62 protein-coding genes (2 of these 62 only partly in view) are annotated in these 54,385 nt (G+C 68.1%); 30 read left to right on the top strand and 32 right to left on the bottom strand.

Annotated features, from left to right (window positions below; translation table 11 throughout):
* On the top strand, positions 1–665 hold the 3' portion of the coding sequence (locus tag KF910_RS06790) for an ArdC family protein (RefSeq protein ID WP_292259845.1). It extends 217 nt beyond the left edge of the window; 665 of the gene's 882 nt are visible here — the last part of the coding sequence; its start codon lies off the left edge, out of view; its stop codon occupies positions 663–665.
* A gap of 55 nt (positions 666–720) precedes the next feature.
* Here the strand turns inward: KF910_RS06790 and KF910_RS06785 are convergent, their stop codons facing one another.
* A complete protein-coding gene (locus tag KF910_RS06785) occupies positions 721–1,404 on the bottom strand; it encodes a hypothetical protein (RefSeq protein WP_292259843.1) in 684 nt (227 codons plus the stop codon).
* Between the two features lie 83 nt (positions 1,405–1,487).
* A complete protein-coding gene (locus KF910_RS06780; protein WP_292259842.1) occupies positions 1,488–1,976 on the bottom strand; it encodes a helix-turn-helix domain-containing protein in 489 nt (162 codons plus the stop codon).
* Positions 1,977–2,380: 404 nt separating this feature from the next.
* Here KF910_RS06780 and KF910_RS06775 point away from each other — a divergent pair, with 404 nt between their 5' ends.
* The 6 genes from KF910_RS06775 (at position 2,381) to arsH (ending at position 6,680) form a co-directional block, all read left to right on the top strand.
* Positions 2,381–2,902 (top strand): MobC family plasmid mobilization relaxosome protein, encoded by a 522-nt coding sequence (locus KF910_RS06775; protein WP_292259840.1) that lies wholly within the window; start codon positions 2,381–2,383, stop codon positions 2,900–2,902.
* Positions 2,899–3,909, top strand: coding sequence for a relaxase/mobilization nuclease domain-containing protein (locus tag KF910_RS06770; protein WP_292259838.1), 1,011 nt, complete (start codon positions 2,899–2,901; stop codon positions 3,907–3,909). The genes KF910_RS06775 and KF910_RS06770 overlap by 4 nt, the downstream gene beginning before the upstream one ends.
* Before the next feature lie 107 nt (positions 3,910–4,016).
* A complete protein-coding gene (locus tag KF910_RS06765; protein ID WP_292259836.1) occupies positions 4,017–4,352 on the top strand; it encodes an ArsR/SmtB family transcription factor in 336 nt (111 codons plus the stop codon).
* Positions 4,353–4,360: 8 nt separating this feature from the next.
* Positions 4,361–4,783 (top strand): arsenate reductase (glutaredoxin), encoded by a 423-nt coding sequence (gene arsC, locus KF910_RS06760; RefSeq protein WP_292259835.1) that lies wholly within the window; start codon positions 4,361–4,363, stop codon positions 4,781–4,783.
* Complete coding sequence (arsB, locus tag KF910_RS06755; RefSeq protein ID WP_292259833.1) at positions 4,783–5,871, top strand: ACR3 family arsenite efflux transporter; 1,089 nt, start codon at positions 4,783–4,785, stop codon at positions 5,869–5,871. The genes arsC and arsB overlap by 1 nt, the downstream gene beginning before the upstream one ends.
* Entirely contained in the window at positions 5,871–6,680 is an 810-nt protein-coding gene (gene arsH / locus KF910_RS06750) for an arsenical resistance protein ArsH (RefSeq protein WP_292259832.1), read from the top strand. Before arsB ends, arsH begins: the two co-directional genes overlap by 1 nt.
* Before the next feature lie 59 nt (positions 6,681–6,739).
* Here arsH and KF910_RS06745 read toward each other — a convergent pair whose 3' ends face one another.
* From KF910_RS06745 to KF910_RS06665, 17 genes are all read right to left on the bottom strand, one after another.
* Positions 6,740–7,381 (bottom strand): LPD7 domain-containing protein, encoded by a 642-nt coding sequence (locus KF910_RS06745; RefSeq protein ID WP_292259830.1) that lies wholly within the window; start codon positions 7,379–7,381, stop codon positions 6,740–6,742.
* Positions 7,378–9,237, bottom strand: coding sequence for a type IV secretory system conjugative DNA transfer family protein (locus tag KF910_RS06740; RefSeq protein WP_292259829.1), 1,860 nt, complete (start codon positions 9,235–9,237; stop codon positions 7,378–7,380). Before KF910_RS06740 ends, KF910_RS06745 begins: the two co-directional genes overlap by 4 nt.
* Positions 9,203–10,210, bottom strand: a complete 1,008-nt coding sequence (gene virB11 / locus KF910_RS06735) for a P-type DNA transfer ATPase VirB11 (protein ID WP_292259827.1) — start codon at positions 10,208–10,210, stop codon at positions 9,203–9,205. Before virB11 ends, KF910_RS06740 begins: the two co-directional genes overlap by 35 nt.
* A complete protein-coding gene (gene virB10, locus KF910_RS06730) occupies positions 10,210–11,343 on the bottom strand; it encodes a type IV secretion system protein VirB10 (protein WP_292259825.1) in 1,134 nt (377 codons plus the stop codon). Before virB10 ends, virB11 begins: the two co-directional genes overlap by 1 nt.
* Complete coding sequence (locus KF910_RS06725; RefSeq protein ID WP_292259824.1) at positions 11,340–12,125, bottom strand: TrbG/VirB9 family P-type conjugative transfer protein; 786 nt, start codon at positions 12,123–12,125, stop codon at positions 11,340–11,342. Before KF910_RS06725 ends, virB10 begins: the two co-directional genes overlap by 4 nt.
* 32 nt (positions 12,126–12,157) lie before the next feature.
* On the bottom strand, positions 12,158–12,841 hold the full coding sequence (locus tag KF910_RS06720) for a virB8 family protein (protein ID WP_292259822.1): 684 nt from the start codon (positions 12,839–12,841) through the stop codon (positions 12,158–12,160).
* Complete coding sequence (locus KF910_RS06715; protein WP_292259820.1) at positions 12,838–13,044, bottom strand: hypothetical protein; 207 nt, start codon at positions 13,042–13,044, stop codon at positions 12,838–12,840. Before KF910_RS06715 ends, KF910_RS06720 begins: the two co-directional genes overlap by 4 nt.
* 1 nt (position 13,045) lies before the next feature.
* Entirely contained in the window at positions 13,046–13,966 is a 921-nt protein-coding gene (locus KF910_RS06710) for a type IV secretion system protein (RefSeq protein ID WP_292259819.1), read from the bottom strand.
* A gap of 2 nt (positions 13,967–13,968) precedes the next feature.
* Positions 13,969–14,175: a hypothetical protein gene (locus KF910_RS06705; RefSeq protein WP_292259817.1), complete on the bottom strand. Its 207-nt coding sequence runs from the start codon at positions 14,173–14,175 to the stop codon at positions 13,969–13,971.
* Positions 14,176–14,189: 14 nt separating this feature from the next.
* Positions 14,190–14,918, bottom strand: coding sequence for a type IV secretion system protein (locus tag KF910_RS06700; protein ID WP_292259815.1), 729 nt, complete (start codon positions 14,916–14,918; stop codon positions 14,190–14,192).
* Positions 14,915–17,290: a VirB4 family type IV secretion/conjugal transfer ATPase gene (locus KF910_RS06695; RefSeq protein ID WP_292259814.1), complete on the bottom strand. Its 2,376-nt coding sequence runs from the start codon at positions 17,288–17,290 to the stop codon at positions 14,915–14,917. Before KF910_RS06695 ends, KF910_RS06700 begins: the two co-directional genes overlap by 4 nt.
* Positions 17,283–17,618: a type IV secretion system protein VirB3 gene (locus KF910_RS06690; protein ID WP_292259812.1), complete on the bottom strand. Its 336-nt coding sequence runs from the start codon at positions 17,616–17,618 to the stop codon at positions 17,283–17,285. Before KF910_RS06690 ends, KF910_RS06695 begins: the two co-directional genes overlap by 8 nt.
* The gene (locus KF910_RS06685; protein WP_292259811.1) at positions 17,611–17,793 is read right to left on the bottom strand and encodes a hypothetical protein; all 183 of its coding nucleotides are present in this window, start codon (positions 17,791–17,793) and stop codon (positions 17,611–17,613) included. Before KF910_RS06685 ends, KF910_RS06690 begins: the two co-directional genes overlap by 8 nt.
* Positions 17,793–18,104 carry a TrbC/VirB2 family protein gene (locus KF910_RS06680; protein WP_292259809.1) on the bottom strand — a complete coding sequence of 104 codons (312 nt, stop codon included), beginning with the start codon at positions 18,102–18,104 and terminating at the stop codon, positions 17,793–17,795. The genes KF910_RS06685 and KF910_RS06680 overlap by 1 nt, the downstream gene beginning before the upstream one ends.
* Positions 18,105–18,109: 5 nt before the next feature.
* Positions 18,110–18,727 carry a lytic transglycosylase domain-containing protein gene (locus KF910_RS06675; protein ID WP_292259807.1) on the bottom strand — a complete coding sequence of 206 codons (618 nt, stop codon included), beginning with the start codon at positions 18,725–18,727 and terminating at the stop codon, positions 18,110–18,112.
* A 77-nt stretch (positions 18,728–18,804) separates the two neighbouring features.
* Positions 18,805–19,083, bottom strand: coding sequence for a helix-turn-helix domain-containing protein (locus KF910_RS06670; protein ID WP_292259805.1), 279 nt, complete (start codon positions 19,081–19,083; stop codon positions 18,805–18,807).
* Positions 19,084–19,131: 48 nt separating this feature from the next.
* Positions 19,132–19,521, bottom strand: coding sequence for an XRE family transcriptional regulator (locus tag KF910_RS06665; protein ID WP_292259803.1), 390 nt, complete (start codon positions 19,519–19,521; stop codon positions 19,132–19,134).
* A 339-nt stretch (positions 19,522–19,860) separates the two neighbouring features.
* Between KF910_RS06665 and KF910_RS06660 the strand changes: the two genes are divergently transcribed.
* The 4 genes from KF910_RS06660 to KF910_RS06645 all read left to right on the top strand — a co-directional run bounded on the left by KF910_RS06660 (position 19,861) and on the right by KF910_RS06645 (position 23,309).
* Positions 19,861–20,427, top strand: coding sequence for a GntR family transcriptional regulator (locus KF910_RS06660; RefSeq protein WP_292259802.1), 567 nt, complete (start codon positions 19,861–19,863; stop codon positions 20,425–20,427).
* A gap of 70 nt (positions 20,428–20,497) precedes the next feature.
* The gene (locus KF910_RS06655; RefSeq protein ID WP_292259800.1) at positions 20,498–20,626 is read left to right on the top strand and encodes a hypothetical protein; all 129 of its coding nucleotides are present in this window, start codon (positions 20,498–20,500) and stop codon (positions 20,624–20,626) included.
* 299 nt (positions 20,627–20,925) lie between these two features.
* Positions 20,926–21,591: a lasso peptide biosynthesis B2 protein gene (locus KF910_RS06650; protein WP_292259799.1), complete on the top strand. Its 666-nt coding sequence runs from the start codon at positions 20,926–20,928 to the stop codon at positions 21,589–21,591.
* A gap of 2 nt (positions 21,592–21,593) precedes the next feature.
* Positions 21,594–23,309: an asparagine synthase-related protein gene (locus KF910_RS06645; protein ID WP_292259797.1), complete on the top strand. Its 1,716-nt coding sequence runs from the start codon at positions 21,594–21,596 to the stop codon at positions 23,307–23,309.
* Here KF910_RS06645 and KF910_RS06640 read toward each other — a convergent pair.
* From KF910_RS06640 to KF910_RS06625, 4 genes are all read right to left on the bottom strand, one after another.
* Complete coding sequence (locus tag KF910_RS06640; RefSeq protein WP_292259795.1) at positions 23,242–25,632, bottom strand: prolyl oligopeptidase family serine peptidase; 2,391 nt, start codon at positions 25,630–25,632, stop codon at positions 23,242–23,244. The two genes, KF910_RS06645 and KF910_RS06640, sit on opposite strands and share 68 nt — an antisense overlap.
* A gap of 6 nt (positions 25,633–25,638) precedes the next feature.
* Positions 25,639–28,593 carry a TonB-dependent receptor gene (locus KF910_RS06635; protein WP_292259793.1) on the bottom strand — a complete coding sequence of 985 codons (2,955 nt, stop codon included), beginning with the start codon at positions 28,591–28,593 and terminating at the stop codon, positions 25,639–25,641.
* A gap of 90 nt (positions 28,594–28,683) precedes the next feature.
* Positions 28,684–29,658: a FecR family protein gene (locus tag KF910_RS06630; protein ID WP_175359357.1), complete on the bottom strand. Its 975-nt coding sequence runs from the start codon at positions 29,656–29,658 to the stop codon at positions 28,684–28,686.
* A 9-nt stretch (positions 29,659–29,667) separates the two neighbouring features.
* Positions 29,668–30,261 carry an RNA polymerase sigma factor gene (locus tag KF910_RS06625; RefSeq protein ID WP_175359356.1) on the bottom strand — a complete coding sequence of 198 codons (594 nt, stop codon included), beginning with the start codon at positions 30,259–30,261 and terminating at the stop codon, positions 29,668–29,670.
* A gap of 239 nt (positions 30,262–30,500) precedes the next feature.
* Here KF910_RS06625 and KF910_RS06620 point away from each other — a divergent pair, with 239 nt between their 5' ends.
* Positions 30,501–30,743 (top strand): response regulator transcription factor, encoded by a 243-nt coding sequence (locus KF910_RS06620; RefSeq protein WP_225886082.1) that lies wholly within the window; start codon positions 30,501–30,503, stop codon positions 30,741–30,743.
* A 332-nt stretch (positions 30,744–31,075) separates the two neighbouring features.
* Here the strand turns inward: KF910_RS06620 and cueR are convergent, their stop codons facing one another.
* Together cueR and KF910_RS06610 are read right to left on the bottom strand one after the other, a co-directional pair.
* On the bottom strand, positions 31,076–31,534 hold the full coding sequence (gene cueR, locus KF910_RS06615) for a Cu(I)-responsive transcriptional regulator (protein WP_292259787.1): 459 nt from the start codon (positions 31,532–31,534) through the stop codon (positions 31,076–31,078).
* Positions 31,531–34,014: a heavy metal translocating P-type ATPase gene (locus KF910_RS06610; protein WP_292259786.1), complete on the bottom strand. Its 2,484-nt coding sequence runs from the start codon at positions 34,012–34,014 to the stop codon at positions 31,531–31,533. The genes cueR and KF910_RS06610 overlap by 4 nt, the downstream gene beginning before the upstream one ends.
* A 125-nt stretch (positions 34,015–34,139) precedes the next feature.
* Between KF910_RS06610 and KF910_RS06605 the strand changes: the two genes are divergently transcribed.
* A complete protein-coding gene (locus KF910_RS06605; protein WP_292259784.1) occupies positions 34,140–34,589 on the top strand; it encodes a DUF305 domain-containing protein in 450 nt (149 codons plus the stop codon).
* Positions 34,590–34,691: 102 nt separating this feature from the next.
* Here KF910_RS06605 and KF910_RS06600 read toward each other — a convergent pair whose 3' ends face one another.
* Positions 34,692–35,228 (bottom strand): DUF305 domain-containing protein, encoded by a 537-nt coding sequence (locus KF910_RS06600; RefSeq protein WP_292259782.1) that lies wholly within the window; start codon positions 35,226–35,228, stop codon positions 34,692–34,694.
* A 117-nt stretch (positions 35,229–35,345) separates the two neighbouring features.
* Positions 35,346–35,849, bottom strand: a complete 504-nt coding sequence (locus KF910_RS06595) for a DUF4396 domain-containing protein (RefSeq protein ID WP_292259781.1) — start codon at positions 35,847–35,849, stop codon at positions 35,346–35,348.
* 118 nt (positions 35,850–35,967) lie between these two features.
* Between KF910_RS06595 and KF910_RS06590 the strand changes: the two genes are divergently transcribed.
* The 4 genes from KF910_RS06590 to KF910_RS06575 all read left to right on the top strand — a co-directional run bounded on the left by KF910_RS06590 (position 35,968) and on the right by KF910_RS06575 (position 38,075).
* Positions 35,968–36,165 carry a heavy-metal-associated domain-containing protein gene (locus tag KF910_RS06590; protein ID WP_175359350.1) on the top strand — a complete coding sequence of 66 codons (198 nt, stop codon included), beginning with the start codon at positions 35,968–35,970 and terminating at the stop codon, positions 36,163–36,165.
* A gap of 113 nt (positions 36,166–36,278) precedes the next feature.
* Positions 36,279–36,641, top strand: a complete 363-nt coding sequence (copC, locus tag KF910_RS06585) for a copper homeostasis periplasmic binding protein CopC (RefSeq protein WP_175359349.1) — start codon at positions 36,279–36,281, stop codon at positions 36,639–36,641.
* 4 nt (positions 36,642–36,645) lie between these two features.
* Positions 36,646–37,560 carry a copper homeostasis membrane protein CopD gene (copD, locus tag KF910_RS06580; RefSeq protein WP_292259778.1) on the top strand — a complete coding sequence of 305 codons (915 nt, stop codon included), beginning with the start codon at positions 36,646–36,648 and terminating at the stop codon, positions 37,558–37,560.
* Positions 37,561–37,673: 113 nt separating this feature from the next.
* Positions 37,674–38,075, top strand: coding sequence for a four-helix bundle copper-binding protein (locus KF910_RS06575; RefSeq protein WP_175359347.1), 402 nt, complete (start codon positions 37,674–37,676; stop codon positions 38,073–38,075).
* 64 nt (positions 38,076–38,139) lie between these two features.
* Here KF910_RS06575 and KF910_RS06570 read toward each other — a convergent pair whose 3' ends face one another.
* Genes KF910_RS06570 through KF910_RS06560 form a run of 3 tightly spaced genes read right to left on the bottom strand, consistent with a single transcriptional unit; the run spans position 38,140 to position 40,296 of the window.
* Positions 38,140–38,652 (bottom strand): YybH family protein, encoded by a 513-nt coding sequence (locus KF910_RS06570; RefSeq protein WP_292259776.1) that lies wholly within the window; start codon positions 38,650–38,652, stop codon positions 38,140–38,142.
* A 16-nt stretch (positions 38,653–38,668) separates the two neighbouring features.
* Positions 38,669–39,145: a DUF411 domain-containing protein gene (locus tag KF910_RS06565; protein WP_292259774.1), complete on the bottom strand. Its 477-nt coding sequence runs from the start codon at positions 39,143–39,145 to the stop codon at positions 38,669–38,671.
* Entirely contained in the window at positions 39,142–40,296 is a 1,155-nt protein-coding gene (locus KF910_RS06560; protein WP_292259773.1) for an acyltransferase family protein, read from the bottom strand. Before KF910_RS06560 ends, KF910_RS06565 begins: the two co-directional genes overlap by 4 nt.
* A 129-nt stretch (positions 40,297–40,425) precedes the next feature.
* Between KF910_RS06560 and KF910_RS06555 the strand changes: the two genes are divergently transcribed.
* The 7 genes from KF910_RS06555 to KF910_RS06525 all read left to right on the top strand — a co-directional run bounded on the left by KF910_RS06555 (position 40,426) and on the right by KF910_RS06525 (position 45,484).
* Positions 40,426–40,704 (top strand): hypothetical protein, encoded by a 279-nt coding sequence (locus KF910_RS06555; RefSeq protein ID WP_175359343.1) that lies wholly within the window; start codon positions 40,426–40,428, stop codon positions 40,702–40,704.
* Positions 40,701–41,141 (top strand): Spy/CpxP family protein refolding chaperone, encoded by a 441-nt coding sequence (locus KF910_RS06550; protein ID WP_175359342.1) that lies wholly within the window; start codon positions 40,701–40,703, stop codon positions 41,139–41,141. The genes KF910_RS06555 and KF910_RS06550 overlap by 4 nt, the downstream gene beginning before the upstream one ends.
* Before the next feature lie 9 nt (positions 41,142–41,150).
* Positions 41,151–41,720, top strand: a complete 570-nt coding sequence (locus KF910_RS06545; RefSeq protein WP_175359341.1) for an RNA polymerase sigma factor — start codon at positions 41,151–41,153, stop codon at positions 41,718–41,720.
* Between the two features lie 128 nt (positions 41,721–41,848).
* Positions 41,849–43,660 (top strand): copper resistance system multicopper oxidase, encoded by a 1,812-nt coding sequence (locus KF910_RS06540; protein ID WP_292259768.1) that lies wholly within the window; start codon positions 41,849–41,851, stop codon positions 43,658–43,660.
* Positions 43,657–44,847, top strand: a complete 1,191-nt coding sequence (locus tag KF910_RS06535) for a copper resistance protein B (protein ID WP_292259767.1) — start codon at positions 43,657–43,659, stop codon at positions 44,845–44,847. Before KF910_RS06540 ends, KF910_RS06535 begins: the two co-directional genes overlap by 4 nt.
* A gap of 18 nt (positions 44,848–44,865) precedes the next feature.
* Complete coding sequence (locus KF910_RS06530; protein ID WP_175359338.1) at positions 44,866–45,249, top strand: copper resistance CopC family protein; 384 nt, start codon at positions 44,866–44,868, stop codon at positions 45,247–45,249.
* A 10-nt stretch (positions 45,250–45,259) separates the two neighbouring features.
* Entirely contained in the window at positions 45,260–45,484 is a 225-nt protein-coding gene (locus KF910_RS06525; RefSeq protein ID WP_175359337.1) for an ammonium transporter family protein, read from the top strand.
* Between the two features lie 179 nt (positions 45,485–45,663).
* Here the strand turns inward: KF910_RS06525 and KF910_RS06520 are convergent, their stop codons facing one another.
* A complete protein-coding gene (locus KF910_RS06520) occupies positions 45,664–46,086 on the bottom strand; it encodes a MerR family transcriptional regulator (RefSeq protein ID WP_175359336.1) in 423 nt (140 codons plus the stop codon).
* A 54-nt stretch (positions 46,087–46,140) separates the two neighbouring features.
* Between KF910_RS06520 and KF910_RS06515 the strand changes: the two genes are divergently transcribed.
* The 6 genes from KF910_RS06515 (at position 46,141) to KF910_RS06490 (ending at position 53,701) form a co-directional block, all read left to right on the top strand.
* Complete coding sequence (locus tag KF910_RS06515) at positions 46,141–46,812, top strand: cation transporter (RefSeq protein ID WP_175359335.1); 672 nt, start codon at positions 46,141–46,143, stop codon at positions 46,810–46,812.
* A gap of 211 nt (positions 46,813–47,023) precedes the next feature.
* Positions 47,024–47,368 (top strand): hypothetical protein, encoded by a 345-nt coding sequence (locus tag KF910_RS06510; protein ID WP_292259763.1) that lies wholly within the window; start codon positions 47,024–47,026, stop codon positions 47,366–47,368.
* Positions 47,369–47,425: 57 nt separating this feature from the next.
* On the top strand, positions 47,426–48,679 hold the full coding sequence (locus KF910_RS06505) for a TolC family protein (RefSeq protein ID WP_292259761.1): 1,254 nt from the start codon (positions 47,426–47,428) through the stop codon (positions 48,677–48,679).
* The gene (locus KF910_RS06500) at positions 48,679–49,863 is read left to right on the top strand and encodes an efflux RND transporter periplasmic adaptor subunit (protein WP_292259760.1); all 1,185 of its coding nucleotides are present in this window, start codon (positions 48,679–48,681) and stop codon (positions 49,861–49,863) included. The genes KF910_RS06505 and KF910_RS06500 overlap by 1 nt, the downstream gene beginning before the upstream one ends.
* An 11-nt stretch (positions 49,864–49,874) precedes the next feature.
* Positions 49,875–53,096: an efflux RND transporter permease subunit gene (locus tag KF910_RS06495; protein ID WP_292259759.1), complete on the top strand. Its 3,222-nt coding sequence runs from the start codon at positions 49,875–49,877 to the stop codon at positions 53,094–53,096.
* Positions 53,093–53,701 carry a cation transporter gene (locus KF910_RS06490; protein WP_292259758.1) on the top strand — a complete coding sequence of 203 codons (609 nt, stop codon included), beginning with the start codon at positions 53,093–53,095 and terminating at the stop codon, positions 53,699–53,701. Before KF910_RS06495 ends, KF910_RS06490 begins: the two co-directional genes overlap by 4 nt.
* 462 nt (positions 53,702–54,163) lie before the next feature.
* Here the strand turns inward: KF910_RS06490 and cysS are convergent, their stop codons facing one another.
* Positions 54,164–54,385: the 3' end of a cysteine--tRNA ligase gene (gene cysS / locus KF910_RS06485; protein ID WP_292259757.1), read on the bottom strand. The gene runs 1,188 nt beyond the window's last position; 222 of the gene's 1,410 nt are visible here — the last part of the coding sequence; its start codon lies off the right edge, out of view — the gene reads right to left on this strand; it ends in the stop codon at positions 54,164–54,166.

Here is a 54,385-nt window from a genome sequence, read left to right as displayed (position 1 = left end):
CCTGGATGACCTTTCGCCAGGCGCTGACGCTCGGCGCCCACGTCCGCAAGGGCGAGCGCGGCGCCACCGTGGTCTACGCCAACCAGGTCGTCCGCGAAGAGACCGACGACACGGGGGCGAGCGTGGAGCAGCGCATCCCGTTCCTGAAGGCCTACACCGTCTTCAACGTCGACCAGATCGATGGCCTGCCCGAACGCTACGGCGAGCCGGAGACGATCGAGATCAATCCGGACGAGCGGATCGCCCGCATCGACGCCTTCTTCAGCAACTGCGGGGCGGAGATCCGCCACGGCGGCGGCTGCGCCTATTACGCGCCGGGGCCGGACCATGTGCAGATGCCGCCGTTCGAATGCTTCGAGAACGCCGACGCCTATTACAGCACCCTCGGCCACGAGATGACGCACTGGACGCGCCATCCCACCCGCCTCGACCGGGACTTCGGTCGCCAGCGCTTCGGCGATCCCGGCTATGCCCGCGAAGAGCTGGTCGCCGAGATCGGCGCCGCCTTCCTCTGTGCGGATCTTGGTCTGGCGCTCGAACCCCGCGAGGACCACGCGGCCTATATCGCCAGCTGGCTGCAGGTGCTGAAGAACGACACCCGCTTCATCGTCTCGGCGGCCGCGCACGCGCAGAAGGCCGTCGACTATCTGCGGTCCTTGCAGTGAAGCGAGCCTCGGGCCGGCGGCGACGCCGGCCCGGGGATGGCGAAGAGCGGTCCGCTCAGGCCTCGTCGTCCCGGAGGCGCGCCAGGCGCATTCGCTCCGGCGGATGAACCTGATCGAACCGGTCGAGCGTCGCGCGCCAGTCATCCATCGCCGGGGACAGCCAACGCGTCATGTCCGCGATCGCCCGATGATGCTTGGGAAGATCCCAGTAGAGAATGGGCTCGTGGTGGGCGATGCGGTTCCGCAGGAGACGCACCTGGGTCAACGGGGTGGCGAACGCCTTGCGCGACAGGAATTTGCCATCGCGGGTCGCGATCCGGTGCAGGGTGCGCTTCCACAGATCGTCCTGCTCGCGCCCGAACATCGAGGTCCAGAAGCTGAAGGTCAGGGCGGCGACGACGCGGCCATCCTCGATCGGCTTGCCCGCTTCCGTCAGTTCGGCGATCGCCGCACGCACCTGTTCAGCTTGACGGTCGGTGACGTGACCGGCCTCGGGCTGGAACCAGCCCGGGCCGGAGGCTTCGGTCATCACCGCGTGAATGCGGTTTCTCAGCGCCACCTCCAGAGCCTGGAGCGGCACATAGAGGGCCTCGGACACCCGGGTGTTTAGCGTATAGAGTTCGACGGCGCGGTGGCGATCGCCCCCGGCCCAGGCCACATAGCGCGCGAACCGTTCGAGGGAGAGCGCCGCCTCCACCCCGTCGGCGTCGGCGACCGCCCTTGCATCAGGGTGGGTCATGGATTATCTCTACCAGCGTACACCCCGGGATCGCCTCTGCTGCAAAGCATGCCCCCGGGGTAAATCAATTTTAGCCCCAGCGATTACGACCGTCGGCGACCCACCGGGGTGGACACGCGCGCACGCGCGGCCTCCCGTTCCTTGCGCGCTTCGGTGAACTCCGGCTCGAGTTTCTTCACCCGTTCGACCAGGCCGTCGAGGTGATAGATGTTGGACGCCCAATCCCCCGCCGCGGTCTTGCGCATTTCCCGGCGCACCAGACCGGCCTGTTCGAGCTGGCGCATGTTGGTCTGGATCGTCTTGGGCTTCACGCCGATCCGACGGCCGAGCTCCGCGCGGGACGGGAAGGGCGCGCGATGGGGGTCGCGGTAGTAGTCGAGCAGCTGAACGAGGATGTTGAACTGCATGGCGGTCAGCCCCAGCCGGGACTGGGCTTGGATCAGGATCGACGGAATGCCGGCGTAGCCGTTGGCGACCACCGCCTTGCCCCAGATTTTCTCCTGGGACGAGGCGGTTTTCGTGCCGGCCTTGGGCGGAAAGGCGAGCACCGTGGATGAGGTAGGTGCGGTCATTGCGTGAACTCCTTCGCAGCGAACCTATGGGTCTCGCCGTCCCCGAACAAGGATCCCGCTGCGGCAGGGTATGGTCTCTTCAGGACCTACCCGACTAGACCTGATTACGCTCGTTCCCGTGATGCGCTGATTCCCGTTGCGCTGATTCAGCGGCAGTCTGGCGCCCGAGGTGGGGCGGGAACGCGCCACACCGGTGGGTCGTCCGCATGGCGTACCTCTGCGGAAGTTTGGGCGAGGATTCCCGAGCCCCGCCCTGGATGGGGCGCCCTCAGGGCGGCGGGCGAGCGGCCGGAACCGGCCGCCGAGGGGAGGGCGGGCAGACCCGTAGGCCTACGGGGCGAAGGGGGTGACGGTCTAGGGCAGGATAGGCTTTGCGCCGGCAATGTCTGACAGACCGACACCCCATGGACCGCCTTACCCTTCGCGTCCCGTCCCATCTCATCCGCCGGTTCGACGCCGCCGCGGCGTCTCGGGGCGGGCGGTCGCGGCTGCTGCGACGTCTGATGGAGGAGGCCGCACAGGCGGCCTTGCCCGAGGCCGTGGAGACATCGTCGGCGCGGCTGAGCGGCAAGCTCGGACTTCGCCTGACGCCCGCCGACCTGACTGTCCTGGAGGCGGAGGCGGCGCGCGCGGGCATGACGCGGACCCAGTGGACGGTCGCCCTGATCCGGGCGCGGCTGCATCATCGGCCGCAGCTGAGCCGTCGTGACGCCGTGGCGCTGATCGAGGTGCAGCGCGAGCTCCGGCGTATCGGGGTCAACGTCAACCAGATCGCCCGAGCCCTGAACACGGCGGTGATGGAGGGCGCGGTGCTGGACCTGGAGGTGGCCCAGCTGGCCGCCTTTTCCGAGGAGATCCGCGCGCATCTGGTCGGGGTGCGCGACGCCTTCCAGGGCAATCTCGCCTATTGGTCGGTCGACGCGTGAACGACTTCCGCATCCCATCCGGTTTCGAGGAGGCCCTGCGTCCGCCCGTCCGCACGAGACGGGCGCGGCTCACCCAGGCGGTTCTTGGCGCCGGCGCGGCCGGAGAGGCCCGCGCGGCCAGAGCCCGGCTCCAGCGTATGGTGCGGCGAGCGCCCGAGGTGATGGTCAAGATCACCGGCAGGACCCGGGACGGAGGCCACCTGCAGCGCCATCTGGACTACATCACGCGCAACGGGAAACTGTTCCTTGAGGGGCCCGACGGCGAGAGTCTGAGCGGTCGCGCGGAGGTCCGGACGTTGGCCGAAGACTGGCGTGACGAGCTCTTGGTGGCGCCGCAGCGACGGGACGCGCCAGTGTCCCTGTCGATCGTTCTGAGCATGCCGGCGGGCACTGATGAAGGACGGGTCCATGATGCGGCTCGCGCCTTCGCCGCCAATTTGTTCGCAGACCGGCACCCCTATGTGTTCGCCCTGCATACCGATGACCGGCACCCGCATGTTCACCTCACCGTTCGCGCCCTCGGGCGAGACGGCGAGCGGCTCAATCCCCGCAAGGCCGACCTGCAGCTCTGGCGGGAGACCTTCGCCGCCGCCCTTCGGGATCGCGGCGTCGAGGCCGAGGCGACGCCGCGTCGTGCGCGGGGCGTGGTGCGCAAGGCCGAACGCACGCCGGTGCGCAAGCTGCGCGAACGGTTCGAACGCGGTGACGGCCCACTGCCGAAGACATTGGCTGGGGCGCTGGAGTCGGCGGCCCGGCCACCGTCCTCCGAACCGGTCTGGGAGGCGCGCCTGCGTCAACGGCAGTCGGCCATACGGCGCAGGCTGGTGGTCGAGGCTTTGCGGCTTCAGGCGTCGAAGGCGGATGGCGACCGTCGGCTTGGGCAGGATCTGGAGCGGTTCATCCGCACCCTGCCGCCCATCCTGACGCAACGCGAGATCCTCGCCCGGGCGCTAGCGGGGGTCCGGGGGGGAGCAGACCGTCGCCGCGACCAAATACGCGAGCGCTAGCTGTGAATCGGTCCTTCGCCTGCGCTTCGCCGAAGCGGGGACTGACGTCAGCGTCCGACAGGCCTCCGCGCCCTTTTAAAGTTCGATAAAACGCGTATTATCGAAATATGGATGCAAAGCTCGCCACCGATTGCTTCTCCGCGCTCGGCCATCCGCGCCGCCTCGAGGTTCTCCGGCTGCTGATCAGGCACGCCCCGGAGGGGCTGAAGGCGGGAGACATCTCGCTGGAGTTCGGACAACCCCCCAGCACCATGTCGTCTCACCTCAGAATTCTGACGGACGCGGGCCTTGTCTCGTCCGAACGCAAGGGTCGCGAAATCTACTTCGCACCCAACATCGAGCGCTTGCGGGGGCTTGTCCTCTATCTTGTCGCCGACTGCTGCGGCGGCCAGGCCGAACAGTGCGAGCCGCTCCTGGCCGAACTCCTTCCCTGTTGCCCCTGAAGCTCGCCATGGACGTCGTCATCTATCACAACCCCGCTTGCGGGACCTCGCGCAACACGCTCGCGCTGATCCGTCACGTCGGCGTCGAGCCGCACGTCATCGAGTATCTGAAGACGCCGCCGTCGCGGGCCATGGTGGCCGGGCTGGCGGCGCGCACCGGCCAACCGTTGCGGGCCTTGTTGCGGGAGAAGGGGACGCCCTACGCTGAACTCGGCCTGGACCACCCCGACCTGACTGATGACCAGCTTCTGGACGCCGTCGAGGCGCATCCGATCCTGTTGAACCGGCCCCTCGTGGTGTCGCCGCGCGGGGTTCGGCTGTGCCGTCCGTCGGAGGCGGTGCTGGACCTGCTGCCGGACGAAGGTCTGAAGCCCTTCGTCAAGGAGGACGGCGAGGTCGTCATTGATGAGGCCGGGCGGAGGGTCCGCTGATGGTCGATACGCCCGTCCGCTACGACGCCGCGCCCCGCCGGTTGTCATTCCTGGACCGGTGGCTGACGCTGTGGATTTTCGCGGCGATGGCGCTGGGCGTTTTGATGGCCACGGTCGTTCCGGGCTTGCCGGCTTGGCTCGACAGTCTGTCGATGGGGACGACCAACATCCCTATCGCCATCGGGTTGGTCCTGATGATGTATCCGCCGCTGGCGAAGGTGAAGTACGAAGAATTGCCTCGGGTCTTCGCCGACAAACAGGTGCTGGCTTTGTCGCTGTTCCAGAACTGGGTTCTGGGGCCGGTGCTGATGTTCGCCCTGGCGGTGATCTTCCTACGCGATCAGCCGGAATACATGACCGGGGTGATCCTGATCGGCCTGGCGCGCTGTATCGCCATGGTGCTGGTCTGGAACCAGCTGGCGCGCGGCGACAGCCAGTATGTCGCCGGGCTCGTGGCCTTCAACTCGGTCTTCCAGATCGTCTTCTTCAGCGCCTATGCGTGGTTCTTCCTGTCGTTCCTGCCGCCGCTGCTGGGATTGGAGGGCAGCGTCGTCGATGTCAGCTTCTGGACCATCGCCGGCGCCGTCCTGATCTACCTCGGCCTGCCGTTTGTCGGCGGCTTTCTGACCCGCCGGACGCTGATCGCCCGCAAGGGCGCGGACTGGTATGAACGCCGCTTCCTACCCCGCGTGGGGCCGATCACCCTGATCGCCCTGCTGTTCACCATCGTCGCCATGTTCAGCCTGAAAGGCGGGGATGTCATCGCCCTGCCGTTTGATGCCCTCCGCATCGCTGTTCCGCTGACGATCTACTTCCTCGTGATGTTCGTGGTCAGCTTCGTCATGGGCAGGCTCATCGAAGCCGACTATCCGCGAACCACGGCGCTAGCCTTCACCGCCGCTTCCAACAACTTTGAACTGGCGATCGCCGTGGCCATCGCAGCCTTCGGCCTCGCCTCTCCGGTCGCCTTCGCGGCGGTGATCGGCCCGCTGGTCGAGGTGCCGGTGCTGATCCTGCTGGTGTCGGTCGCGCTGTGGATGGGGCGGCGCTGGTTTTCGGCCACAGCGCCGAAGAAGGACGCCTGCTGATGACGCGCCTTCGCGAACTGCCGGATGCCGACCACCTGCCGGCGCTGGATCGCGCATACCTGTCGTCCAGTCCGGCGCGAGGGCTGGGTCCGAACGACCAGCCGCCCCGCATCCTGCTGCTCTACGGTTCCCTGCGTCAGCGGTCCTACTCCCGACACTGCGTGGAGGAGGCGGCGCGGTTGCTGCGCTTCATGGGCTGCGAGACCCGCATCTTCGACCCCTCCGACCTGCCGCTACCGGGTTCACCGGGGGACGATGATCACCCGGCGGTCAAGGAGCTGCGTCAGCACGCCTTCTGGTCCGAAGGGATGGTGTGGTGCAGCCCCGAACGCCACGGGCAGGTATCGGGCTTAATGAAACTGCAGATCGACCACCTGCCGCTGAGCGTCGGTGGCGTTCGCCCGACCCAAGGCCGCACTCTGGCGGTGATGCAGGTGTCGGGCGGCTCGCAGAGCTTCAACGCGGTGAACACTCTACGCCTGCTGGGTCGCTGGATGCGGATGATCACCATCCCCAACCAGTCCAGTGTCGCCAAGGCCTTCCAGGAGTTCGACGAGGCGGGTCGGATGAAGCCGTCCAGCTATTACGACCGGATCGTGGACGTGATGGAGGAGCTGGTTCGGTTCACCATCCTGACGCGTCCGCACGCCGCCGCTCTGGTGGACCGCTACTCCGAACGTAAGACCGCGGGCGTGACCGTCGATCCCGACACCGATCTCTCCAGCATCGCCCTTCGCCTTGGCGGGAGGCCCCTAGTCGAGGGAGGGACGCCAGCACCGACCGCTCCGCGTCCGGCGGCAGACCTTTGAGGCGCCCCCGGTCTGATCCGAAACCTTTGCCGGCAGCGCCTGAAGTGAAATGACCTGTCCTAACGCTCCCGACGCCGCTCTGCTCGCCGGTTTGCATCGGCGTCGGGGGCGCGAGGCTTCTCCCTCTCCGGCCGTACCCGAGCCCAGGCCCGTTCCATCAGGCGTGCTTGGGCGGCCGGGTCGGCGATGAGGGTGCGGACCACCACGGCTGCCATTTCGAGGCGGCGCTTGACGGCTTCGTCGGAGGGCTCCTTCCCGGGCTCTGTCGCGGTGCGCCGGCCGGCGGCGCGAGCGGGGCCCTCGTTCGCCGCCTGACGGTCCCGTTCGCTGGGCTTGTAGCCGGCGACCTCCAGACCGAGGCTCCGGCCCTGGACCCAGACCTCGCGGCGGAAGGCCTCGTCCCCCGACACCTTGATCTGCGACCAGTTCCGGTGCTGCGCGACCCGAAGCATGGAAGCGACCGTGTCCGGATAGGCGTGGAGCGACGAGAGGGCGCGCCCATGGTCCCGGAACGCGGGATCTGCGGTCTTGTGGTCGCGATAGTAGCGCTCGGGGCGACCCTGCCGGTCGCGCTCGATCAGATAGCGGTCCAGCAGCTGGGTGGGCACGTCGCCCTTGTCGAGCGAACGCCGCTCCGCAGAGGCGCCGGGCTGCGGCGCCAGCCGGTTGACCGGGGCTGTTCCGGAAGGCGGGCGGGTCATGGTTGACGCTCAAGAGTTGGCGGCGTCGCGGCTGGCGCGGCGACGACCCGGTCGAGCCAGGCCTGCACCTCGGCTTCACCGGCGCCGGGCGGCGGCGGCCTGAGACCCTCGGCGGCGAAGCGGCGCACGATGCTGTCGAAGTTCATGTCGGTGTCATCGATCGACGGGGACCGGGTAGGCGGCGCGGCGAATGACGGCTGGATCGCCGTCGGGAGGCGGGCGGTTTCCGGCGGCGGACGGAGCCTGCCAGTGAAGCGCTTGTCCCGGTAGTAGACGAGCTTGCGTCCCCGGGTGGGCGACAATCCGGCCTTGAGGACGATCAGCGCCTTGGCCGAGAGCTGCATCAGCTCCTGGGGAAGCATCAGGGCGCGCTTCTGGTCGGAGTCGGTCAGGCTGCGCCGGCCCTGGCCGAGGCCGGTCGGGCGGCTGCGGCTGCGCGCCCGATAGGTGTAGTAGCCGAGCCGCTCGCTGAGCTCCTGGGCCACCTTCAGCTCCTTGGGGGCGAAGACGATCTCCAGGCCGCAGTTGGTGAGAATGTCTTCGGTCAGGTCCGGGCCATACAGGGCGCGCAGCTGGGAGGGGCTCTGAATCACGGGCAGCAGCCGCAGGCCGTAACCGGCCACCCAGGCGAAGGCGTGCGCCAGCACCGGGGCCCGGCCGAGCCGGGCGAACTCGTCCAGCAGCACGAGGGTCGGACGACCGCCCGGGGCGGGCAGGGCGCGGCTGTTCAGGTCCACCAGCTGCTGGAAGAGCAAGGCATAAAGCGGGGCGACCCGATCCATGTTCTCGGGCGAGGCGGCCAGGTACAGCGACAAACGACCGTTCCGGATCGTTCGCAGGTCGAAGTCGCTGCCGCTGGTGGCGGCGTCCACAAGGGGGTTGAGCCACAAACCCATCCGGGTGGTGATCGACTGACGGATCGAGGCGAAGGTGTTCTCGCCGGAACTGCAGAAGTCGGTCAGCGCCGTCTCCACCCCCCTGGGCAGGGGATCGCCGTTCTTGCGGCGCTGCTCGAGCAGCTTGGGAAAACGGTCCCGCGGATCGCCCTCGGTCAGCTGGCGGTAGATCTCGCCCAGGGTGAACGGCGCCTCCGGCGTGGCGGCGACGTAGGCGCCGACGCCGATGAAGCCGGTGCGGGCCGCCTCCGACCAGAACGGGTCCGCATGGCTATGGGCGGGGAACAGCATGCCCGCGATGCGCTGCAGCTCGTCCAGCACTGCGACCGGGGATGACCGGTCGATGTGGTCGAGCGGATTGAAGCGCGCCGTGCGCCCGTCGGTCGCAAGCGGGTCGAACAGATGGACGGTCTGGCCGGCCTCGGCGCGGAAGCCGGCGGTGGCCATGAAGTTCTCCCGCTTGATGTCCAAAACCACGACCGAGTCCGGCCAGGCCAGCAGATTGGGAATCACCACCCCGACGCCCTTGCCGGTCCGGGTCGGGGCGTAGAGCATCACATGCTCCGGTCCGTCGCTGATCAGGAGTTCGCCCGCCGCCTCGCCCAGCAGCAGCCCGCTCTTCGCCCGCAGGCCGTGCCTGCGCTGTTCGCCCGCCGTCGACCAACGGGCCGCGCCGTGCAGCGGGCGGCGCACGCCCAGGGCCGCGGCCGTCGCAAGGATCAACAGTATGAGGCCCGTCATGCCGGCGCCGATCGCCAGCCAGCGCCGGACGTCGGGATCATGACGGTAGTAGAGGAACCAGCCCGGCACGCGGGCGGGCTCGATGTCTGCGGAGAAGCGCCCAAGGCCGATCAGGGCGATGGTCAGGGCTCCGACCGCGAACAGGGCGGAGGCGGCGAGGACGGCGACCGCGGCCAGACCGGCCCTAGTCGCCGGCGCGGCGCTTGCGAAGCGGGTCATGCCAGACCTCCGTCATGAGGAACCGGCCGTCCGTCTTCTTCATCTGCACCACCACATCGACCATCAGGTGCAGCAGGGTGCGGATGTCGTCGCGCGGCAGATCGCGACCGCCCTCGGACTCGCGGACCAGCAGGGTCAGCTGCTCGAAGGCCAAAGTGGCGGAATCGGCGTGGACGGTGGTGATCGATCCGGGATGGCCGGAGTTGACGGTGCGCAGGAAGAAGAAGGCCGTTCCGTCGCGCAGCTCCTGCAGCAGGATCCGATCCGGCCGCATACGGAGCGCGCTTTCCAGCAGCGCCTTGGGGCCGACCCTGGCCAGACCCTGGCCGTCCTTGGAGTAGAGCAGGTGGACGACGTTGCGCTGGGGCAGGATCAGTTCGCGCGTGTCCTCGATGGTCAGCAGCCGCTCGTGATCGGGGATGAGCTCGACCAACCCTTTGGCGAAGGTCGTCTTGCCGGACCCGGTCGCGCCCGAGATCAGGATGTTGCGACGGCTTTCGACCGCCAGCCGGAAGAAGCCGACCCAATCTCCCGCTTCCCGCAACTGGATCAGCGCGGCGTCGGTCTCGTCGATCGCCCCGCCGCGCACGGTCTCGGCCGCGTTGAACAGACCGGCGACGCGGAAGTCCTCGAGACTCATGCGCGTCGCGGACGGCTTCCGGATCGTCAGGGAGACGGCGCCGGCGGGGACGACCGGCGGCAGCACGATCTGGCAGCGCGCGTCGCCGGGGAGAACGGTCGAACAGATGGGCCGCTCGGCGTCGACATCCTGTCCCGTGCAGGCGGCGGCCGCCACCGCCAGGGTGCGCAGCCAGCTTTCCGTCAACTCGGGCACCTCATGCCAGCGCCAGCCGTCCGGATGCTCTACCCCGACCTCTTGGGGCCGGTTGACCACGACCTCGGTGACCGGCGCCGGCGCCAGGAAGGGCCGGAGCGGGGCGAGGTAATGGTCGATGACGGAGGTGTCGCGCATCACCTCGGCCGCAGGCGATAGACGTCCGCGAAGTCGAGGTCCTGCGCCACGAAGATCGACACCTCGGACCCCTGGGCCTTGCGCAAGGTGGGGCGGATGCCGATCGAGCCCTGGAGGGCGACGGATGCGGCGTCTGACGGGACGCGGCCCGTGGACTGCAGGGACTGGCCGCCGCCGGCCGCGGCGTAGGCGGCGTCGTCCACGACCGACAGCAGCAGGGCCGCGCCGAACCGGTCCCAGAACCGGGCGTCCACCGCGCCGTCGAAGCCGGCGCGGCCGAGCGCGTCCGCCGCGGGCGAGGCCAGAGCGACCGCGACGCCCGCGGGCGTGACCGCGCGGGTCCACAGCACGAACAGCCGGCCCCGGCCCGGCTCCACGGCCCCGCGGTACTCGCCCAGCACCCGCGTTCCCCGTTCCAGCAGGACGACCGCGCCGTTCTCGGAATAGACATCCCGCGAAATCAGGCAGCTGACATAGCCTGGGGTGGAGCTGTCCATCGCCGTCTGCAGGACGCAGGGCACGCTCGAGCCGGCCGTGATCAGGAGGTTGCGGTCCGGCAGGCGGCCCGCCCGCGCGGAGCCGATCGGGCTCACCCGGCGCAGCGCGTCGAGCTCATGGCCGGGGTCGCCCGATCGATCCGAGGCGAGCAGGGGCTCAGCAACGGCGGCGGCCCGATCCGCGGGGCGGCCGGGGCGGCTGTAGGCGAGCACGGGCGCGCGCTGGGCGCTTTCGGCGAGAGCGCGCCGCTGCTCCGCCGGCGTCGGTCCGGACGACGAACCGCCCCGTGGGCCTGGTTCGATCGCGGGCGCCGGCTCGCCCTCGTCCACGAGCGTCGGTGCGAAAGGGTCCGTGTTGGCTGTCTCGAGCAGGGGCGGCTCGGGTCGACGCGCCGGCTCGAACGGCGCCAGCTGGCGCGGCGGCGTGTCGTCCGCCTCCCGGTCGCGGTCCCGCGCGTCGCCGCGATCCCAGGTGGCGAACAGGAAGACGCCGCAACCCGCCGCGAGGGCGGCAAGCGTGATCATCCGCCCTTGCCGGCCGCCGAACCGGCCCGCGACAGGGGAGACACCCCGATCCCGCACGGCAGTGGGCGTTTCCGGGGTCTCTGCGGGCGGGGGCGGGGTGTCGTCGGTCATGGCCGGTCTCCCGTCACGGTCCGATCGACGGCCGGGGACGCCGTTCCGGTGCCGGTGGCGCGCCCGCGTGGATCGAAGGCGTCGTTGAAGATGCAGAGGACCGACCCGCCATGGCGCAGGCGCAGGCCGGCGACCACGCCGTGGATCACCACGAATTCGCCGCGGACGTCATAGGGCACGAGCCGCTCGGATCCGTCGTGAGCGACTTCGAAGATGGCGGGGACCGGCTGGGCGCCCGGGAAGCGCAGCACGGTGAACCGGCCGTTATCGGTGACCTCGCTGGGCTGGAGCGCCGCATCCCCCTGGACGGAATAGGCGAGGTTGCGCCGTCCCTCGATGGCGCCGGCCTGAAGCTCAAGACCGAGGAGGCGTTCCTCCGCCGCCTCGGCCGACGCCGCGAGGGCGGCGGCCGCCCGGGCCCGTTCGTCGTCAGGATACCGGAACCGGATCTGGTAGGCGGCCTCCCTGGCGGACCGGTCGTGAGCCCGCAGTTCGAAGACGTAGTGGCGGGCGACGCCGCCCCTCTCCGTCACGACCAATAGATTGGTGGACTGGTGTCGCTCGCGCGGCTTCAGGAAGAGGACGGACCCCTCCGCCGCGACCTCCCAGGCCACGCTATCGCCGATGGCGGCGTGCCGGATCGTCTCCTCGGGCGAGAAGATGATCTGGGTCGCCGTGCGAAAGGCGCCGGAGACCTGATAGACGCCATGCGGGGCGTAGGTGAGCTCCTGGATGCGGTCGCTCCCGTCCGATTGGGCCAGAGCCGGGCCCGCTGTCGCCATGACAGCGGCGGCCAAAAGGAGTGTCGGGGTTCTCATCGGATGACCTCCGGGTCGGCGCGATAGGACGTCACCTGGAAGCCGAGCGGGTTGCGGAGCCGATCCGCCTCCGACATCGGGGCGCGGGTGTAGGCGAAGGCGATCGTGGCGATCCAGTCGCTCTCGGCGACCTGTTGGGCCTGGCGAACGGTCCGGCGGAACCGGACGTTGGCGACGCTGTCGTTGATGAAGCCGATCGCGCGGATCGACACCACGGCCTCGCCGTCCTGCCCATAGAGGTTCTGCGGGCTGTCGGGATTGGAGCCGCGGTAGAGTTCGGCCCAGCGACGCTGTTCCGCCGGGGCGGACAGGATCGAGACCTGACGGAAGGCGTCCTCGGCGGCCGGATCGAGGTAACCTTCGCGAGCCCGAACGTACTGGCCCAGGAAGTATTTGCTGACCGCCTCGTCGTAGCGGGCCGGTCCGTCCTCGCCGGAGAGGCCGCGCACGACGTCAACCGATCCGGTCGTTCGATCGACGCGAATGACGAACGGTTCGCTGGTCTTCAGCGGGGTCAGGACGGTCACGGCTGTCGTCGCCGCGATCGCCAGGGCCGCCGCCACGCCGGCCACCGTCCAGGCCAGACCGCGCGACCGCAGGGCGCCGGCCAGACGATCCTGGTCCCACCGCCGCGCCTCTCTGAAATAGCGCTTCAGTTCGTCGGACGGGACGCCGGTCATGCGCAGCCCCCGGCGGAGGGTTCAGACGGGTTCGGCTGAGCCGCGGGCGCAGGCGGGGCCGCCGGCGTTGAGGCGACGAGGATCGAGCCGTGAGGGTTGGCGGGACGGCGATCGCGCCCGTCGCACGTCGCCGGCGCATCCGTGCGGCCGGTGGCGCATCCGCCCAGCAGGGCGCTCAGGATCAGCAGCAGGCGAAGGCTCATGTCAGGCTCCGTTCGGTCGGATGGTTCCGCCGCCCCGGGGCGGCTGACGGCTGGCCTCCTGCGGACCCCGGGCGCGTCCGGACGAACTCGAGCCGAGCGCGGCGGCGTTGGCGAAGTCGGCGAGGCCCGCGCTTGCGCCGCCGGCGATGCCCGCCGCGATCGCCGGCGTCTGCAGGAAGAAGATCGCGCCCAGCAGGCACAGGGCGATGAAGATCAGGCCGCCGATCATGGGGTCGGCGCCCTGGATCGAGCCCCACTGGTCTCGCACCAACGACAGGACCAGCTGGAAGATGACGATGATCAGAGCGAACAGGACGAGGTAGTTCACCGCCTGGCTCAGCCAGCCGAAGAAATAGCGTCGCGTTGCGTCAAACAGGGCGCAGGCGATGAAGATCGGCCCAAGGGTGACGAGAAGCGCCAGCGCCAGCTTGGCGACCAGCACGACCCCGAAGCCGAGGGCGGCGGCCAGGGCTCCGATGATGAAAACACCGGCAGCGACGATGTAGGGGGCCGGGTTGAAGGCCGAGGCGTCCCGGGAAATGTCCTCGCCCAGCCAGGCGGCGTAGGCGAAGAACTGGTCGAAGGCGGCGCCCACGCTGGGCGTCTCCGAACCGCTGACGGCCCGCGTCAGGGCGTTCGGCAGGTCGGTGAACAGAGGCTCGGTGACGAAGGTGGAGTAGGCGGTGGTCGTCGCCAACGCATAGAGCAGGGCGAGCTTGATGGAGCGGACGGCGAAATCCCTCACCGGCTCGGTGATGGCGCCGCGCAGGATGGCGAAGCCGTACAGGACCACATAGAGGAGCAGGGCGACCCGCAACGGCCCGTCCACCTGGGCGATCACCGATGACAGCCGGTCGCCGAGGAACACACTGAGGCTCTCGTCGATGAAGTCGTAGCTCGGCTCAAAGACGCGGAACGACATAGTCAGGGCTCGCCGAACGTCCGGGCATAGGCGTCCATTCGCTCGCGCCGGCGGGCTTCCGTCAGGCCCTCCCGCGCGGCTGCGCAGTCGGGGCGGCGGGTTCCGGCGTCGCAATCGGCGACGACGCGGGCAGCCGCGTCCGGGTCGTCGGCGAAGGCCTTGGCGTCGCGGGGCGGCGGGGAGCAGGCCGCGAGGGCGACAATGCCCAAGAGAAGCCCGCGCCTCACTGGAACACGCGCTCGTAGGTCGCCTGGCGGGCTGCCCGGGCCGCCTCGGCGCGCTCGCGGCTTCTCTGCTCCTCCAGCCGCGCCTCGGCCGCCTGGGTGACGGCGAGTCCCTGAAGACGCAGTTGCTCGTTCTGGATGAGAGCCTGTTCGGCCGCCAGGCGGGCCTCAAGATCCATCACGGCGCGCGCGCTCGGCGCGGTGTCCAGGGCGCGGCGCAGCGTCTCCAGACCCTCGAGTCGACGGTCGGACGCTTCGCCCACGGCTTCGCCGATCGCCAGATCCCGGGCCGTGCGGGCTCCGGCGCGCTCCAGGCTGTCGCGGTAGTAGGCGTCAGCCTCGGACAGGTCGCCCGCGGGCGGGGTGAAGAGGCGCGTCTCGCGCCGGATCGCGCCGGCCCGCTCGGCAAGGGCGCCCAGGGCCGACAGATCGCCTTCGGCGGCGGCGCGCAGGGACCGGCTGTCGGGCAGGGGATTGCGAACCTCGGGCAGGCCGAGCGCCTGAGCCAGTCCATTGACGTCCGAGATGTCGTTGAGGCTCTCGAAGAGCGCCCGCTGCTCCTCGATCTGCGCCTGCAGGGCCTGAAGCTGCTGCAGGCTGGTGCGGGCGTCCTCGATCATCTGCCCGAGAGCTCGCGGATCGTGGACGAGCTGCTGGGCCTGGGCGGCGGGGCCGGCGAGCAGCAGGGCGCCGGCCAGGGCGGCCGACGCCAGATGGCGAAGGGTCATGACATTCTCCTTTGGGCGTGAAAGGGGGCGCGCCAGAGCGCGTAATCGTCGCCGACCTCGGCGCGGATGCGGTCCAGCAAGCCGACGGTCCCGGCGCGACCGGACAGGATCGCCAAGGCGTCGTCCATGCCGTCGAGGTTCAGTTCGACGACGACGCTGTCGTGGCCCTGCTTGACGAGGAAGCGGTGGGACTCCGGCGTCAGCTCCTCGCGCACGAGCCGGAATTCCTCCTGCGTCAGCCCGAAGCCGTCGACATAGTCGCGCGCCTGGCCGTGAGCGTTCGGCAGGAAGATCTGGGTCGCGCACTGTTCCAGGATGGCGTGGGCGATCGGCGAGCGCAGGACGTCCGCCGGCGACTGGGTGCCGAACACCATGAAGGCGTTCTGCTTGCGCCAGGTCTTCAGCCCGTCCTGGGCCAGATCGGTGAAGGCGGCGTCGCCCAGCACCTTCCAGAACTCGTCGATGTCCAGGACCAGCCGCCGACCATCGACCCGCTCCGTGATGCGGTGGAACAGGTAGAGCATGGCCGGGGTCCGGACCTCGTCGTGGTCCAGGACGTGGGTCATGTCGAAGCCAGCGAACCGGGCCTCGAGGCTGAGCGCGTCCTCGTCGTTGTCGAGCACCCAGCCGAGCGGGCCGCCCTTCTGCCAGCGTTCCAGACGGGCGCCGATGCCGCCAGCGTCCGCCTGGCCAAGTAGACTGCGCATGGCGGCGATGGAGCGGCGTTCGCGCGGCAGCGCCTCGAGCGCCGACACGCCTTCGTCGATCGACCGGGCCTGGGCGACGGACAGGGTCTCGTCGGGCCGGGCGACCAGCGTGCGGATCAACCGGACGAGGAAGGCCCGGTTGGACGGAGACGGCGGGAGCGCCTTGAAGGGGGCGAAGCCCGTCGGCTCGCCGTTGCGAAGCGCAAGATAGGTCCCGCCGCTGGCCCGCACGAAGATTTCGGCGCCGCGATCCTTGTCGATGAAGATCTGCTGGGCGCCGAACCGCTCCAGCTGCGCCAGCATGAAGTTCTGGACGACCGTCTTGCCGGACCCCGACGGGCCGCAGATGAAGGTGTGGCCCACGTCGCCGACGTGGAAGTTGAAGTGGAAGGGTGACCCGGCCGTCGTACGCAAAACGGCGACCGCCGGACCCCAGTGATTGCCGTCCGCCTTGCCGACCGGGTGGGCGTGCAGGGGGGCCAGCGCCGCGAAGTTGCGCGAGGTGATCGCCGCCGGTCGGGTGCGGCGGGAGAAGACCCCCGGAAACTGCGACCAGAACGCCGCCTCCAGCCCCAGATCTTCGCGTGCCACCACCAGGCCGGAGTCGGCGAGGATGGCGCGCGCCTTCGACAGATGGTCCGCCAGGGCGACGGGGGTGTCGCCATGGACCAGGACGGACGCCTGATGTTCGCCCATCACGAACCGGTTGCTGACCAGATCATCCAGGGCGTCAGACAGGCCGGCGATCTGGGAGCCGGCCTTGTCGCGGGCCGACACCATCTGGTTCTGCTTGCGCTCCATCACCGCGCGCGCCGCCGCCTTCGACAGGAAGGCGAACGACTGCGACATGACGAAGCCGAAGCGGGCGTTGAGCAGCGCATCCCAAAGGCCTGGGCGTGTCGTCGCCGGGTACTCCTTGATGGCGAGAATTCCGCCGAAACGCTCGCCGGCCGCGCCCCGCAGCTCCACGGTTTCGCGGCCGAAGATCGCCCTGATCGTATAGGCGGCCGCGCCGAGGTGGCCGTAGACGAGCGGCGCGGGCGAACGTCGTCCCGTCAGGATCAGGCCCACGACCTCCAGGGGCTCCGAGAACCAGAGACCGCCCCGCTCGTGCAGCCCCAGGCGGCGCGGGGCGTAGCGATCCAGATACTGGGCCAGATCACGACCGGCCTCCTCGAGCCGGCGGACCTGCGCGACCATCGCCTCGCCGTCGTCACGGCGCGCCTGCCGCAGGCGTCGCATCATGGCGGCGGCGCGGTCGGTGCGGTCGCGGCCGGGCTGCAGCACGAGGGTGACGAACAGCTCGTTGATCCAGAGCCGCCGGCTCGACATCTGGGCGTCGTAGTCGGCGGCCAGGCTGGCCGCGAACGCCGACCGATGGCCTCGGGAAGGCTCCGGGTGAACCTCCCGTCGGACGATATGATGCCAGACCGCCAGCCTCTCGTCGGCGAGGTTTCGCCACGCCTGGTTCAGCTTGAGGTGCCAGTCGTTGAGGTCGCGCGCGTCGGCCGTCTCGAAACTCGCGCCCGCGACCTGGAAGACCATCATGAGCGCGCCGCTGTCGAGGGCGACGACGTGGTCGTTCACATGGCGCGCATAGGGGAGGTGGGACCGGACTTCGGTCTCGCGGCGCAGACGCGACCGGGAGGCGACGCCGTCAGCCACGGCGCAGCTCCGCGACGACGTAACGGCGCACGACGGGCAGAGGCGACACGGAGCTGCCGCCCCACAGCGCGCCGTTGCGGCAGCGGCCCTTGGTGTCGACGTAGACGAAGAGGAGGCGGAAGGCGTTGTGATCGGCGCGGCAGATTGCGCGGAACACCAGGTGAAGGGCCGGTGCGACGAGCAGGTAAAGCAGGCTCCCGCCGATGAGGAACACCACGCCGGAGAGGATGACGTTGACCCCCATGGCCTCCATCGGCACCCCCATGACCATGGCGGGGCGGGTGCAGGCGAGGAAGAGGGGATCCTCCGTTAGGCGTTCCTCAGCCATGGGCGCCTCCCTCCGCGAGCCAGACGCCGGCGCAGATTAGAGCGACCCCGCCGGCTGCGCCGCCCACGAGCTGGGCGAACCGCTTCGGCGAAATCAGGCCCAGGCCCTGGGCGAGACACAGCGCCAGCAAGGCGGCGATCGCGCCGATCAGGAGGGTCGCCGCCGGGGAGGGCATCACGAGCCCCCGGTGATCAGGTTGACGATCTCGGCCGCACCGAAGACCACCACGATCCCGAGCACGACGATGGCCGCCCGGCGAAGGTCGAACAGACCGAACATCCACAGAATGCCGACCACCACCACCGCGAGCACCGCAAGGAGCCGGGCGGTGTTGCCCGTGAGCATGTCGACCACGTTCTGCAGCAGCCCTTCGACGTTGGCGGACGCCAGGGCGGGCTGGGCGGTCAGCGCGGTCGCGGCCAGGGCGATGCACAGGAGCGCGCCCAGATGACGGGCGGGGCGACGAAGGTGCGCAGCTGAAGTCATCGGGATCACCGTGCGGCTGGGTTTGAGATGACGAACAGGTCGGCCCGGGCGCGGCCGAAGATGTCCCAGGGGGGCAGCGGCGCGGCTTCAAGCGAAGGCGAAATCGGCGGCGCGCGCGTGTCCGTGGCGGCGGCTGCGGCCGCTGGACGGGCCAGCCTGAGCGCTATCGCGGCATCCTCGACTCGACCGACGTATCCGTTTCGGAAGCCTCGTTCCGCATCGCCGGTATTGTACCGGGAGAGCGCGATGCGCAGGGCGGCTTGCTGGTCCGAAGCGGCGCTGCTGGTAGCCCGATATCCCGCGCGCAGGACGGTCGCGGCCGCCGCGAGGTTGCGACAGGGGTCGAACGCATCTTCCACCGTCAGGCCAAGCCAGTGCAGGTTGCTGCTGTTGATCTGCGCCAGACCGAGGTCGATGTTTGCCCCGTCGGCCAGTAGCCCCCTCGCCGATCGCGCCGCCTCGGCGGCGTTGCGAGCGCGGGGCGGACGACGTCCGCCGCGGTTGACGCCGATCGCCAGCGGATCGAAGCGACTCTCGACATGGGAGATGGCCGCCAACGTCTCGGGAGCGACGGAGGGCGCACAGACCTGGGACAGGGCGAGAACCGCGACGAGATCGAGCATGCAGGGCTCCTGGCTGAAGGCCGTCACCTCATCCGATCCGTCGCCCGCGAACGACCCGCGACCTTCCCGCCGAAAATCTACGGACGGAAACTGCGGGCCTCACCGCGGCGCTCGCCCTGCGCCAGCCGCGCAACCGCCTGAATGCGAGTCCGAACACCCAGCGCCTCGCACGCCGAGGTCAGATGCTCGTCAACTGTTCGGGGTGAGACTCCGAGGCGTTCGGCGATCGCCGCCGAGGTCAGGCCTTCGGCGGCGAGTTCGAGACACGCCTGCTGGCGCGGAGTCAGGTCGCCCAGGGCGGCGTTTGATGAGGTTGGGGAGGGATCAAGGCGCACCTCGCCATTGGCCGCCGACAAGGCCGCCGCGTCGATCCGGGAAGGTTGCGGACGGGAATTCGCGGTCGGTCAGGCGTCGCCGGAGCCGTCGTCCCGCGCGGGCGTCATCAGTCGCCCTTTCCGCTCCGCGAGCCAGGCTTCGGCTTCAGCGTCCTTGCGGACGGACTGGTCGGCCAGATCCTTCAGCGTCTTGGTGAAGGCGTTGATGATCGTCCGGGCGTCGAGGTCGGCGATCGCGTCTCCCGCCTCCTCGTCGAACTCCTGAAGGACGACCGCGATGATGGTCGCCAGCTTGTTGTCCGCGCACCGCAAGGCGAAGGCCGGAGAGCCGATCGCCAGCGCGGCGAGGATGGCGTGCGCGTCGCTGTTGGTGACCTCGGCGAAGCGGTGGATCCGCTCCAGGTTGATGCGGCCGGCGCCGGACTCGAAGTGCTCGTAGGACCTCAGGGCCATGTTCATCCCGGCGGCCACATCGATGGTCCGCATTCGCCTGTGAGACCGGATGAGACGAAGGCTGGCGGAGAGCACCGCGTTGGGTGACGGGGTTTGCCGACTGTCCATGCTTCGGTCCACCACCCCGTCTTTGGCTTTAGGAAGGGCTCCCTTCACCCCTGCAGGTTGAAAAATGCCTCAGCCTCGCATCAAATGAAAGCCTAATAGGATCAATAGCATAAAAGCTGCGGTCATGGCGCAATGTTCTTGCGGGTTTGAGTATAGGCGCTATCTCGCCGCGTGCGCGCCCCGAAACCGGAGGGTCGTTGACCTACGGGCGGGGCGCATTTCTTGCGGGGATGGCCCGTGAGACAGCGCGATCCTTTCGGCTCCGCGGTGACCAGCCTGCGCGAGGCTCTCGAGCAAGGGCTCGCGCCCGGACAACATCTACCGGTGGCCGATATCGCCGCATCGCTGAAACTCAGCACCAGCCCCGTTCGGGAGGCTCTGTCCCGGCTCTGCGGGGAAGGCCTCGTCGAGGATCGACGAGGCCTCGGATACTTCACCCGCCCCGCGCCGGTGGAAGACATCATCGGCTTGCTCGATCTCGAGGCCGCGCACGTCCGGCTCGCAGCGACCTGCTCGGCCGCTGCGCCTCCTTTAAGCGACGGCTCGGACGCAGCCGTTGAGACCTGGATCGTCGCATTGCTGGATCATTGCGAGAGCCAGCCGCTGGTCGAAAGTCTCATGCGGGTCCGGCGGCGGCTCGCTCCCTTGCGCCGGCTCAACGGGCCGATATCCCCATCGGGGGGGCCGGAGCTGGACTACCTCGATGCCTACTACGCGCGGTGGCGGACCGCAGCCGGCGGCCTAGCCGCGCGGGTCAGGCGGTTGAACGCCGACGGCTCCGAATACATCCGCAATATCGTTTGAATCGATTTGTGGATGGGCGCTGATGGTTCGTCGTCGACCTTCTGTCGACCTTCAGAAAGAGGAGACGACCATGACCACCAAGAGCATCTCGCGCCTCGTTCGCCTAGGCGCCGCTCGCAAGCTCACTCGTGCTGGCGTCGAGGGCACGTTCATCGAGCTGAACCCGCTCGAGCGCTACGACGTCACTCCGGGCGCCTGACCGAAGGGGCTGCCCGACCGGGTCGCCCCGACGCGCGGCACGCCCCGACCGTTGCGATGATCTCAAGGGGTATCACGACAACATGGAGAATGGCGATGAAAGCCACCATTCGAGTACTGCGGCTGGGCCAGGCGCGGCGCCTGACCCGCGCCGCGGTGGACGGCGAGCTCGTCGAGCTCAACTCCCACCTCAAGTGGGACATGCCGGTCGGCTGATGACGGTCGGGCCGTCCTCGCTGACGGCCCGATCTGCCGCCCCGCACCGTACAGCAACAGTCATTTCCTGACCGGAAACGCCTTATGCAGACCGTCGTCTCGCCTTCGTTCGGAGAACGCCACGAGAGCGGCGAACTCGCCGAGACAGTGCATGCTGTAAAGTTGGGCTCCGATCTCGTCCTCCTGGACCTTTCGACGGACGGCTATTTTCTTGTCCCAGACTGCGCCCAGGTTCGGGTCGACGGCGGGTCATTGCGGGCGCCGATGGATCTGATGCTCGATCTGGCCGCGAACGAACTTCTGCAATCGGGTGCGCCGTCGGTTCGGCGGTCGCCACCGCCGCCGATTCCGCTTCGCCGGCTTCCGGACGTTGAGGCCGGGCGGCCGTCCGCCGTGGATATAGCAACTTTCGCGATGCTCTGGGCCGATACAGCGCGACGCAAGCCGACGCTTCAGTCGCTGGCGCGCCAAGTATCCGGGCGGCGCGGCCGCCGAGACGATCTCGACGCCATCGCGGCGCGGGTCCGTCTCTTTCGCCAACTGCTCCCCTACGCCCCGGCCGTCGGCGCCTGCCTGTTTCAGGCCGAGCTGCTGCTCCGGTTTCTGAACGCGGCCGACCTCGATGCGGACTGGGTCTTCGGTGTCCGCGTGTGGCCCTTCCTCGCGCACTGCTGGCTGCAGGTGGACGAGCATTGCGTCAGCCAGTCGCCCGACACCCTGACGATTTACCGTCCCATCATGGCGATCTGACCATGAGCGCTGATGCCTATGTCGTGCTCGCGGCCGATGACGCGGGGGCCCTGGAGACGCTGTCGCGGAAGATCGCCCGACGCTTGGCTGGGGCGGGATGGAGCCGCCGCGTCTCACACCCTTTCATAGCCGTCTACGCGCCCGCGACGTCCCGGCTCGAGATCGTGGCGGCTCTCGACGGTCACGGGGTTATGGTCGGAGAGATATTCGACCATGTCGGGCGATCGCTATCGCCGGAGGAACGGGGCGTCGTTGCCTGTCGCGCTCTCGACGCGAACCGCGCGAGCGATATCGTGTCGACCTTCTGGGGGCGATACGTCGTGGTTCGGCGGACATCAGGCGACGCTGCGATCCTCCGTGACCCGTCCGGGGCCGTCGAGGCGGTCGCCTGGCGTAAGGACGGTGTGACGGTTATCGCCCCGACAGCCCCGCCCGCCCTAGACTGCCTGCTGCCCGATAATCTCACAATCGACTGGGAATCGATGAGGGGGCTTCTCACGCGGGGCGGCGGCTATCGCCACGAACTGGCCCTGTCGGCTCTCACTCCGGTTGCGTCCGGCGCGCTCCTCCACATCGGTCCGGCGGGGGTTCGGTCGCGGCAGATCTGGCGACCGTCGGAGGTCTACCGGAGGGCGCGGGAGCAGGTTCGGCCGGATCTTCGTGAGGTAGTCGATCGAAGTGTGCGAGCGCTGGCGGGCGAGCGAGCTTGGGTCGTGGAAGTTAGCGGAGGGCTGGATTCGGCGATTATAGCGGGCGCGCTCAGCGATCATCAGCGCGCCCGTATCACGCAGTGGGTCAACCACTTCGTAGACGATCCGGAGGGGGACGAGCGCGCCTTCGCGCGTCCGGTGGTCGAGCGACATGGCTACCGCCTGACTGAAGTGAAACGCAACGGACTAAATTTGTCGGCGGCGCGGCTCGCGCTCTCGGCCGATGCCTTCAGGCCCCCGGTTAACGACCTCGACACGGACTACAACGACGACATCGCGGCGAGGGTCGAGAGCTCGGGCGCCTGGGGCTCGCTGACGGGGCAGGGTGGCGACGTCGTGTTTTTCCAGATGCCGAGTTATCTGATTGCATTCGATGAGGTCCATGAAAGACAGCTGCGCACGCGGCCCGAGGTGCTTCACAGCGCCGCGCGCTGGACCGGCCAGTCGCTCTGGCCGAACGCTTGGCTGAAGGCGCGACGGGCCCACACGCGCGCATTGCGCGACCGGAGACACCCTTGGCTCGACGATCTTCAGGGGGTGCCGCCCGCAAAGGCCACCCAAATCCTCGGGCTGGTCAATTCTCAGGCTTTTCAGGGACACGCCGTGAGGGGGCGATATGGCCCGTGCGTCAATCCGCTCCTGAGCCAGCCCGTCATGGAGGCCGGTCTGGCCTGGTCCTCTGTCGACTTGACGTGGGGCGGCCGTGACCGTTTCGCGGCACGTGCCGCCTATGCCGACGCGATCCCTGCTTCCATATTCAATCGCCGTTCCAAGGGGGAATTGGGGGCCTTCTACGGCGAAGCCGTGGCCAGGAATCTGGACTTTCTTCGCAGCTATCTGCTCGAAGGCGAACTGGCCGCAGCTGGGCTCCTGCCGCAGGGCCTCGCGGACGAGACGACACGCGAAGCCCTGGTCTGGCAGGGAGGGTTCGCCAGGCTCGTCACCCTGGCGTTGACGGAGGCCTGGCTACGGCGATGGCAGGCCCGGATCGCGGCACCTCGGGTCTGAGGTATCGGTCGAACCAAGCCGTCAGTTGATCGTAGTAGATCCTAGCGTTGCCGGGATTGTGGATACTGTGATCCTCGCCGAACAGATAGGTGAGTGCTGCCGGCCGTCGAAGTCTCACAAGTGCGGCGTACATCTGCTCGGCGTGTGCCCCTAGGAAGTCCAACTCGCCGTGGATCAGAAGGACCGGCGCTGCAATTCGATCGGCATTCTCGAAAGGACTCCCTCGTCTGTAGCGCTCCGGGTCGGTCCAGTAGGACTGGACCATGCCCGCCTGCCCGGTTTCGAGCCATCGTGCACCGCTCACGGCGTCGGTGGTGTTTCCACCTAGAATGCGCTGGTTCGGCGACATATCGGAGAGCGCGAGTTGCAGGTTGTAAGGGCCATTGAGGGCGACGACCGCCTTGAAGCGTGGCGACTGGGTGGCGCTCATGACGACCGACCAGCCTCCGAAACTGTGACCCCAGAGGCCGATCCGATCAGTATCGATGGAGCCATCGTCGCCTGCGGCGTCGACGACGGCGAGGATCCTGTCCGCGAGGCCGGCGGACGGTTCGGCGTTCGTCGGCAAGTCCGGATAGATCACGGCATAGCCCGCCGCGACCAGCAGTCCCCCGTTCAGCGTCATCTGCACCGCCTCCGGGCGCATGGCCGATGGCGCTGTGGGATAGGCCTTCCCTGGGTAGGGAATGACGATGACCGGCGGGGGCTGGTTCTCCGCCGTCTCGGGCAGATAGAGCCAGCCTCGCGCACCGTTCGGGCCATTGATCAGGCGAGGCTCGGGCACCCAGACGGCGTCCAGCTCCGGGTTGAGACGTCTGATGATCACCGAGCCCGTCTCGCTACGGACCTCAAGGCGGTTCGGCGCGCGGCCCTCGGTTCCGATGCCGACACTGATCCTCTGACTCCAACTGACGCTGGCTCCGGGCATCGCGGCGACGCACGGTGGCGGTGCGGGCTCGGCATCTGCGGAGACGCGACACAACTGACCGCTGTCTCCGATGACCTCCGCCTCGCTTGCGCCCATCGGATCGGTCTGGCGCCGATGTCCGAAGATGCCGAGGGCGCGCGAACGCGTGCCTGTCGGGCCGAGATCCTCCGGCGACAGATCGGAGCCAAGGCGAAGGATGCGACCCCGATCCTCGAACAGAGCCGCCTGTCGTCCCTGGGCGACCACGCGCGCGCTGTCGCTCAAAGTGTTCACAGCGATGACCTCCGACGCTCGCTCAGACCACCAGCCCGTTTCGCCGTCGCGTGTTCCTCGAACGACCACATCGGCGCCAAGCCAGGCTGCGTGCGTCGTTGGGCTCCCGAACACGTCGGCCGTCGTGTCAAGCGACACGCCGGCCGGCGTCCGCTCTTGAACCTGCCCGTGGGGCGTAATGGAGAGTAGCCGGGCGGGTTCGGCGCCGACAACGGTCACCAGCACCGCAGAGGAGTCCGGAGCCCAGCCGAGGAGGCTGGTCGAGATATCGACGGCCTCGGGCGGGTCCACCGACAAGCCCGTCTGCGTCTCGACGAGGCGTAACGAACGCGCCCTGCGAAACTCGGTCGACGCTTCGAGGCCGGGGGGCGGGGCAAGAGGGCCGTCCTTGAGCACTGCGATGTGCTTGCCGTCGGGGGACGCCTCGAAATCCAGGAAGTCGCCCTCTGTGACGACGGTGGCCGTGCCCGTGTCGGCGTTCACCCGCCATAGCGCGCGGGTTTCGCGGACCTCCTCCGGAGCACCCAGTCCGACCGACACAAAGGACGGCTCCCCCCGGGCGGCCTGCGCCCAGAGATCGGGGAGGTGGGTCTGGGTCACGTTCTGCATGGCGAGACGCGGCGGCAGGGCCCCGCCCGGCATGCCGAGCACGAGGACCTCGACGTCCGAGATCCATTGGACCGACCGCCCCCAGGCGCCGCTCTCCGGTGAAAGATCGGTCCAGGCGACAGCCCCGGTCCGCAGGTCAACGATACCCAGCCGAAACGTCAGGTCCTGAAGACGAAAGACGATCAGCCGCGAGCCGTCGGGTGAGAACGGACCCATGGTGTAGCCGGCGTCATCGTCCATCGGCAGAAGGGGGCGGACATTGGCCGGGGTCTCGACGTCGAAACGGTACAGACTGGCGTACCTGAGAGCGCCCTCGGGCTGCAGGTCATAGCGCGGAAGATCGCCACGCGCGCGGCGCTCCTCGAAAACGGCGACGGCACCGGAAGGATCGATCTCGATCCGGCCGAAGGCCTCCAGGCCGAGCAGGGTTTCGAGGGTGAGCGGCTCCGACTGGGCGGACGACGGGCATGTGAGCGCGAGTGCGCCGAGCGCAGTGATCAATGTGTTGCGCATGGCGGATCACCAGCGCTTGACGAGTTGGAGCGACACCTGCCGCCCGAGCGCGTTCGTATTGGCGCCGTCGAAGCCGACCCCGTTTGGGGAGTCGTAGAATGGCGGCGCCGCATTGGAGAGGTTCAGCACATTGAGGCTGAGTGAGAGACCTTCCCCCCAACCCGCCGCGAAATCGTAGCGCACCTGACCGTCGAAGGTGGTCCAGTCGTCGATCTCGCGATTGGTCAGCGGATCGCGCCCCCCGCTGACATAGTTGGCGATCAGGCCCAGGGTGATCGGGCCGCGGACCCACTGACTGCCGGCGCGACCCCGCCATCGGGCCGGGAAGTTCGGATCCCCGAGAAGATGCTCCGTGGGGGAGGTAGCCGTGATCTGGCGATTGTTGGTCAGCAGATGGGTGATGGTCGTGTCGACCATTGCCTGGCCGGCGGCGAAGTCGAACCGATACCGTGCGGACAGGTCCAGACCTTCGACCTCGACGCTCGCCGCATTAACGAAGCGGTTGTCGACGATGACGCCGTAGGACGTCGCCGGGAAGACCGTCGGGTTGAAGTTGCCCGGATGGTCGAGCAGCGACTGGACGAGAGCCCGGTCTTCCGCAGACGTCGTGGGAGAGACATAGCGAACAAAGGGCGCCAGCGCCGGGTCGTTCAGCGCGTTGACGAGGTTCTGGATGACCGGATTGCCGATGCGGTCGTTAAATCGCGTGCGGAACCAGTTCCCCTCGAGGCGCAGACCGTCGTAGGCCGCCGGCGTCCAGACGAAGCCTGCTGTAAGGGAATCCGCTGTCTCCGGTCTGAGGTCGGGGTTTCCTCCGTACTGAATAAGGGTCAGGACGTTGCCGCCGCCGCGGTTCAGGAACGACGGGCCGATCTGATAGGCGCTCTGCAGCTCCCTCAGAGATGGCGCGCGAAAGGACGTCCCCCAGGAGGCACGCAACACCAGATCGGTCGTTGGTCCGTAGAGCAGGCCGACCTTGGGGTTGCTCGTCCTCCCCACGCCCTCGTGGTCTTCGACTCGCCCGGCCAGCGACAGTTCCAGACGCTCGAGGCCGGGGCGAGCATTGGACGGGCCGAATATGGGTACGCGGACTTCGGCGAACGCCGAGGAGACGTCCCGTTCGAACGAGACCGGCGCGGTCACGCGCGGAGCGGTCCCGGACAGGAAGCTCTCCCCACCCGACTCAAACTGCTCGGCGCGGAAGTCGAGACCGAACGCAGCCTGCAACGGACCACCGGGCAACTCGAGGACCGTCCCATCGGTCTTGAGGTTGAACGAAGACACGGTGCTTACGTAATCGGCGTCGGTGTAGCCCGAGCCAATGTGCGCCAGGATAGTCGCCGAGTTCGCGGCCGGGCCGCCGAACGGGTTGAAGAAGCCGTCCGTCGCGGTCCTGAAGGTCGTGGTCGGTATGTCCGCTCGTGCGCCCAGAGCCTCCTGCAGGAAGGTTGTCTGCACACGATTGGATAGCCGGCGGCCGGTGGTCTCCTGTGCGCCGCTGGCATAGGCCGAGACGCTCCAGCCGAGCAGTTCGCCCGAGACGCCGAGCGCACCACCGAGGCTTTCGGTTCGTCCTTCCGACAGGCCCGGTCCGAGATCGTTCACCCACGAGTAGGCGATGTCATGTGACGTCGAGCCGGTCGGCGAGACGAAGTAAGGATTGGCGGCGGTGACGGTGAAGGTCCCCGCGTCCGCGCTGGTCTTCAGGAAGAAGTCGCGCTCGGTGTATCGGATATCGCCGTCCAAACTGAATCCGGCCGGCAGGTTCTGTCTTGCCGCTAGAAAAAGGCTCTGACGTTCTTGATGAGGCAGAAACCACTGGCCTTCTAGTTGATTGGTGCGGTTGATCTGCCCGGCGATGAAGTCGCCGGGCGCGAGGCCGACGCCATTCTGCCCGGAGGGGATCGCGAACAGCGGAATATAGGTCGCGGTGGCTGCGTCGAGGCGGACGATGTTTCCGGGTGAAGCTGTGAGGAGGCGGCGGTCGGTGCCTCCGAAGCGTCGGAGGTCGGCGTCCGCTGTGGCGTCGCGCTCCGCGCCCTGGAGCTCGCTGCGATTGTGATACTCGTAGGCGGCGACGACGCTGCCGCTTTCCCAGCTCAGACCTCCGGCGTGGGAGAAGAGGAACTCCTCGGCCCCGCCGTCGCTCGTACCGCCGACGCGGACCCGGGTCTCGGCGCCTTCAAAGCGGGACTTCAGGATGATGTTGACGACGCCGCCGACGGCGTCAGCGCCATAGAGAGCCGATGCGCCATCAAGAAGGACGTCCGCCCGAGAGATGGCGCTGGACGGGATGTTCGAAATGTCCGCGAAATCCCCTGCATTGCCGGTTCCGGCGACCCGCCGCCCGTTGACCAGCACGAGGGTCGCGTCGGCGCCGAGGCCGCGGAGGTTGACGCCAGTCGCGGATCCGACATTGCGCCCGGAACGGTCGGCCCCGCTATTCGTCGAGCCTTCGTAGGCGGAACCGGTGAAGTTCTGCGGCATGGCCGCGAGGGTCTCCGCGACGGTCGCTCGGCCCTGCCGTTCGACGTCCGCCTGGGTGACGACCGTCACCGGCGAGGGGCTGTCGGCGCCGCGCAGATAGGTGCCGGTCACGACGATCTCTTCGAGCTGGGTCGCGTCTGTCTCGCCTGCATCCGCCCGGGCCGTCGGATCGACGAGAACGAAGACCGTGGGGCGGCTCTGGCGATAGGTCAGCCCGGAATCGCGCAGCAGCAGCGTCAGCGCGGCCTCGGGCGTCAGGTCGCCGCTGACGGCCGGCGACCGGCGACCCGCCACGAGGGCGCTCGGATAGAGGATCTGAAGGCCGCTCTGGCGGGCGAAGGCGGGCAGGGTGCGGTCGAGCGGTCCCGCCGCGATATCGAAGCGGCGCGCGACATCGCTCGATTGCGCGATGACCGGCGTCGCGACGCCCAGCATCAATGCGGCAACCGCCGTCGAAGTGAAACCCTGGCCCATGACCATCCCCCATTTTCTACCCGCGGATGTGCGGGCTGGGGAGGAGACGTTGGGTCGCGGAGGTTCCCCTAAGTCGAGGGCGGATTAATTTCAGGCCGGACCGGTGAGAATGATTCGGCCATCGTCGGTCTCCGTCGGCCGAAGGGCGTAGAGGTCGCTCAGCGCGGCGACGAAGCCGTCGACGTCGCCGGTGTTGAACACGCCGCTGATCTGGATCGATGAGATTCGTTCGTCCCGCAGCTCGATCGACACGCGGCTGTAGCGGTTCATCTCCGCCACGGCCTCGCCGATCGGCGTGCTCTCGAACGTCAGCCGCCCCGTGGTCCAGCTGGTGGCGGCCGGCAGGTTCGCGGCCGCGACCGTCGGACGATCCGTCGAGGTCGTGACCTGCTGACCGGGCGCCAGGGTCCACTGACCGTCAGACGCGGCCTCCCGCCGGACATCGACCCGCCCTTCGACGAGAACAACCCGAGCGCCTGCGCCCGATCGTCGGACATCGAAGCGGGTGCCGACCGCCGTCACCCGGGTGTTGCCGGCCGCGACAACAAAGGGCCGTCCCGGATCGCCTTCGACATCGAACATGGCCTGGCCGGTTGCGAGAGTGACCGAACGGCGGGAATCGTTGAAGCGCACGGCGACCTCCGACGCCGTGTCCAGCGTGATGCGCGAGCCGTCCTCAAGTTGAAAGGTGCGTTGTTCCCCTACCGCCGTGGCGTAGCGCGTCGGCTGCTGGGACAGCCAGACGAAAGCAGTCGCGCCGAAGGCCAGCGCCAAGGCGCCGGCGGCGCCGATCGGTAGGAGGCGGCCGGTCGTCGAACGCCGTTTGGGGGGGGGGCGCAGACCTGCCGCCTCTCGCGCGAGCGCCGACATCTCCGGGCTTTTGGCCAGGGCGCCGGCCGCGTCCCACATGGCCTCGACACGACTGAAGGCCCGCGCATTCTCGGGGTCGCGGCGCCACTCGCTGAACCCCTTCACGTCCGCGGTCGTGACCGTGCGCTGGTTGAGCCGAGCAAACCACTCAGCCGCTTCCCTCCGCCTGATGTCGACGTCACCCTCGATGGTCATCCGTCTTGCCTACAGATCCAGCCGAGACGCGCAGTACTCGATCGCCCTGGCCATTCGCCATTCCACCGTCTTCACGCTTATCTCGAGCGTCAGGGCGATTTCAGGATAAGTCATACCGCCAAAGCGGTTCAGAACGAAGACGTTGCGGTAGAGCGGCGGCATCGAGCGGATGACCTGAGACAGCAGGACATGATCGAACTGGTGGGCGGCCTCCACTTCCGGAGACGGGGCCCCCTCGGTCTCCCGGTTCTTGCGGGCCTCGCGGCGGCTCTCGTCGCGCAGGAGATTCATGGCGATCCGCAGAAGGAAGGCCTTGGGATGGCGGATGTCCGCAAGGGCGTAGGGCGCCGCGCGTATATAGGTCTCCTGTACGACGTCGGCGGCGGCGTCTGGGCCCACGCGCGCGCGAAGGCGGCGACCCAGCCAGGGGGCGTATTGACGGTACAGGCGGTTCAAACCGTCCCGTCCGTCCGCGCCAAGCTGCTTCGCCTCTGTCACCACACCTCTCCGGCCTCTCCGCGAGAGGTCCGGAATCCCGACGCAGCCGCGCCGCCGGGCGCACGCGCAAGAACGCACGGGTCCGAAGCCGTCGGCAACCGACATCCGCGTCGCGCGCGGGGCCGTCGATGATCAGATGTCGCACAGGGGATTCCAGGCCCCACCGGCGCGAGCGCCGGCGGGCGAACCATGAATCAAAGGCGACCTGGGCGCAAGTCAGGCGGTGTCGGCGGAGGGCGGACGCGCGATCTGCGCAAGTTTATTGCGGGCGGCCCGCAATTCTCTGTCGTTGCCGGGTGCGCTGATTCCCGCCGAACGTGCACGGACAACTGTGAGGATCAGCCATGGACTGCGATTCCCCGTCGGAACCTCGACCAGCCACCCCATTGAGCGCGCGCGAATCCGAATGTCTGCTTTGGGTCAGTCGAGGGAAGAGCTCCGTCGATATCGGTCAAATTGTCGGGCTTTCACCCCGCACGGTCGACAGCTATCTGGAGAAAGCCTGCGCCAAATTGAGGGTGCGCACCCGGATCGAGGCCGTGGCGGTGGCGGTGCGCGCCGGGATCATCGACCCGGATGTCGATTGAAGTTCGGCCGTCGGACGGATGAGGGAAGGGGGCGGGTCTGGAACTTCTGTACGGAAGCCGGGAGTTTCAGTTCTGATCGCCGCCGACGCAAAGCGTCCCCCGGCTCAAGATCAGCGCCTATCCATTCCGGAACCCGCCGACGCGAAGTGTAGAGGCCCCCTTCACGGAGTCCAGCATTCCGGCCTGACGCGCTGCGCGATCCGCCATGAGCAGAGCGGCCAGTCGCATACCTCCCAGGACTCCGAATTTTCCGATTACATCCCGATGGTGTCGGACCTTGACGTTCGGCACCAAGGATCTGACCCAGTGCATCCGGCTCGATCTCGACTGCGTCAGGACGCTGCCAGGGCGTGCTTCGGCGAGCGGCGGGACGTCTTCACCGTTGCGCTCGCAGGGGCGGCGCCCGAGGCGGACAGGTCGGTGAGGATCGGGCAGTCCGGCCGGTCGTCGCCTGCGCAGCACCGCGCAAGGTCGCGCAGGGTGTCGGCCATGGAGGTCATCTCGGCGATCCGCGCGTCGAGGTCGGCGACATGCTTGTCGGCGATCGCCTTCACCTCCCGGCTTGATCGGTCCCGGTCCCGCCAGAGCGAGAGCAGATGGGTGATCTCCTCGACCGAGAAGCCAAGGTTGCGGGCTCGGCGAATGAATCTCAACTCGTTCACGTCACGGTCCGAGAAGTCCCGGTAGTTGCTCTCAGTCCGGTCCGCCGGCCGGATCAGGCCAACAGACTCGTAGTAGCGGATCATCTTGGTCGAAACGCCGGTCGCCTTGGAGGCCTGGCCGATATTCATGCGACAACTCCTTCGAAGCGGGTCTTGAAGCCACGGAGGCGCAGCGCGTTGGTGAGGACGCTGACGCTGGACAGGGCCATGGCGCCGGCGGCCAGCATGGGCGACAGCAACCAGCCGAACACGGGGAAGAGCAGTCCTGCGGCGACCGGGATCAGCACTACGTTGTAGCCGAACGCCCAGACCAGGTTCTGGCGGATGTTGCGCATCGTCGCCCGCGAGAGGGCGACGGCGTTCACGGCGCCCCGCAGGTCGCCACCGGTCAGGACCACATCGGCGCTCTCGATCGCGACATCCGTGCCGCCGCCGACGGCGAGCCCGACATCGGCCGCCGCCAGAGCCGGCGCGTCATTGACGCCATCCCCCACGAAGGCGACCCGCCGGCCGCCGGTCTGAAGGGCGCGAACGGCCTCCACCTTGCCGTCCGGCAGAACTTCGGCGCGCACCTCGTCGATGCCCAAACGTCGAGCCACGGCCTCCGCGGTCCGGCGGTTGTCGCCGGTGACCATGGCCACCTTTAACCCGAGGGCGTGAAGGGCGGCGATAGCGGCGGAGGTGGTGGCCTTGATCGGATCGGCGACCGCGATGATGGCGGCGAGACGGCCGTCGATCGCGGCATAAAGGGGGCTCTTGCCTTCTTCACCCAGCCACTGCGCCTGATCGGCGAAGGCGGACAGGTCGAGGCCGAGACCGAGCATAAGGCGGTCAGCGCCGACTTGCACAAACCGGCCGCCGACCCGACCCTCGGCGCCGAAACCGGGACGCGAGGAGAAGGTGTCCGGATCAGGAACGGGAAGGCCTTGCGCCTCGGCGGCCTGAATGATGGCGCGGGCGATGGGGTGCTCCGAGCGCGTCTCCAGCCCGGCGACCAGGCTCAGCACCTCGTCCTCGATGAAGCCCTCGGCCACGGTGAGGTCGGTTAGTTCCGGCCGCCCCTCGGTCAGGGTGCCCGTCTTGTCGAAGGCGACGACCTCGACGCCCTGAAGCGCCTGAAGCGCCTCGCCCTTGCGGAACAGGACGCCGAGTTCGGCGGCGCGGCCGGTCCCGACCATGATCGAGGTCGGGGTGGCCAGTCCCATGGCGCAGGGGCAGGCGATGATGAGCACGGCGACGGCGTTGACCAGGGCGAAGCCCAGCGCCGGCTGCGGTCCGAACACCACCCAGACGCCGAAGGTCACGACAGCGATGGCGATGACAGCGGGAACGAACCAGCCGGTCACCTTGTCGACCAGCGCCTGGATCGGCAGCTTGGCGCCCTGGGCCGCCTCGACCATGCGCACGATCTGCGCCAGCACGGTCTCGGAACCCACCTTCTCGGCCCGGAAACGGAAGGCACCCGTCGTATTGATCGTGCCGCCGACGACCTTGGCGCCCTCGACCTTCTCCACCGGGATCGGCTCGCCGGTGAGCATGGACTCGTCAACGAAGGAGGCGCCGGACAGCACCGAGCCGTCGACCGGAACGCGCTCACCGGGCCGAACCACGATCACGTCGCCTGGCGTGACCTGATCGATCGGCAGCTCGATCTCAGACCCGTCCCGCTCCACGCGCGCCGTCTTGGCTTGGAGCGTCATCAGGCGACGAATGGCCTGGCTGGTCTGCCCTTTGGCGCGGGCCTCGAACCAGCGGCCGACAAGGATCAGCGTGACGATCACGGCGGCGGCTTCGAAATAGACGTTGGCGGTTCCGGCCGGCAGCCACTGAGGGACGAAGGTGGCGACCGTCGAGAAGGCCCAGGCGGCGGTGGCGCCCAGCACGACGAGCGAGTTCATGTCCGGCGTCAGCCGGATCAGGTTGGGCACGCCCTTTCGATAGAAGCGCAGACCCGGGACGAAGAGCACGAAGGTCGCCAGCAGGAAGCTGACGATCCGCCAGGGCGTCATGCCAATCGAGTCCATAAGCCAGGCGTGGGCGCCCGGAACGAAGTGCAGCGCCATCTCGATGACGAACAGCGGCAGGGTCGCGGCGCCCGCGATGGCGACGGCACGACCGAGACTAAGGATTTCCGCCGCCCGCGACGCCTGCTCCCGATCCTCGCTGGTCGTGTCCGGCGCGGACGCCGCCTCGGCGGTGTAGCCCGCCTTGGCCACTGCATCCGTCAAGGCGCGCGCATCAGCGGCGCCCTCCAGCACCCGGACCGTGGCTCTCTCGGTCGCCAGGTTGACGCTGGCGTCCAGAACGCCCGGCGTGGCCTTCAGCGCGCGCTCGACCCGGCCGACGCAACTCGCGCACGTCATGCCGCCGATCTTCAGTTCGATAATGCGTTCGATCGGTTCGTAGCCGGCGGAGCGGATCGCCTGGGTCACGGCCGCCGCAGACCCCACGTCATCCAGTTCCACCCGCGCACGTTCGGCGGCGAGGTTCACCGTGGCGCTTCTGACGCCGGGGGCTGCCCGGATAGCTTTCTCGACCCGCCCCACACAACTGGCGCAGGTCATGCCGAGCACGGGTATATCGAGCGTTCGCAGGGATGTGGCGGTCATCGGGATGTCTCCAGGATGGAAGTCCCTCTCCTGATGAACGTTCCAGTCATGGGAAGGTCAAGGCCCTTTTGGGAACCTCGCGCCACGCCGCCGGTTCGCTAGGCTTCACCATTGGAGAACCACCCATGTCGATAAGACTTAAGACGGGCCTTGCCGGCGTCGCCCTAGCCGCACTGCTGATGGCCTGCACTCCGGCTGAGGACCCCGAGACGAACGATGGCGATACGGCGGCTACGTCGTCCGATCCCGCAATGGCCGCCGGCCCGAGCGGTATGCCGGCCGGCCCTGATACGCCTTACTCTGCGGCTGAGCAGCAGATGCATCTCGCCATGAGCCGGGCGAACGGCGCGGACCCGTCGGAAACGTTCGCCCTCAAGATGATCGAGCACCACCGTGGCGGCATGGCCATATCGGAGGTGCTGATGCAGCAGAACCCCGACCCGGAGCTCCGCCAGATGGCGGAGAAGACCATGACCATGCAGCGGCAGGAGATCGCCGAACTGGAGCAATGGGTGGCCGAGCACCGCTCGGGCGCGGCCGCTCAAGCGCCGGGAACGGGTCAGCCGACTGGCTGATCAAACTCACGTCAGCGAAATCGCACGGGAGTCGAAACTCCCGTGCGAACTCGTCTCGCTGGTGGCTAGGCGGAAGAGCGCAACAGTTCGGAGGGGCCGTTCTTACCGAACCGCTTCTCGAATCTTCGGCTGCATCTCCGGGGTTAGAACGGCCGGGCGCGGAGGAAGGGGGCGCTCGCCGCGCTTCCCATCACGCTCAATCTCAGCGATGAGCAACTTCATTTCCTCGATCTCGCGGACCTGGCTGGCGATGATTTCGTCGGCCAGTTCCCTGACTCGGGGGTCGCTGATCTGCGAGTTGCTGGCGTTGTTGATGGCGATGGAGTGGTGCGGGATCATGGCGCGCATGAAGGTGGTGTCATCCACCAGGGTCTGTGCACGGTTCATATAGAGCATCAGGGCGCCGAGAATTGCGGCCGCCACGACGATGGCCACCTTCGTGCGTCTGCCCTCATACATGCTCCACATGAATCCCAGCATGATCATCGCCATGACGCAGCCCATGATGAGCGACGCCATCAGGCGGTTGAGGCTGAACAGTGCATGGTCGAGGCTGTAGACCAGCTGATACATCAAGAAGAACATCACGACCGTCGAGGTCGCGATCATCGCCGCCAAGCGGCCCCAGCTCATTTTCATCTTCCACGCTCCCGGAATATCGCTGTCGTCCGGCCAACGCGAACAAACGTGGCCTGTTCCAGAAAGCCCCAGCCGACAGGGCCGGGGTAGGTGGCGCCCCCGCCGGCCCAGGTCGGATCAATGCGCATGACGCCTGTGCACCACCGCGTGCCCCTTGCCTCGCGAAATCAGCCAGCGATTGACGGGGAAGGCGACGGCGCCCGCAATCACGAGCGCGGCTCCGAGGCTGCCCCAGAACAGAAACGAGTCCAGATGTGCGTCCATCGCGCCGGGAATGACCAGCATGATGGCGTTGTCGACGATCTCCATGATGGCGATCGAGACAGTGTCCGCCGCCAGAGCCAGCTTCAGAACCGCCCCGAACGCCAGTCCGGCCCGCAGCAACGGGATCATGGTGAAGGCATAGCCGAAGAGGAAGGCGAGCCCCACGGCCAGGCCGATGGTCGACAGGGCGCTCCATCCGAGCGCCGTTCCAATAACCATCCCCAGCACCTCTCCCACGGCGCAGCCTGAAAGGCAGTGCAGCGTAGCGGTAAAGGCGAGACGGTTCAGCGAGGTGCCGTGGGCTTGGACCTGCCCGGCAGGCGTCGTCGAATGGCTGTGGTGTTCATGATACATCATCGTTCTCCTCCGCGCCTCTGCTGCCCCTTCCCATCATGGCAAGGTCAAGTCCGTAGTTGCCCCTTGACCCTCCCACGCTGGGAAACCCCACCTGCCTCATCGTCGATCAATAAAGGAGATGACGATGATCGAGCTAAAGGTTGAACGCATGAGATGCGGCGGCTGCGCCGCGACGGTGAGGGCCGCCGTGGCCGAGGTGGCGCCAAAAGCCCGGATGGAGATCGAGATCGCCACCGGGACGCTGCGGGTGGAAGGCGAGGCCGACGAAGCCCGCGTCCGGGCCGCTATCGAGCGAGCCGGCTACGGCGTCGCATAAGGGTGTCGCGGCCGGTCCTTGGATCGGCCGCGATCCTCCCTCACGAGGGAAGCGCCCGTATCGCGCGTAGTGAAGCACAGGGCCGGAAGCGGCCGAATGTCTGGAGACTGAGTATGCGTAACTTCAATTCCGCGCCCTTCATCGCCGTCGCGGCGGCCGCGGCCTTCATCGCTGGGCCGGCGGCGGCCCACGCCCGTCTCGTCAGCGCGACGCCCGCGCCCAACTCGGCTGTGGCGTCGACCCGAACGCTCACCCTGACCTTTAGCGAGCGCACGGTTCCCGCCTTCTCCGGCTTCGACGTCGTCAATGCGGCGGGGGACAAGGTCGCGATCCGCACTTTGGTCGGCGAGGACGGCAAGACACTGACCGGCACTCTCGCCCGTCCGCTGGCCGCCGGCGCCTATCGCGTCGATTGGCGCATCGCATCGAGCGACGGGCACCGCATGACGGGTTCCTACACCTTCTCGGTGCGTTGACGCCGTGCTCGAAGTCGCGGTCATCGCCCTCCGCTGGCTTCAATACAGCGGCGCTGTCGTCTTGCTCGGCGCGCCGCTGTTCCTGCTCTACAGCTTCAGGCGGGACGACGGTCCGAACCTGACCTGGGCGCGGCAGACGCTGGCCTTCGCCGCGATCGTGGTCGGACTTGGATCGCTTGCTGCCTTGGTGGCCCAGACCGCCGTCATGGCGGGTTCCCTGAGCGAAGCGGTCAAGCCAGCGTCCCTGTCCTTCATGATCACCGGGACCGGACTTGGCATGGCCATGGTGGCGCGGGCCGCGATCGCCCTCCTTGGCCTTGTCGTGGTTGTCGCCTTGACGCCTGGCAGGGCGATCTGGTGGCTGATGGTGGCCCTTGGACTCCTTGTCGCCGCCAGCTTTGCCTGGACCGGCCACGGCGCGGCGACCGAAGGACCGGGCGGCGTCATCCATCTCGTCGCCGACGTCATCCACACGGTCGCAGCAGCCTTGTGGTTGGGAGCCTTGGCCGCCCTGACGATCCTGCTGCTGCGCCGAACCGCGCCGGACGATCTCGCGATTCATAGAGCCCTGCACGGGTTCGCCGGGCTGGGGACCCTCGCCGTTGCTCTGTTGGTGGTGACGGGCTTGGCGAACAGCTGGTTCCTGGTCGGCCCGGAGCGGCTCGAAGGCTTGGGAACCAACCTCTATGGGCAGTTGCTGATCGCCAAGCTGGTGCTGTTCGTCCTGATGCTGGCGTTGGCGGCGGACAATCGCTACCGCCTCACGCCCTCGCTCGGGCTGAAGCTGCAGGGCGCGGAAGATCCAGTCGCGGCCCTCCAGCGGCTTCGACGCAGCATCGCGGTCGAGGCCGCGCTTGGCGCCGCCATCCTTGGACTCGTCGCCGTCATGGGAACGCTTCCGCCGCCAGCCGCGCTGTAGCCCCTCTACGCAGGCGCGCCCGACTCCCCTCGCGCCGCCCTCCTCACCTTTATGTTCTGGAACCGCCCGAACGAAGGCGGGTTGGCTTCGCATCCCCAGCCAAGGAGAGCGCCATGCACGCCCAAGAGATGATAAGCACCCACCCGCACGTCAGGGGTTCGGTCAACACCGCCCTCGCGCGGTGCATCGACGAATGTTATGACTGCGCCCAATCCTGCGTGATCTGCGCTGACGCCTGTCTCGGCGAGGAGATGGTGCAAAGCCTGCTCCAGTGCATTCGACTGAACCAGGACTGTGCTGACATCTGCACTGCGGCTGGCGCCGTCGCCTCTCGCCGGACGGGCTCGAACGAAGGAGTCATTCGGCTGACCTTGCAGGCGTGCGCCGAAGCTTGCCGGCTGTGCGCCGAGGAGTGTGAGCGCCACGCGGACATGCATGAACACTGCCGCATCTGCGCCGAGTCTTGCCGCCGCTGCGAAGAGGCCTGCAACGCCGCTTTTCAGAGCGTTCAGTAGGGCGAGCCAGGCGGCGGCTGGCAGGCCTTCGGTGACGAGCCTTCACGCATCGCCGTATCCTCGTCTAGCGAGGCGCGCGTGACGACCAGTGGATGTGGTGGATGCGCCAGCCGTCGGCGTGCCGCTTGAGGACCATCGTCTCCGTCGTGAGTCGATCCACGGCGCGGCCGTTGAACTGGCCAGTCGTGCGGCCCTCGCTGGTGATCCACGCGATGTCGCCGTCGGCCCAGCCCGATCTGCGCGCCACCGTCGCCTCCGAGGCGGCGGCGAAGGCGGCGTCCGCTCCCAGGTGATGGGACGCATATTCGTCGCGCGACCGCTCCGCGCCGCCTTCTTCGAAGATCATCACATCGGGCGCCAGAAGCGTCAGCGCGCCGACCGTGTCGCCGGCCTTGAGTGCGGCGTGGAAGGCATCGACGGCGGTGGCCGCGTCCGCCGCTTCCGCAGCGACCGCGCCTGGGTCGGAGTGGCCGTGGGCGTGGTCCTGGGCGAAAGCGGGTGTCGCCGAGAGCACAGCGAACGACAGGACGAGGGCAAGGGGTGTGCGAGACATGGCAAGCTCCGGATTGTGGATCACCTGAATGGCCTGAGCATCAGACCGGTCGGTTGTGGCGATTGAACACGCGGGTGGCTCCTGATCGGAGCACCAGCAAAGTGTCGTAAGGTTCCTTTTGCCCCTGGGGCGTCTCCATGCCGGGCGAACCGAGCGGCATGGCCGGCACGGCGATGCCTACCGCCGTCGGTCGCTCGGCCAGCAGCCGGACGACGTCAGCAGCCGGCACATGACCCTCGACGAGATAGCCGTCGATCAGCCCAGTATGACAGGAGGCCAGGGCGTCCGGCATTCCTCGACTGCTGCGGACTGACTGGAGGCTCGGAAGAACCGTGATGGTGGTGCTGAAGCCTGCCTCGCGCATGTGCGCGATCCAGGCGTCGCAGCAAGCGCAGGTCGGCGTCTTGAAGACCGTCAGGTTCCTCGACGGGCGCGTCTGGGCGCAGGCCGTTCCGCTCAAGCCGATGAGGACCCCCGCGCCCAGGAACAGGCGACGGTTCAGGTTCGCAGGGTTCAAAAGGGTTCTCCCTGATCGCTGTGAACGGATCGTTTGGCTTCGATGGGGTCGGCGCGCTGCGGCGCCATCCGCCCCCGGAGCCAGCGGCGGCCGGGCTGCTCGACGAGGACATGGATGGCGGCGGCGACGACGAGCGTCAACACCAGCATGGCGATGAGTTCAACTACGCCCATCCGGTAATCTCCGGGCCAACCCGCGACGGCCTGCGCCGCATTGCGCCAGACCATCAGGATGGGGATGTGGACGAGGTAGAGCGCGAACGAGGCTTCGCCGGCGAACAGGGCGACGGGGTGGGAAAGGAAGGTCCGAACGTCCGCCTTGGCCAACAACGCGAGCGACAGGATGAAGGGCCCAGCGGCCGCCACGATGATGCGATCGTCGGCCCCGATCTGCATCAAGGCGAGCAGCGCGACCGTGGCGGCGAGAGCACCTATGACCGACACGCGCGCTGAAGGCGTCCAGCGCTGCCCGAGGTAGTAGAGACCGATGCCGTAGAGGAATTCAGGGATGATCCGCAGGATGCCCATGCTGTCTTCGGCCCGAGGCAGCACGCGTCCGAACTGCACGCGATAGATCGCATCCAGCGCGACGAACAGTATCGCGGCGAGCGCGATCAGCACCCATGGTCGGGCCCGCAGTCGTAACGCCAAGGCGGCGTAGGCGGGAAACGCGAGATAGGCGAACCACTCCGCAGACAGTGACCATGCCGGTCCATTCCAGAGCACCAGGGTCTCACGCGGAAACCAGGCCTGGACGAGCAGGAGGGTGCCGACGAAGTCTGCGGGATTGAACCGGCCTGGCTCCAGCCCGACCCCGAACAGGGGCGCCGCAAGCACGAGCCCCAGCATGGCCAGCAGGATGAACAGGTGGGCCGGATAAATCCGCGCGAACCGCGCCGCCAGGAACCGCCGATAGTCCAGCGGCCGGTCCCCTTGCAGATAGACGTGCGTCAGGATGAAGCCCGACAGGATGAAAAAGACGTCCACACCCAAGCGCGCGCGGTTCAACAAGCCTGCGCTCTCCGGCGGCAGCGTCCAGTAGAGTTGGTAATGGAACAGCACGACGCCGAGCGCGAGGAAGAACCTGACGCCGGTGAGCGGATCGAGCACATCGGGAAACGGAGCCCTCGCGGGGCCTGACCAGGCGCTCACATCGCTTCCCCCGGATGACAGGGCCGTTCCCGGTCGTTCTCTGATATCTACGCGGGCGACGGCTCGCCCCCTCGCGAGGGAAAGATTCAGCGGGCGCGTATGGGAGAGGGGGCGTGACGCAGGTGCGCAATGACTGACGACATAGACAGACTGATCGGCCAGGTCGCGCCGGGCGACATCGCCGGGCTCGCAGGCGTGGAGGAAGAGGTCTGGGCGCGGATCAGCGAACGCGGAGCGCGGGCTCGTATGGGGCAGGTCCGGCTCGCCGCCATCGCCTTCGCCCTGGTGATCGGCATCGCAAACGGAGGTTTGATGCTCGTGGCGCCCCGACCGGGGCCGTCCGAGTTGCGGGTTTTCACCGTGTCGGCCGGGCTCTCACCCTTCGCCGGTTTGGAGGCTCGCGGATGAGGGCGACGTGGAAGGCCATCGTCATGACCGCGGTTTTGGCGGCCCTGGCCAGCGGCGCGGCGACCTGGGCAAGCGCGGCCTGGATCATGCGCGAGCGCCAACCGCCGAGTCTGCACAGCGTCCTTCATGAAAAGCTCGATCTGAGCGCCGAGCAGGATCGCCGGCTCGACGTCATCGAGGCCCGCTTCGCCGCGAGGCGACCGGCGTTGGAGGCGGAAGTCCGCGCCGCCAATCGCGAACTGTCGGCTGCGATCGCAGCCAGCGATGGCGATACGCCCCAGGTCCAGGCCGCAGTCGATCATTTCCACGCCGCCATGGGAGATCTGCAGAAGGCGACCATCGCCCATGTCTTCGAGATGCGATCGGTGTTGACACCGGCTCAGGCCGAGGTGTTCGACGCCGCGGTGGTCGACGCCCTGCGCGACGACGCCGGCTAAGCGCGGCGCGTGGGGGCCGAAGACAGCATAGAGGCCCGTGCGGCGCGCGGCGATGCAGCCGCATTCACCGCCCTGATGACCGCGTCGAAGGCCGAGCTCTACAGGTTCGTTCGCCGCTATGTCGGCGACGAGGCCGAGGCTCACGACGTGCTTCAGGAAGCCTACGCCTCCGCCTGGCTGGCCTTGCGGCGGTATGATCCGGCGCGGCCATTCGACGTCTGGCTCCGCTCCATCGCCCTGAACAAATGCCGCGATTGGAGCCGTCGGCGTGCGGTGCGCCGTGTCGTGCGAGGGGTCATGGGACTGGATGCGCCCGAGGCGACCGCGGTCGGCGACGAGGCGCCCCTGCCGGAGACCCGTCTGGACGACCGGCGCAGGGCCGAGGCCCTGCAACGGGCGCTGTCCGACCTGCCGGACGCCCTCAAGGCGCCGCTCCTGCTCGCCACGCTCGAAGGGCGGTCTCATGCCGAGATCGCCTCTATCCTGCGCATTACGCCCAAGGCCGTGGAGACTCGCGTGGCTCGCGCTCGCAGGAAACTGGCGGAGGCGCTGGCCTGGTCGCCGAACGCAGACGCTTGACCTTGCCATGATGGGAAGGTGCACAAGGCCACGATCGCGTTGGCTGTGGCGTCCTGACGCAAGGGGCGCGTAGCCGGGATGCGTATCTAAACGAACGGCCGAACAGCCGACCAAGGATTCAATCGCCCATGTCGACCCCAAGTCTCGATCGCCGAATGCTTCTCCGTGGCGCCGCCGCCGGCGGTGGGCTGCTGGGGCTGCAGGGCCTGCTGCCGGCCTGGGCGCAGACCGGCTCGGCCGGCCTGCGGGCGGACATGCCGACGCTGACCGGGCCGAACGTCGATCTGACGGTCGGCCACTCGCCGTTCACCGTCGGAGGTCGGACGGGGCACGCGATTACCATCAACGGCGTCCTGCCGGCGCCGCTGCTTCGCCTGCGGGAGGGCCAGAACGTCCGGCTGTCGGTGGCCAACACCCTGGACGAGGACACTTCGATCCACTGGCACGGCTTGCTGGTGCCGTTCCAGATGGACGGCGTGCCCGGCATCAGCTTCCCTGGCATCAAGGCGCGTGAGACCTTCGTCTACGAGTTCCCGATCCGGCAGTCGGGGACGTTCTGGTACCACAGCCACTCCAATCTCCAGGAGGCGATGGGCCACTATGGACCGATCATCATCGATCCGGCGGGCGCCGATCCCGTCGCCTACGATCGAGAGCATGTACTGGTGCTGTCGGACTGGAGTTTCATGCACCCGCACGAAATCCTGGACAAGCTGAAGAAGAGTCCCGGCTATTTCAACCAGCAGCGAACGACCCTCGCAGGCCTGCTCGACGGCAGCGACCGGATGAGCCTGGAGGAGCGCCGCATGTGGGGCCAGATGCGGATGGACCCGCGCGACATCCTCGACGTCAACGGATCGACCTACACCTACCTCATCAACGGCCACGGACCGCAGGAGAACTGGACCGGGCTGTTCCGGCCCGGCGAGCGGGTCCGGCTGCGCGTCATCAACGCCTCGGCCATGTCGATATTTAACGTGCGTATTCCGGGGCTACCGATGACGGTGGTGCAGGCCGACGGGGAGAATGTGCGCCCGGTCGAGACCGACGAGTTCCAAATTTCGGTGGCGGAGACCTACGACGTCATCGTTCGGCCGACCGAGGACCGCGCCTACACCATCGTCTCGGAAGCCATCGACCGTTCCGGCATGGGCCGGGCGACCCTGGCGCCGCGCCTGGGCATGACCGCCGAGGTCCCGCCACTGCGTGAAGTCCCGAACCTGACGATGCGCGACATGGGCATGGGCGGGATGGACCACGGTTCGATGGACGGTATGTCCGGGATGGATCATGGCGCGATGACCGGCATGCATCATGGAGCCTCGACGCAAGGCGGGGCTCCGGCGGGAGACATGGCCGGAATGTCCATGGCCGGAATGAACATGCGCGACCCCGAGAACGCTCCGCCGGACATGGCGGTCGGCGTCGGCGTAGACGCCATCGCCATGGACCCGGCCAATCGCCTGGGTGAACGGCCGATCGGGCTGGAGGACGTGCCGCACCGGGTGCTGGTCTACACCGATCTGGTGTCCCTCGCCCCCAACAAGGACCAGCGGGCCCCGTCTCGTACCATGGAAATCCATCTGACGGGCAATATGGAGCGGTTCATGTGGGGCTTCGATGGCCGCAAGTTCAGCGAGCTGGTCGAGCCCATCCGCTTCGAGCGCAACGAGCGAGTGCGGGTGACCCTGGTCAACGACACCATGATGGCCCACCCAATCCACCTGCACGGCCACTTCTTTGAACTGGTCACAGGCGGCCCGGCCGGGCACCAGCCGCTCAAACACACCGTCAACGTCGCGCCCGGCGGCAAGGTGACCTTCGATCTGACCGCCGACGCGCCTGGCGACTGGGCCTTCCACTGCCACATGCTGATGCACATGCACGCCGGGATGTTCAACGTCGTCACTGTGCGGCCCATGGACGGAGCCGCGTCATGAACCGCGTCGCCATCGCCCTCGCGCCGCTGATCCTCGCGGCCAGCCCTTTCAGCGCCCAGGCCCAGGACCCTCATGCAGGCCATGCCATGCCGGCGCCAACACGGCCCGCGGCCGAACCGGCCCCCCGCCCCCAAACGCCGGCCCGGCCGACGGCGCAGGACCCGCACGCGGGCCATGTCATGGCCCCCGCCCAAACCGCGCCGGTGAGCGATCCTCACGCCGGCCATCAGATGCCGGCTCAGCCCGCGACGCTGGATCCGCACGCGGGGCACGACATGTCGACAATGCCGCCTGTCGAGCAGATTGATCCGCACGCGGGCCACGACATGTCGACCATGACCCCCGCCCAAGCCGACCCTCACGCCGGCCACGACATGTCGGCGATGAGCATGGGGCCGCCGGACGTGCCGACCAGCGCCGACAACCCTGGGAGGCCGCCAGAGGACCCGCTTCCAGTCGCGGCCCTCGCCGGTCCGGCCCACGCGGCTGACCTGGTCTTCGGAACCGAGGCCATGGCAGCCGCCCGTCAGATCCTGGTGCGCGAGAACGGCGACGTGCGCACCACGGCTGTCATCATCGACCGCCTCGAAGCTGGGTTCGGCGACGACGAAGAGACCTATCTCTGGGACGTCCAGGGCTGGACCGGCGGAGACATTAATCGCTTCTGGTGGAAGTCGGAAGGCGAGGGCGACTTCGGGGGCGATCTCGAAGAAGCCGAACTCCAGGCGCTCTACAGCCGCGCGGTCACGCCGTTCTGGGACGTTCAGGCGGGCGTACGCCAGGATTTCCGACCCGACGGCGAGGACACGACCCATCTTGTCCTCGGGCTTCAGGGACTGGCCCCTTACTGGTGGGAGATCGACGCTGCGGCCTTTCTGTCGACCGAGGGCGACCTGACCGCCCGCGTCGAGGCCGAGTACGACCAGCGCATAACCCAGCGCCTGATCCTCCAGCCGCGCCTCGAAATCGACGTCTCCGCCAGCGAGATTCCAGAACTGGAGATCGGCTCCGGCCTGTCCTCGGTCGAGGCAGGCCTGCGGCTGCGCTACGAGTTCCGCAAGGAGTTCGCGCCCTACGTCGGCGTCGAGTGGAGCCGCGCGCTTGGAGACACCGCCGATTACATTGAGGCCCGGGGCGGCGAGCCCGACGACACCCGCTTCGTCGTCGGTCTCAAGGCCTGGTTCTAGATTGAAGGAGACCTTCCCATGATCCGCACTCTCGCCATCACAGCCGCGCTCGCGTTCGCCGGAGCCGCCGCCGCGCAGGATCCGCATGCGGGCCACACCATGCAGGCCCCGGCGGCAGCGCCCCAGTCGGGCGTCACAACGGTCCCCGCTGACGGCGCGATGACCCATGGCTCGCCTGAGCGGTTCAGCGTGACCTTTCCCCATCCGATGATCCTGAAGACGGTGACTTTTACTGCGCAGGGTCAGGCACCGATCGTCGTCGATGTCCCAGCGGCCGCGGCCGAATCGACCGTCGAGGTTGCGTTGCCGCGCCTCGCGCCGGGGACCTATACCGCGGCGTGGACCGCCGAAGGCGCGGACGGCCACGAGATGTCCGGCTCAATTCGCTTCATGGTTCACTAGGAGGACGACGATGAATGTTTCCAAACTGCTGGCGGCGGCCGGGGCGGCGTTCGTGCTGAGCGCTGGCGCGGCGCTCGCGGCCGAAGGCTGCGAATGCTGCAAGGACATGGCGGCCGACGCCGAGATGAAGTGCTGTGACGAGACCCCTTCAGCTCAGGAAGAACCGGCGCCGCCGTCGCAGCCGGCGACCGGTTCGGCTTCGACCTCCGCGCCGGAAACCGTGCCTCATAGCTGACGTCCTGGCCGGAAGCCGGGCGTTTTAGTCCTGATCGCTGCCGCCGTGCGTCCGCCGGCTCAGGACTGCCGCCCTTTCTGTTCCTGAACTCGCGAGGCGGAGTTCCAGGTTTCCCCTCGCGGAAGGTCCAGCGGGGAGGGCGCCCCGGCAGCCTCCTTTCACCGAGCCCTCGTGACGCGTCAGTGGTGCGGACAAGTCGCATCCTGCAGGACCTCGATCACCTTGCAGGCGGACACCTGCCCGCCGGCGCAGTCCGCCGTCATGCGTGACAGTTCGCGTTCAAGCGCCTTCAGCTGTCGAATCTTTTCCGAAACCGCCCTGAGGTGCTGCTCCGCAATCCGGTTCGCTTCCGCGCAGGTGCGGTCCGGCTGGTCCGCCAGATCGAGAAGAGAGCGGATCGCATCCAGATCGAAGCCCAGTTGGCGTGCATGGCGAATGAAGGCGAGCCGGCGAAGGCCAGCGTCATCGTACAGTCTTCGATCGCTCGCGGTCCGTGGCGGCGCGGGCAACAAACCGGCCTGTTCGTAGAAACGGATCGTAGGAATCTTCACGCCCGTCGCGGCGGAGAGCTTGCCGATGGTGAGGAGAGCAGTGGCGGCCATGAGGGGAAAATAGGCGCTTGATCCTCTAGTGACTAGAGCATGTAGGCAGGTTTCATGGAACAGAATGAAGCCTCATGCGGGTCGGCCGTAGGGTGTTGCGGGTCTGCGGTTAAGTTTGACGGTGCGTCGCCTGCCTACCGGCGCGTGCTGGTCAGCGTGATAGCCATCAACCTCGTCGGCTTCGGCGCCGTCCTGATCGGAAGCATCGCCCAGGGATCTGCCGCGCTCGCGGCGAATGCGTTGGACTTCCTCGCGGACAGCGTCACCTACACCGTGAGCCTCTGGGTCATAGGGCGTTCTGTTCAGGTCCGCGCGACTGCGGCGCTCGTGAAGAGCGCGAGCCTTGCAGCGCTTGGTGTCGGCGTGCTCGCGTTCGCGACATGGCGGGCTCTGACGGGCGCAGCGCCAGAGGGAGTTGTCATCACCGGGCTTGGCGCTTTCGGATTCGCGGCCAATCTACTGGCCGCGGCCTTGCTCATTCGCTTCCGGGACGGCGACGCCAACGTGCGATCCGTTTGGCTCTGCACAAGAAACGATCTGATCCACAGCCTTGGCGTGGCTGCGGCAGGCGGGTTGGTCTGGCTGACGGGCTCGCGTTGGCCCGATCTGGTTGCGGGCGCGCTGTTGGCGGGGATCTTCCTGCATTCCGCCTGGTCGATCACACGTCAGGCGCTTGAGGAAGCTCGTGGCGTCAGAAGGCGCGAGCCTGCCGGGAGGCCGGCATGATTGCCGCCCGACACAGCACCGCCCTCTGTGGAAGCGCTCATCGCGCCGACGTTAACGCGCGGGCCCGGTCAAGCTCAGGCGAGCCGCCTCCAACGTGGCGTCGCACAGGCGCATTCATCGGCCGGTCTCCCGCCCTAGCGGGACAAGCAGCCTCTGTAACGTACTGTGTAACACATTGGCTGGGGCCCCGAACGATAGTATGGAGCGCGCGATGACCTGGTCGACGACGACATGGGCGAAGTTGATTGTGGCGATGACACTTGGCTTCGCCGCCTTTTTCCTCGCGCCCGCCGTTGATGCCGCGACGTGCATCCCGGAGCCTCCGGCCGCCCATGCCGTGGCCGAACACGATCCAGGCGAAGGAGACCACAGCAGCAAGATGGGCGGTCACGGCATCTGCGCCCACGGCCACTGTCACCATACCGCCACCGCTCGAGCCCAAGGGGCGGAACCGATCGCGGCCGCCTTCGGCGAAGCGCCGCTGCGAGGCGGCCGACAGGACGATTTCCGGGCTTCGTTCGCGCCCGAAGGTTTGAAGCGACCGCCCAGACTCTGACCGGAGACCTGCGCCCGCGCGGGCGCCTCTTCGTGATCAGAAATCTGGAAATGGAACATGTCTCCCTCGTTTCGCCGGCGACCGCGTCTCGCGGTGGGCTGCGCGCTCGTCGCCCTCACGGCGACCCTGGCCAGTCCCGCTTGGGCTGACCCCGCCCCGACCTATGCCGAGTTGCTCTCCCAGCTCGGCCAAACCCCCGCCGCCCTCGAGGCCGGCGCCAACTACGACGCCGCGGAAGCCCGCGTCCGGCAGGCGGGCGTGCGCCCCAATCCGGTGCTGGGGCTCGATGTCGAGAATGCGTTCGGCTCGGGTCCCTTCTCCGGAATGGACAACGCCGACACGACCCTGGCGCTGAGCCAGGATCTCGAGCTCTGGGGACGCAGGCCGGCGCGGATCGCCGCCGCCCGCGCCGAGGCCGGCGCTGTCGGCGTGGAGCGCGATCTTGCGGTGATCGACGCGGCCGGCCGTCTGGCCCTGGTCTATGCCGAAGCCGAAGCCGCCCAGCGCCGGGCGACCTTGGCGGAGGAGGCCCTCAATCTTACCGTGGCGGACGCCCGCGCGGCCCTGGCCCTGGTCGAGGAAGGACGCGAACCCCTGCTGCGCGGCATCCAGGGCGAGGCAGAAGCCGCCTCGGCTCGGGCGACCTTCGACGAGGCGGTCGCGGAACGCGACGCGGCCTATGCCCGCCTCACCGCCGTGGCGATGATCCCTGTGCCGGTGACGAGCATCGACGTGAGCCTGCTGGACGAGGCGCCGATGACCGGGCGCTCGGTCATCGGCGACGCTCCCACGGTGCGCGTCGCCGAGGCGCAACGTTCGGCCGCCGAGCGCCGGATCGACGTGCAGCGCACCCAGGTCCGGCCGGACATAAATGCGAGCGTGGGCATCCGTCGTTTCGAGGCGGAGGACGCCACGGCCCTGACTTTCGGGATCAGCATGCCTCTGCCCCTGTTCGACCGGAACCGGGGGAACATCGAGGCGGCACAGGCCGAGTTTCGCGCAGCGGACGCGCGTCTGATGTCGGCCCGGCAGGAGGCGCAGGCCGACCGCGCCGCCGCCGTGGCGCGCCTGTCGGCTTCGGCCAGCCGCGTGCGGGCCGCCGACGGCGGCGTCACCGCGGCCGAGGAAGCCTATCGCCTGTCGCGGATCGGCTTCGAGGCCGGGCGCATCTCGCAGGTCGAGCTGCGCGTCACCCGTACCGCCCTCATCAACGCGCGGTCCGCCGCGGTCGACGCCCGTCTCGCGCGCGTGCGCGCCGAGATCGATCTCGCGCGCCTGGATGGCCGCGCCCCGTTCCAAGGAGCCCAGTGATGCGAAAGATCACGTCCAACAAGACCCTGCTGATCGGCGGCGTCGCCGCCCTGGTGATTTTCGGTGGCGGCGGTCTCTGGCTCACCGCCCAGCGGTCGGAGCCGGCCCCCGCCGCATCGCAAGGCGAGGCCGCTCATGCCGAGAGCGAGCCCGGTCCTGAAGGCGAGGCGCCCGAGGGACGGATCGAACTCTCGGCCGCGCAGATACAGGCTGCCGGCATCACGGTGGTAAGTGTCGGCCAGGGAGGCGGTGGAGAGACCCGTCTCGCCGGTCGGGTCGAGCCCATGGTCGATGCCCGGGCCGCGGTCGCTGCGGCGGTGGGCGGCCGGATCGAACGCGTCCTGGTCGCGCCCGGCCAGTCTGTTCGCGTCGGCCAGCCCTTGGTCAGCGTCGTGAGCGGCGAGGCGGCGACCTTCCGGGCGGAAGCCGATGCGGCGGCTGCCGAGGCCGAGGCGGCGCGACAGGCCTATCAGCGCAATCGCAACCTCGCCGACCAAGGCATCGTCGCCCGGCAGGAGGTGGAGGCCTCCCGCGCCCAACTGCTGAGCGCCGAAGCGGCGACCCGCGCCGCCCGCGCACGTTCCAGCGCGGCCGGCTCGCCGAACGCGTCCGGACGATTGAGCGTAACCAGTCCCATCTCGGGGGTCGTGAGTAGCGTGCAGGTCGGACCCGGCGGCTTCGTCGCCCAAGGCGGCGTGGTCGCCGAGGTCAGCAATCCTGCCCGCGTCGAGATGGTGTTCAACGCACCGCCGGCCTTGGCCGCCAATGTTCGGGCGGGGTCCGCCATGCGGGTCACCGGACCGAACGGCGAGTTCGACGCGGTCGTCACCGGGGTCGCCGCCGACGCCGGTACGGGCGACAGCGGCGCGACCCTCATTCGCGCCCGCCCGGTTGGCGCCGGCCTCCCTCCGGCCGGCTCCGCCGTAACCGGCGCGGTCGTGACCGGTCAGGCCACCGGCGGTCTGACCGTCCCGACCGAGGCGGTCCACACCGTCGAAGGGAACACCGTCGTGTTCGTCCAGGTCGAGGGCGGCTTCCAGGCCACCCCCGTCCTGGTGGGACGCCAGGCGGCCGGCCGCACGGAGATCCTGCGGGGCCTGACCGGCAGCGAACGCATCGCCGCCGCCAACGCCTTCCTGCTCAAGGCTGAGGTGGCCAAGGGCGAAGCCGAGCACGGCCACTAGGGAGGCATCGAATGTTCAAAGCCATTATCGAGGCCTCCGTCCGCTTCCGCTGGTTCGTGGTTCTCGCCACGGCCCTGGTCGCGGCCGTGGGTCTGTTCAACCTCACCAAACTGCCGATTGACGCCGTCCCGGACATCACCAACCGGCAGGTTCAGATCACCACCGTCGCCCCGGCGCTCGCGCCGGAGCAGATCGAGCGGCAGGTCACCTATCCGCTGGAGACGGCGATGGCCGGGATTCCCGGCCTGACCTCGACCCGCTCCCTGAGCCGCAACGGCTTCAGTCAGGTCACGGTCATCTTCACCGACCAGACCGACATCTATTTCGCCCGCCAGCAGGTGGCCGAGCGGTTGGCCCAGGCCCGCGAGTCCATGCCCGACGGGGTCGAGCCGGCTCTGGCCCCGATCACGACGGGTCTTGGCGAGGTGCTGATGTGGACGGTTGATTATAGGCCGTTCAACTCCGAGAACCTCGCACGTCCGGGCCAGCCGGGCTGGCAGGCGGGCGGGGACTACCTTACGCCCGAAGGCGAACTCCTCACCACGCCCCAGGCGCGCGCCACCTATCTGCGGACCGTGCAGGACTGGATCATCGCCCCGCAGATGCGGACCGCACCCGGCCTGGCCGGCGTCGACACCGTCGGCGGCTATGTGAAGGAATACGCCGTCCGTCCGGACGCGGCCCGACTGTCGGCCTATGGCCTCGGCATGGGCGACCTGATCCAGGCGCTCGATCGAGCCAACACCCAGGCCGGCGCCGGCTACGTCCAGCGGGCCGGCGAAGCCCTGACCGTCAGGACCGACGCCCTGGCTCTCACGATCGAGGACCTCGCGCAGGCGCCGGTCGTGAACCGCAGCGGCCTGGTCGTCCGGGTCGCCGATGTCGCCACCGTCGAGATCGGACAGGCCCCGCGGCTCGGCGGCGCCAGCCGTGACGGCCACGAGGCCGTCCTCGGCACCGCTCTGATGATCGCCGGCGGCAACAGCCGCACCGTCGCCCAGGCGGCCGGCGACCGACTTGAGGAAGTGCAGAAGACCCTGCCGCCAAGCATCGAGGCGGTGACGGTCCTGGACCGCTCGGCGCTGGTCAACTCCACCATCGCCACGGTGGCGCGCAACCTGACCGAAGGGGCCCTGCTGGTCATCGTCGTCCTGTTCCTGCTGCTCGGCAACATCCGCGCCGCCTCGATCACGGCCCTGATGATCCCGATCAGCTTCCTGTTCGCGGTCATCGGCATGAACCGCTTCGGGATCAGCGGCAACCTGATGAGCCTCGGCGCGCTCGACTTCGGCCTTCTGGTCGACGGCGCGGTCGTTGTGGTCGAAAACACCCTGCTTATGCTCAGCCAGCGCCGCGCCGAACTCGGCCGGATGCTGACACGGCGCGAGAGGCTCGAGGTCGCTGGCGCGGCCGCGCGGCAGATGGTCAAGCCGGCCGCCTACGGCCAGCTGATCATCCTGCTGGTCTTCACCCCCCTGCTGATGCTGGAAGGGGTCGAGGGCAAGACCTTCATCCCGATGGGGGCGACGGTGATGCTCGCCCTGGTCGGCGCCTTCATCTTCTCCTTCACCTTCGTGCCGGCCATGACCGCGCTGCTGGTGCGGGATCCCAATAAGGTCGAGGTCGACGAACACGGTCACGCGCACGAACACGAGACCTTCATCCTACGGAAGGCCCGGCGCTGGATCGAACCCGCGATCCGCGCGGCGGTCGATCGGCCGAAGATCGTGCTGATCGCCGCTCTAGGCGCACTCGTCGTCGGCGGCGTCGCCTTCACCTCCCTAGGGCGGGAGTTCATCCCGACCCTGGACGAGGGCGACATCGCCATGCAGGCGCTGCGGGTCCCTTCGGCCTCCCTCGAGCAGTCCCTCGCCATGCAGATGGCGCTGGAGCGTGCCATCGCGGCCCAGCCCGAGGTCGAGACCATGTTCTCACGCACTGGCACAGCCGAGGCGGCTGTCGACCCGATGCCGCCGAACATCTCCGACAGCGTCATCGTTCTGAAGGACCGGCGTGACTGGCCCGATCCAAACCTCGAGAAGGAACAGCTGATCGCCCGGATCGAGGAGGTCGCCTCCCAGCAGATCGGCAACAATTTCGAGTTCAGCCAGCCAATTGAGCTTCGCTTCAACGAGCTGATCTCTGGCGTGAGGACCGATCTGGCCGTCATGGTCTACGGCGACGACTTCGCCACGATGCAGCGGGTCGCCGACCAAGTCGCGGACGCCCTGCGCCAGACCCCGGGTTCGGCCGACGTCCGTGTCGAACAGGCCTCAGGCCTGCCGACCCTGACGGTCAGCGTCGACCGGTTCGCCGCGGCCAACTACGGCCTGTCGGCCGCCGACGTGTCCGAGACGGTCTCGGCCGCCATCGGCGGCGCGGAAGCGGGCCGGATCTTCGAAGGCGACCGCCGCTTCGATGTGGTGGTCCGCCTTGCCGATGAGGCGCGCAACGATCCGGCCGCCTTGGCAGCCCTGCCCATCGTGTCCTCGACCGGGGTGACCGTGCCCCTGTCCTCGGTCGCCCGCATCCAGAGCGCCGAGGGGCCAAACCAGATCAGCCGCAACGACGGCAGCCGTCGTATGGTCGTTCAGGCCAATGTGCGCGGTCGCGATCTGGGCGGCTTCGTTTCTGACGCCCAGCAGCGGGTCGATCAGGTCCAGCTTCCGACCGGGGTGCGCCTCGACTGGGGCGGCCAGTTCGAAAACCTGAAACGCGCCGAGCAAAGGCTCGGTCTGGTCATTCCCATCGTCTTCATCCTGATCGGCGTTCTGCTGTTCATGGCTCTGGGATCGTTCGCGGAGGCCGGCCTGGTCTTCGCATGTGTGCCGCTTGCTCTTGTTGGCGGGGCCTTGGCGCTGCTGCTGAGAGGGATGCCCTTCTCGGTGTCAGCGGCTGTCGGCTTCATCGCTGTGTCTGGGGTTGCAACACTCAACGGTCTGGTGCTGATGCAGGCCATTCGGGAGCGGCTGACGGCGGGGGCAGTCCCGACCCTCGCTGCTATCGAGGGCGCCTTCAGCCGGCTTCGCGCCGTGCTCACGACCGCCATGGTCGCCATCGTCGGCTTCATCCCGATGGCGATCGCTCACGGCGCCGGAGCCGAGGTGCAGAAGCCGCTGGCCACCGTCGTCATCGGCGGCCTGCTGACGGCGACCGCCCTGACCCTTCTGGTCCTGCCCACCTTCGCGGCCAAGGCCGTGAAGCACCGGAAAGCGGAAGGGATCGAAGAATGAGCGGAGCCCACGAAACGAACCAGCTCCAGCGCCGCACTCTTCTGGTGGTGTTGGCCCTGAACGCTCTGCTGTTCGTGAGCTTGGGAGTCGGCGGCCTTGCCGCCGACTCCAGCGCCTTGCTCGCTAACGCGGTCGACAACGGGTCCGACGCCGCCGTTTACCTGATCAGTTTTATCGCCGTCGGGCGAGCCCTGATCTGGAAGACTCGCGCAGCCCAGGTCTCCGGAGTCATGCTGCTGATCTTCTCGGCTTTGGTCCTGCTCGACGCCCTGCGACGGACGCTCACCGGAACCGAGCCGGTTGGTCCCACGATGATGGTCCTCGCGGTCGTGGCCGCAGTTATCAACTTGGTGTGCTTGCTCCTGATCCGTCGGCAGCAGAGCAACGACGTCAACATGAAGGCGGCCGAGACCTTCAGCCTCAACGACTTCGCCTCCAATGGGGGCATCCTGATCGCCGGAGGACTGGTCATGTGGCTGGATCAGTCTTGGCCCGATCTCCTGGTCGGCGTCCTAGTCGCAGCCTTGGCCGCCAAGGGGGGCCTCGACATTCTTGGCGACGCGCGGGAGGTGCAGCGGGACGCCAACTCGCCGCCCCCGGGGTGAGCCATTCCTGTTCCTGACCGACACCGCCGTCGGCTTGTTGGTGATGCTGACTAGACCACTTCCGCCCGGATCACTGGCTGAACCAGCTCGTCGAAGGGTTTGAACAACCCCCGGGGCGGGCCGCCTGCGAAGGCTAAGGGCTCCGTCCAAACAGGCTGGTGCAAAAGGCAGACCTTGTTGCAAGCGACCCGGATCGTTGTTCAGCGCTTACACACTCTCTTACACAGTGGGGCGACCTGTGATAGAAAGACGAGCGGTATCAGATGGTTGGAACTGGCCTGTGTGACTTAAAATCCCTCGACCTCGGTCATGCGGGTTCGACCCCCGCCGCTCGCACCATCGGCCGAAGGCTGGCGCCTCTGCTAACCCGCCATAGTCGGCAGCTGGGGTCTGCTCTGGTTTTAGAGGGCTTCCCTCTCCCATCGGGAGAGGGGGCGTGCGGGCGTCGCGTGTCGATTGCGCCTAGCTTTTCAGCCGCCAGGTCGCGCCCTGGGGGCCGTCCATGACGACGACGTTCAGCTCGGTCAGACGGTCGCGGATGCGGTCGGCGGCGGGCCAGTCCTTGGCCGCGCGGGCCGCCGCGCGCTGGTCCAGCAGACTTTCGACCTCGAGGCGCAGGTCGTCCGAGACCTCGCCCTCCAGCCAGGCGGCCGGGTCGGACTGGAGCACGCCCAGGATGTCGGC

The organism is Brevundimonas sp. (assembly GCF_019636155.1).
GTDB lineage: Bacteria > Pseudomonadota > Alphaproteobacteria > Caulobacterales > Caulobacteraceae > Brevundimonas.
Note: the sequence above shows the minus strand (reverse complement) of the source record. Positions and strands in the feature narration are given on the sequence as shown.

Bases quoted from the DNA above. Each gene is read 5' to 3' on its own strand.
- KF910_RS06785 (WP_292259843.1), bottom strand. From the start codon at position 1,404: ATGACCCACCCTGATGCAAGGGCGGTCGCCGACGCCGACGGGGTGGAG.
- KF910_RS06780 (WP_292259842.1), bottom strand. From the start codon at position 1,976: ATGACCGCACCTACCTCATCCACGGTGCTCGCCTTTCCGCCCAAGGCC.
- KF910_RS06775 (WP_292259840.1), top strand. From the start codon at position 2,381: ATGGACCGCCTTACCCTTCGCGTCCCGTCCCATCTCATCCGCCGGTTC.
- KF910_RS06765 (WP_292259836.1), top strand. From the start codon at position 4,017: ATGGATGCAAAGCTCGCCACCGATTGCTTCTCCGCGCTCGGCCATCCG.
- arsC (WP_292259835.1), top strand. From the start codon at position 4,361: ATGGACGTCGTCATCTATCACAACCCCGCTTGCGGGACCTCGCGCAAC.
- arsB (WP_292259833.1), top strand. From the start codon at position 4,783: ATGGTCGATACGCCCGTCCGCTACGACGCCGCGCCCCGCCGGTTGTCA.
- arsH (WP_292259832.1), top strand. From the start codon at position 5,871: ATGACGCGCCTTCGCGAACTGCCGGATGCCGACCACCTGCCGGCGCTG.
- KF910_RS06745 (WP_292259830.1), bottom strand. From the start codon at position 7,381: ATGACCCGCCCGCCTTCCGGAACAGCCCCGGTCAACCGGCTGGCGCCG.
- KF910_RS06740 (WP_292259829.1), bottom strand. From the start codon at position 9,237: ATGACCCGCTTCGCAAGCGCCGCGCCGGCGACTAGGGCCGGTCTGGCC.
- virB11 (WP_292259827.1), bottom strand. From the start codon at position 10,210: ATGCGCGACACCTCCGTCATCGACCATTACCTCGCCCCGCTCCGGCCC.
- virB10 (WP_292259825.1), bottom strand. From the start codon at position 11,343: ATGACCGACGACACCCCGCCCCCGCCCGCAGAGACCCCGGAAACGCCC.
- KF910_RS06725 (WP_292259824.1), bottom strand. From the start codon at position 12,125: ATGGCGACAGCGGGCCCGGCTCTGGCCCAATCGGACGGGAGCGACCGC.
- KF910_RS06720 (WP_292259822.1), bottom strand. From the start codon at position 12,841: ATGACCGGCGTCCCGTCCGACGAACTGAAGCGCTATTTCAGAGAGGCG.
- KF910_RS06715 (WP_292259820.1), bottom strand. From the start codon at position 13,044: ATGAGCCTTCGCCTGCTGCTGATCCTGAGCGCCCTGCTGGGCGGATGC.
- KF910_RS06710 (WP_292259819.1), bottom strand. From the start codon at position 13,966: ATGTCGTTCCGCGTCTTTGAGCCGAGCTACGACTTCATCGACGAGAGC.
- KF910_RS06700 (WP_292259815.1), bottom strand. From the start codon at position 14,918: ATGACCCTTCGCCATCTGGCGTCGGCCGCCCTGGCCGGCGCCCTGCTG.
- KF910_RS06690 (WP_292259812.1), bottom strand. From the start codon at position 17,618: ATGGCTGAGGAACGCCTAACGGAGGATCCCCTCTTCCTCGCCTGCACC.
- KF910_RS06685 (WP_292259811.1), bottom strand. From the start codon at position 17,793: ATGCCCTCCCCGGCGGCGACCCTCCTGATCGGCGCGATCGCCGCCTTG.
- KF910_RS06680 (WP_292259809.1), bottom strand. From the start codon at position 18,104: ATGACTTCAGCTGCGCACCTTCGTCGCCCCGCCCGTCATCTGGGCGCG.
- KF910_RS06675 (WP_292259807.1), bottom strand. From the start codon at position 18,727: ATGCTCGATCTCGTCGCGGTTCTCGCCCTGTCCCAGGTCTGTGCGCCC.
- KF910_RS06665 (WP_292259803.1), bottom strand. From the start codon at position 19,521: ATGAACATGGCCCTGAGGTCCTACGAGCACTTCGAGTCCGGCGCCGGC.
- KF910_RS06655 (WP_292259800.1), top strand. From the start codon at position 20,498: ATGACCACCAAGAGCATCTCGCGCCTCGTTCGCCTAGGCGCCGCTCGC.
- KF910_RS06650 (WP_292259799.1), top strand. From the start codon at position 20,926: ATGCAGACCGTCGTCTCGCCTTCGTTCGGAGAACGCCACGAGAGCGGC.
- KF910_RS06645 (WP_292259797.1), top strand. From the start codon at position 21,594: ATGAGCGCTGATGCCTATGTCGTGCTCGCGGCCGATGACGCGGGGGCC.
- KF910_RS06640 (WP_292259795.1), bottom strand. From the start codon at position 25,632: ATGCGCAACACATTGATCACTGCGCTCGGCGCACTCGCGCTCACATGC.
- KF910_RS06635 (WP_292259793.1), bottom strand. From the start codon at position 28,593: ATGGGCCAGGGTTTCACTTCGACGGCGGTTGCCGCATTGATGCTGGGC.
- KF910_RS06630 (WP_175359357.1), bottom strand. From the start codon at position 29,658: ATGACCATCGAGGGTGACGTCGACATCAGGCGGAGGGAAGCGGCTGAG.
- KF910_RS06625 (WP_175359356.1), bottom strand. From the start codon at position 30,261: ATGTCGGTTGCCGACGGCTTCGGACCCGTGCGTTCTTGCGCGTGCGCC.
- KF910_RS06620 (WP_225886082.1), top strand. From the start codon at position 30,501: ATGGACTGCGATTCCCCGTCGGAACCTCGACCAGCCACCCCATTGAGC.
- cueR (WP_292259787.1), bottom strand. From the start codon at position 31,534: ATGAATATCGGCCAGGCCTCCAAGGCGACCGGCGTTTCGACCAAGATG.
- KF910_RS06610 (WP_292259786.1), bottom strand. From the start codon at position 34,014: ATGACCGCCACATCCCTGCGAACGCTCGATATACCCGTGCTCGGCATG.
- KF910_RS06605 (WP_292259784.1), top strand. From the start codon at position 34,140: ATGTCGATAAGACTTAAGACGGGCCTTGCCGGCGTCGCCCTAGCCGCA.
- KF910_RS06600 (WP_292259782.1), bottom strand. From the start codon at position 35,228: ATGAAAATGAGCTGGGGCCGCTTGGCGGCGATGATCGCGACCTCGACG.
- KF910_RS06595 (WP_292259781.1), bottom strand. From the start codon at position 35,849: ATGATGTATCATGAACACCACAGCCATTCGACGACGCCTGCCGGGCAG.
- KF910_RS06590 (WP_175359350.1), top strand. From the start codon at position 35,968: ATGACGATGATCGAGCTAAAGGTTGAACGCATGAGATGCGGCGGCTGC.
- copC (WP_175359349.1), top strand. From the start codon at position 36,279: ATGCGTAACTTCAATTCCGCGCCCTTCATCGCCGTCGCGGCGGCCGCG.
- KF910_RS06575 (WP_175359347.1), top strand. From the start codon at position 37,674: ATGCACGCCCAAGAGATGATAAGCACCCACCCGCACGTCAGGGGTTCG.
- KF910_RS06555 (WP_175359343.1), top strand. From the start codon at position 40,426: ATGACTGACGACATAGACAGACTGATCGGCCAGGTCGCGCCGGGCGAC.
- KF910_RS06550 (WP_175359342.1), top strand. From the start codon at position 40,701: ATGAGGGCGACGTGGAAGGCCATCGTCATGACCGCGGTTTTGGCGGCC.
- KF910_RS06540 (WP_292259768.1), top strand. From the start codon at position 41,849: ATGTCGACCCCAAGTCTCGATCGCCGAATGCTTCTCCGTGGCGCCGCC.
- KF910_RS06535 (WP_292259767.1), top strand. From the start codon at position 43,657: ATGAACCGCGTCGCCATCGCCCTCGCGCCGCTGATCCTCGCGGCCAGC.
- KF910_RS06530 (WP_175359338.1), top strand. From the start codon at position 44,866: ATGATCCGCACTCTCGCCATCACAGCCGCGCTCGCGTTCGCCGGAGCC.
- KF910_RS06525 (WP_175359337.1), top strand. From the start codon at position 45,260: ATGAATGTTTCCAAACTGCTGGCGGCGGCCGGGGCGGCGTTCGTGCTG.
- KF910_RS06520 (WP_175359336.1), bottom strand. From the start codon at position 46,086: ATGGCCGCCACTGCTCTCCTCACCATCGGCAAGCTCTCCGCCGCGACG.
- KF910_RS06515 (WP_175359335.1), top strand. From the start codon at position 46,141: ATGGAACAGAATGAAGCCTCATGCGGGTCGGCCGTAGGGTGTTGCGGG.
- KF910_RS06510 (WP_292259763.1), top strand. From the start codon at position 47,024: ATGACCTGGTCGACGACGACATGGGCGAAGTTGATTGTGGCGATGACA.
- KF910_RS06505 (WP_292259761.1), top strand. From the start codon at position 47,426: ATGTCTCCCTCGTTTCGCCGGCGACCGCGTCTCGCGGTGGGCTGCGCG.
- KF910_RS06500 (WP_292259760.1), top strand. From the start codon at position 48,679: ATGCGAAAGATCACGTCCAACAAGACCCTGCTGATCGGCGGCGTCGCC.
- KF910_RS06495 (WP_292259759.1), top strand. From the start codon at position 49,875: ATGTTCAAAGCCATTATCGAGGCCTCCGTCCGCTTCCGCTGGTTCGTG.
- KF910_RS06490 (WP_292259758.1), top strand. From the start codon at position 53,093: ATGAGCGGAGCCCACGAAACGAACCAGCTCCAGCGCCGCACTCTTCTG.